The sequence below is a fragment of the Albidovulum aestuarii genome (genome assembly GCF_029961185.1).
In the GTDB taxonomy this organism is placed as follows: domain Bacteria; phylum Pseudomonadota; class Alphaproteobacteria; order Rhodobacterales; family Rhodobacteraceae; genus Albidovulum; species Albidovulum aestuarii.
In genome coordinates, this window is sequence record NZ_JASBQQ010000014.1 from 1 (window position 1) to 41175 (window position 41175).

At 59.6% G+C, this 41175-nt stretch carries 30 protein-coding genes and 1 pseudogene; 14 read left to right on the forward strand and 17 right to left on the reverse strand.

The window, feature by feature from the left end:
* Positions 1–244: 244 nt before the first annotated feature.
* The 7 genes from QKW60_RS20545 to QKW60_RS20575 all read right to left on the reverse strand — a co-directional run bounded on the left by QKW60_RS20545 (position 245) and on the right by QKW60_RS20575 (position 7171).
* Entirely contained in the window at positions 245–955 is a 711-nt protein-coding gene (locus tag QKW60_RS20545; protein ID WP_282371539.1) for a ThuA domain-containing protein, read from the reverse strand.
* Complete coding sequence (locus QKW60_RS20550) at positions 952–1818, reverse strand: NAD(P)-dependent oxidoreductase (RefSeq protein WP_282371540.1); 867 nt, start codon at positions 1816–1818, stop codon at positions 952–954. Before QKW60_RS20550 ends, QKW60_RS20545 begins: the two co-directional genes overlap by 4 nt.
* Positions 1818–3329 (reverse strand): sugar ABC transporter ATP-binding protein, encoded by a 1512-nt coding sequence (locus QKW60_RS20555; RefSeq protein ID WP_282371541.1) that lies wholly within the window; start codon positions 3327–3329, stop codon positions 1818–1820. Before QKW60_RS20555 ends, QKW60_RS20550 begins: the two co-directional genes overlap by 1 nt.
* Positions 3326–4327 (reverse strand): ABC transporter permease, encoded by a 1002-nt coding sequence (locus tag QKW60_RS20560; RefSeq protein ID WP_282371542.1) that lies wholly within the window; start codon positions 4325–4327, stop codon positions 3326–3328. Before QKW60_RS20560 ends, QKW60_RS20555 begins: the two co-directional genes overlap by 4 nt.
* Before the next feature lie 14 nt (positions 4328–4341).
* A complete protein-coding gene (locus tag QKW60_RS20565) occupies positions 4342–5316 on the reverse strand; it encodes an ABC transporter permease (RefSeq protein ID WP_282371543.1) in 975 nt (324 codons plus the stop codon).
* Between the two features lie 31 nt (positions 5317–5347).
* Positions 5348–6136, reverse strand: coding sequence for an SDR family NAD(P)-dependent oxidoreductase (locus QKW60_RS20570; protein ID WP_282371544.1), 789 nt, complete (start codon positions 6134–6136; stop codon positions 5348–5350).
* Positions 6137–6208: 72 nt separating this feature from the next.
* Complete coding sequence (locus tag QKW60_RS20575; RefSeq protein ID WP_282371545.1) at positions 6209–7171, reverse strand: sugar ABC transporter substrate-binding protein; 963 nt, start codon at positions 7169–7171, stop codon at positions 6209–6211.
* 211 nt (positions 7172–7382) lie between these two features.
* Here QKW60_RS20575 and QKW60_RS20580 point away from each other — a divergent pair, with 211 nt between their 5' ends.
* The 10 genes from QKW60_RS20580 to QKW60_RS20625 all read left to right on the forward strand — a co-directional run bounded on the left by QKW60_RS20580 (position 7383) and on the right by QKW60_RS20625 (position 20617).
* Positions 7383–9209, forward strand: a complete 1827-nt coding sequence (locus QKW60_RS20580) for an extracellular solute-binding protein (RefSeq protein WP_282371546.1) — start codon at positions 7383–7385, stop codon at positions 9207–9209.
* A gap of 12 nt (positions 9210–9221) precedes the next feature.
* The gene (locus QKW60_RS20585; protein WP_282371547.1) at positions 9222–10028 is read left to right on the forward strand and encodes an SDR family oxidoreductase; all 807 of its coding nucleotides are present in this window, start codon (positions 9222–9224) and stop codon (positions 10026–10028) included.
* Positions 10029–10122: 94 nt separating this feature from the next.
* Entirely contained in the window at positions 10123–11421 is a 1299-nt protein-coding gene (locus QKW60_RS20590) for a M24 family metallopeptidase (RefSeq protein ID WP_282371548.1), read from the forward strand.
* 54 nt (positions 11422–11475) lie between these two features.
* The gene (locus QKW60_RS20595) at positions 11476–12465 is read left to right on the forward strand and encodes a thiamine pyrophosphate-dependent dehydrogenase E1 component subunit alpha (protein WP_282371549.1); all 990 of its coding nucleotides are present in this window, start codon (positions 11476–11478) and stop codon (positions 12463–12465) included.
* Positions 12466–12473: 8 nt separating this feature from the next.
* The gene (locus QKW60_RS20600) at positions 12474–13469 is read left to right on the forward strand and encodes an alpha-ketoacid dehydrogenase subunit beta (RefSeq protein ID WP_282371550.1); all 996 of its coding nucleotides are present in this window, start codon (positions 12474–12476) and stop codon (positions 13467–13469) included.
* Positions 13459–14790 carry a biotin/lipoyl-containing protein gene (locus QKW60_RS20605; protein WP_282371552.1) on the forward strand — a complete coding sequence of 444 codons (1332 nt, stop codon included), beginning with the start codon at positions 13459–13461 and terminating at the stop codon, positions 14788–14790. The genes QKW60_RS20600 and QKW60_RS20605 overlap by 11 nt, the downstream gene beginning before the upstream one ends.
* A 16-nt stretch (positions 14791–14806) precedes the next feature.
* Positions 14807–16237: an NAD-dependent succinate-semialdehyde dehydrogenase gene (locus tag QKW60_RS20610; protein WP_282371554.1), complete on the forward strand. Its 1431-nt coding sequence runs from the start codon at positions 14807–14809 to the stop codon at positions 16235–16237.
* Positions 16238–16663: 426 nt separating this feature from the next.
* On the forward strand, positions 16664–18028 hold the full coding sequence (locus tag QKW60_RS20615; RefSeq protein WP_282371556.1) for an MFS transporter: 1365 nt from the start codon (positions 16664–16666) through the stop codon (positions 18026–18028).
* A 130-nt stretch (positions 18029–18158) separates the two neighbouring features.
* On the forward strand, positions 18159–19805 hold the full coding sequence (locus QKW60_RS20620) for a PEP-utilizing enzyme (protein WP_282371557.1): 1647 nt from the start codon (positions 18159–18161) through the stop codon (positions 19803–19805).
* On the forward strand, positions 19802–20617 hold the full coding sequence (locus QKW60_RS20625; protein ID WP_282371559.1) for a PEP/pyruvate-binding domain-containing protein: 816 nt from the start codon (positions 19802–19804) through the stop codon (positions 20615–20617). The genes QKW60_RS20620 and QKW60_RS20625 overlap by 4 nt, the downstream gene beginning before the upstream one ends.
* A 622-nt stretch (positions 20618–21239) precedes the next feature.
* On the opposite strand, the gene QKW60_RS20630 is transcribed toward QKW60_RS20625, so the two are convergent.
* The 6 genes from QKW60_RS20630 to QKW60_RS20655 form a co-directional block, all read right to left on the reverse strand.
* Positions 21240–22265: a tyrosine-type recombinase/integrase gene (locus QKW60_RS20630; protein ID WP_282371561.1), complete on the reverse strand. Its 1026-nt coding sequence runs from the start codon at positions 22263–22265 to the stop codon at positions 21240–21242.
* A gap of 46 nt (positions 22266–22311) precedes the next feature.
* Positions 22312–22740: a helix-turn-helix domain-containing protein gene (locus QKW60_RS20635; RefSeq protein WP_282371563.1), complete on the reverse strand. Its 429-nt coding sequence runs from the start codon at positions 22738–22740 to the stop codon at positions 22312–22314.
* The gene (locus QKW60_RS20640) at positions 22740–22952 is read right to left on the reverse strand and encodes a MerR family transcriptional regulator (protein WP_282371564.1); all 213 of its coding nucleotides are present in this window, start codon (positions 22950–22952) and stop codon (positions 22740–22742) included. Before QKW60_RS20640 ends, QKW60_RS20635 begins: the two co-directional genes overlap by 1 nt.
* A gap of 87 nt (positions 22953–23039) precedes the next feature.
* Positions 23040–23867, reverse strand: coding sequence for a hypothetical protein (locus QKW60_RS20645; RefSeq protein ID WP_282371565.1), 828 nt, complete (start codon positions 23865–23867; stop codon positions 23040–23042).
* Positions 23868–23972: 105 nt separating this feature from the next.
* Positions 23973–25178 carry a tyrosine-type recombinase/integrase gene (locus QKW60_RS20650; protein WP_282371567.1) on the reverse strand — a complete coding sequence of 402 codons (1206 nt, stop codon included), beginning with the start codon at positions 25176–25178 and terminating at the stop codon, positions 23973–23975.
* Positions 25179–25395: 217 nt separating this feature from the next.
* Positions 25396–26100 (reverse strand): IS6 family transposase, encoded by a 705-nt coding sequence (locus QKW60_RS20655; protein ID WP_282371569.1) that lies wholly within the window; start codon positions 26098–26100, stop codon positions 25396–25398.
* A 67-nt stretch (positions 26101–26167) separates the two neighbouring features.
* Here QKW60_RS20655 and QKW60_RS20660 point away from each other — a divergent pair, with 67 nt between their 5' ends.
* The 3 genes from QKW60_RS20660 (at position 26168) to QKW60_RS20670 (ending at position 29313) form a co-directional block, all read left to right on the forward strand.
* On the forward strand, positions 26168–26539 hold the full coding sequence (locus QKW60_RS20660; protein ID WP_282371571.1) for a type 2 periplasmic-binding domain-containing protein: 372 nt from the start codon (positions 26168–26170) through the stop codon (positions 26537–26539).
* An 89-nt stretch (positions 26540–26628) separates the two neighbouring features.
* The gene (locus QKW60_RS20665) at positions 26629–27954 is read left to right on the forward strand and encodes a TRAP transporter small permease subunit (RefSeq protein ID WP_282371572.1); all 1326 of its coding nucleotides are present in this window, start codon (positions 26629–26631) and stop codon (positions 27952–27954) included.
* Positions 27955–27957: 3 nt separating this feature from the next.
* Positions 27958–29313: a TRAP transporter large permease gene (locus QKW60_RS20670; protein ID WP_282371573.1), complete on the forward strand. Its 1356-nt coding sequence runs from the start codon at positions 27958–27960 to the stop codon at positions 29311–29313.
* Positions 29314–29373: 60 nt separating this feature from the next.
* On the opposite strand, the pseudogene QKW60_RS20675 reads toward QKW60_RS20670, so the two are convergent.
* Positions 29374–29595 (reverse strand): annotated as a pseudogene (locus QKW60_RS20675) (DDE-type integrase/transposase/recombinase); the annotation flags it as partial.
* 54 nt (positions 29596–29649) lie between these two features.
* Positions 29650–30357 (reverse strand): IS6 family transposase, encoded by a 708-nt coding sequence (locus QKW60_RS20680; RefSeq protein ID WP_282371574.1) that lies wholly within the window; start codon positions 30355–30357, stop codon positions 29650–29652.
* A gap of 249 nt (positions 30358–30606) precedes the next feature.
* On the opposite strand from QKW60_RS20680, the gene QKW60_RS20685 reads away from it, so the two are divergent.
* On the forward strand, positions 30607–34107 hold the full coding sequence (locus tag QKW60_RS20685) for a phospholipase D family protein (RefSeq protein ID WP_282371575.1): 3501 nt from the start codon (positions 30607–30609) through the stop codon (positions 34105–34107).
* 191 nt (positions 34108–34298) lie between these two features.
* On the opposite strand, the gene QKW60_RS20690 is transcribed toward QKW60_RS20685, so the two are convergent.
* Both QKW60_RS20690 and QKW60_RS20695 read right to left on the reverse strand, forming a co-directional pair.
* Positions 34299–40355, reverse strand: a complete 6057-nt coding sequence (locus QKW60_RS20690) for a DEAD/DEAH box helicase (RefSeq protein WP_282371576.1) — start codon at positions 40353–40355, stop codon at positions 34299–34301.
* A partial coding sequence (locus QKW60_RS20695; RefSeq protein ID WP_282371577.1) for a hypothetical protein occupies positions 40352–41175 on the reverse strand: 824 nt, incomplete at its 5' end. The genes QKW60_RS20695 and QKW60_RS20690, both read right to left, overlap by 4 nt.

The following is a 41175-nucleotide window of genomic DNA, read 5'->3' on the forward strand; positions in this document are numbered from 1 at the left end:
TCTCTCCCGCGATCCGGGCCTTGGCTGGTTAAAAATGCTGCGTCATGGAACGAACGGCAGGTTCGGGGACGCTGCACGGCGGCGCAAGGTGCCGAGACGAGTGTCGCGTATGGGCCGGCTTTGGATTGACAAAACAGAGAGAAAACTCGACCCCGACTGCCGGGATCCGGCTTCTGTTCATCCGTCTGCTGGCCTGCCTCACCCGGTGTCCCGTTCCACGTATCTCCAACTGGGCCTAATCCTGCTAGCTGCCGCTTCGCTTCGCTGCCCAGAGCGCGCCCCGGCGGATGATCTCGGTCACTTGAGGTACTTTCAGGTCATCGAGCTCATGTCCGATTGAGCAGTAGAACACCCGCCCCTTGTCCCAGCGCCGTTTCCAGACGACGGGGATCACGGTGCCCTCAATCCACCAGAGGTGATCGCCGGAAAAGGTGGTTGTCGCCAGCACCTCGTTCGAGGGATCGACCAGCATGTAATACTGCTCGGTCTTAAGACGAAAACTGCGGATGCCCTTCACGATCGGGTCGTCGGGTTTACAGATCGTCACATCATAGTCGATGTAATCCTCGCGCGGTTGCAGGTTGTCGGGCCAACCGGGCGGATGGGCTACGAACTGGCCGCCGATCAGGAAATGATAGGTCGGTCGGTCACGGAACGCGTCACCCATATGGCCGTGCCAGCCGGCGATGCCGCAGCCGTCGGCGATCAGCTTCAAAAGCCCGTCTTCCTGCGGCTTCGTCATGTTGCCGAATTCTTCCTTGTGACCGGACCGCGCCGAGGACCAGATCGGCGTGATCAGGTCGAGATCGGCCAGATCGCCGGGCTGTTCGAGCGGTTCGAGCGTGTCGTAGACATCGACGCTGAAGCCGTTGTCGCGGAGAAGCGTCGCATACCAGTCGGCAAAATGTACCGGCGTGTGACCTTCCCAGCCGCCGACGAAAAGCGCTGCTTTCATGTTTTTATCTCTCGCATATAGGCTAGTATTGAGGCCATGTCGCGCGGGGCGAACCCGGCGGCTTCGGCTTCCTGCAGGGTTTGAAGTGTAACCATACCCTGCGGCATTGGCGTGCCGAGCGACCGGGCAAGGGTGGCAGTGACCTCCATGTCCTTGCGGGCAAGGCTGACGGTGAAGGTGACATCATGGGCCGCCTCGTCGAGGTAGAGCGGGCGGCGGTATTTCAGCATCGGGGCAGCGGCGGCTGAGGCTTCGATTGCATCGAAGGCGGTCTCGGGCGTGATGCCTGCTGCTTCAGCCAGCGTCATCGCCTCGGCCAGTGTCTGGTTTAACCCGTGGATCAGCGAATTGACGGCGAGTTTCATGACCGAGCCGGCACCGCGTCGGCCGAGGCAGATCACCCGGCGGCCCATCGCTTCGAAGACCGGCATCATGGGGGCGGCAACAGTTTCGGAGCATCCCGCCATGATCATCAACTCCGCAGCCTCGGCGGCCTGCGTCGCGCCGGAGACCGGTGCGTCGATTACAATGGCTCCGTCAGGTGCTGCGTCGGCAAGGCTGTGGATATGTTCGGGGCTCATCGTGCCCATCTCGATGAAGGTCCGCGCCCGCCCGGCGAAAAGCCCCTCGGTGCCAAGGTGAACGGCCTCTGAAGATGCATCGTCGGCCAGCATGGTGACGACGATGTCGCTCGTCTCTGACAGCGCACGCGGCGTGGCTGCGACGGCGCAACCGGTCGCTCGCCCAAAAGTGTCGGCCTTGCCGGAGGACCGGTTCCAGACGGATACATCATGCCCCGCACGGACAAGATTGTGCGCCATATGGGCGCCCATGCGCCCCAGGCCAACGAAGCCGATCTTCATCACGCGACCTTGTCCGACCGGATCCCGGATATCGCCTGCACGAGGTTGTCTTCTGTCACCTCTTCAGAGGTGAATTCGCGGATGATCTCGCCATGGAACATGGCGACGACACGGTCAGAGACGCGCAACACCTCGGGCATTTCCGAACTGATGACAATCACCGCGTATCCCTGCTTGGCCAGATCGCGGATCAGGTTGTGGATCTCGGATTTCGAACCGACGTCTATCCCTCGAGTTGGTTCATCGACGATCAGCACCTTCGGCGCCATCGACAACCATTTGCCAATGACGATCTTCTGCTGGTTGCCCCCCGAAAGGTTGCCGACCCGCTGCCGCCAGCTTGGCGTCTTGATTGCCAGCTTGTCGCGGTACTGGTCGAAGATCGCAATCTCGGCACCGTCGGAAACGAAGGGGCCCGCCGTCAGATCGGCGACCTGCGGCAGGGTCATGTTGTCCCGGCAATTCATGCCAAGCACCAGCCCCTGGCCTTTCCGGTCTTCTGGTACCAGTGATATCCCGTGGCGGATTGCATCGACGGGCGAATGAATGCGGACCTCTTCTCCGTCGAGATGGATGGTACCGTCCGTCGGGTTCCGAAGGCCGAAAAGCGTTTCGGCAATCTCGGTCCGGCCCGCGCCGACAAGGCCGTAGAAGCCAACGACCTCGCCTGACCTGACTTTGAAACTGACGTCGTGATAGAGCGATCCGCACGAGAGGTTTCTGACCTCAATCGCGACCTTTCCGGTCTGGGCATGTTCGACCTTCTGGCCAAGGTCGAGGCTGCGGCCGATCATCAGCTGCGTAACCTCGTCCTCATTGGTTTCGGCGGTGGCAAGAGATCCGCGATATTCGCCGTCACGGAGGACGGAAATCTTCGTGGAAATCGTGAAAATCTCGTCCATCCGATGCGAGATATAGACGATGCCGACGCCTTGCCGGCTGAGGTCGCTGATGATGTCGAACAGCACGACCTTCTCGGCATCGGTCAGCGAGGCTGTCGGCTCGTCGAAGATCACCGCCTTTGCATCGACGGTCAGGGCGCGGGCAATTTCTACCATCTGCTTGTTGGCGATGGACAGGTCGCCAACGATGGTTTGCGGTGTGAACTTGCAGTTCAGCCGCTTCAGGATCGCGGCGGAATTGGAATGCAGGCTGTCCCAATCGACACGGCCAAAGCTTTTTGTGGGCAGTTCGCCGAGATAGATGTTCTCGGCCACCGAAAGCTCATCGGCGAGGCTCAGTTCCTGGTGGATAAAGACGACGCCCTTGGCCTTGGCATCAAGGGGTGAACCCATCGTGACCGGGGCTTCATCTATAAAGATCGTACCATCGTCGGGTTGATAGATGCCGCCCAGAACTTTCATCAGCGTCGACTTTCCGGCACCGTTTTCGCCCAGAAGCGCGTGAACCTCTCCGGGCATCACCTCGAAAGACACGCCGTCAAGGGCCCGGACGCCGGGGAAGGTCTTGACGATCCCTTCAAGCCGAAGGGCTGGCTTTTGCGCGATCATATCTTCAACTCCTCCCGGCCCTTGCGGTTCAGTTGCTTGTCGAGGAACAGGACGGCGATCAGGATCAGTCCGATGACCAGATTGACCATCGCCGTATCCGCGCCGATATGGCCAAGCCCCTTGCGCAGAAGCTGGATCGCGATGACGCCGCCGAAGGTCGAGATCACTGACCCGCTGCCGCCGGTCAGCTTGGTGCCGCCAAGGACCACGGCGGTGATCACCCACAATTCGTAAAGCGTGCCGTCGTTGGGGTTGACCGAGCCACTGGCGGAATAGAAGACCACAGCGCTCAGCGCCGCGAGAAAGCCGATCAGGACGAAGTTCCAGACCATATGTGGTCCGACCCTGATCCCGGCATTGACCGCAGCTTCGCGGTTGTCACCGATCGCATAGGCGTTGCGCCCATGCACGGTCTTCGACATCAAAAGCCAGATCAAAATCGTGAAGACAACGAAGACGATGGTCGGCGTCTCGATCCCGAAAAGATCCGCCTCGGCAATGTCGACGAGGGTCCAGTTCAGATGCGAGGTTGGCTGTTCGCCGTTGTACATGAAGACAAGGCCGCGAAAGCCGAGCATGGAGCCGAGCGTCACGATGAACGCATCGACGCCGGTCTTCCATACGATGAGGCCATTGATTAGGCCAAGGACCATGCCCGTGCCGAGCGCCAGCAGCCAGGCGACCGGGATCACCCAATCGCCGAGACCGGCGAAGATTGGCCAGGTCATGGAATCGAGCATGACGATGGCGCAAAGCGCATAGGTCGCGCCGACCGAGAGATCGATATTGCCGTTGATCATCACGATGGTCATGCCAAGCGCGATGATTCCGATCGGGGCAGATTGCTTGAACAACAGCAGCATGTTGGCCCCATCCATGAACGCCTTGTCCGAGACCGACAGGAAATGGCCCGCGATGCTGAAGAAGACTAGCTCGATCACGATGAAGCCCCAGATCGCGCTTTGCTTGAAAAGCTTGTTCTTCCTTTCGGTATGCATGATCAGGCCCCCCCTCAGGCGATCGGCGACCAAAGCCGACCGCGCTTGGCCGCGATATCGAGCCAGACAGCCAGGATGATGATGACCCAGGTGACGACGTACTGGACATAAAACTGCAATCCGACGAGCAGGAGGCCGTTCTGGATGAAGCCGAGGATCAGGACACCGATCACCGTCTTGAACACGGTGCCGGATCCGCCCAGTAGCGAGGCGCCGCCAAGAATGACGGCGGCAAGTACATCAAGCTCCAGCCCCTGACCCACGGTGTTCTGACTGCCGAGAGAGCGGCTGGCCTGGATGAGGCCTGCGGTTGCGACGCAGAAAGACGAGATGATGTAGGTCATGAATACGACGCGCGCGCGCGGAATGCCCGAAAACGTGGCCGCCGTGCCATTACCGCCGACGGCATAAACCTTTCGGCCGAAGGGCGTCTTGGCGAGGATCACCGTCAGAACGACGGCAAGAAGCCCGAACATGAGAACCGGCACCGGGATGCCGAATATTGCGCCTTGACCAAAGACTGAAAACCAGGTGCCGGACTTGTCCACGATGTCCATGTTCTTGCCGCCGGAATAGGTCAAGGTCAGCCCGTGGATCGCTGACAGCATCCCAAGCGTCACGATCAGCGAGTTGAGCTTCAGGTATCCGACCAGAAACCCGATGAAAGCGCCAAGGGCCATGGTCATCGCGAACATGGCCGGGATTGCCATTGAAGGCCCCAGCTTGTCGTGCAGATCAAGGACGACGATGGTCGAGAACGACATCATCGACCCGACTGACAGGTCGAGATTGCCGCTGACGACAACGAAAGTGACACCCAGAGCCATCACTCCGAGAATGGCAGAAGAGCGGATCACGCCGAGGACGTTGTCGAGCCCGAGAAAGCGCTGATTGGCAATCGTGAAGCCGATCATGAACAGGATGAAGGCAACGAGAATTCCGTGGCGCGCCAGCATGCTAGTCAGAGATTTCAACCTTTCATCCGCCATGTTTCCGGTCCTCCCCTTTTCCACCGCCGCTTCAGACAAGCGTCATTCCCCCATCTATCATCACGATCTGCCCCGTCATGTAGTCGCTGTCCGCCGAGGCAAGAAAGGTGGTCGTGCCGGTGATATCCGCCGGCTTTGCCACACGACCTTTCAGAATGCCGGCGGCAAACTCTTCCATCGCCTGACCGGGGCGTTCGGCAGCGCCAATCGCCATCAGGTCGCGGTCGACATCCTCCCACATTTCCGTGGCCACGACACCCGGCGCAAAGCCGGTAACGGTGATGTCGTGCTTGGCCAGATCCCGCGCGCCCGACTGAGTCAGCGAGACGACGGCCCATTTCGACGCGCAATAGGGCGCCACATTGTCATATCCCTGACGGCTGGCGATCGATGCTGTGTTGATGATCTTGCCACCGGTTCCCTGGGCGATCATCTGCTTTGCCGCTTCCTGCATGCCGATCATGACGCCCAGACCATTGATATCCATGATCATGCGCCAGTTTTCTTCGGTCACGTCCAGAAAGTTCATCGGCTTGTTGACGCCGGCATTGTTGAACTTCACGTCGAGCTTGCCGAAGGCCGCGACCGTTTTCGCGATCATCTCGCTGACTTGGGTACGGTCGGTGACGTCGACGCCGCAGGCAATGGCCCGGCCGTTTCTGCCAGCTTGGGTGTCGCGAACAACTTCGGCGACCTTGGCCGCGTTGATGTCGGCAAAGCAGACATCCGCACCTTCATCGAGAAGCGCTTCGCCAATGGCGCGGCCGATGCCCTGTGCTGCTCCGGTCACGATACACGACCGGCCTGAAACGCGCCCCATGGTGCCCCCAGCGAAGATGATTGAATGGAAAGCGGGCGGACCAACCGGACCGCCCGTGCAGGATCAGAGGTATCAGAACACCGGCTTGGTGAACTCGCTCATGTTGTCCTGGGTAATCTTCGGCGTGTCGAAGTAGTTCAGGAACGGAACGTCGACACCGTTGAGCACGTCGAGCGCCGTCTTCAACGCCGCCTCGGCATCATCAACCGGCGACTGATAGATCGAGCCCCAGTATTCACCGGCTTCCATCGCCTCGTAGCCGACGGCAAAGTTGGTGGCGCCGACGAAGATGATGCCTTCGCGGCCCGCAGCCTTGGCTGCATTCAACGCGCCCACGCCCATGTTGTCGTCGCCCGCATAGACACCGTCGATGTCGTCGTATTTTACGAGGAAAGCCTCCATCACGGTCTGCGACTTTTCACGGTTCCAGTCGCCAGGCTGGGTTTCCACAATGGTCACGTTCGGGCAAACCTCGGGCAGACGGTCGTCAAAGCCCTTCTGCCGCTCGATCGCGGTCGTATAGCCGGGTTGACCCGAGATCTGTACGACCTTGGCTTCGTCCTGGATGCCCATTTCCGTGAACTTTTCGCACATGATCTCGGCCGAGCGCGATCCTTGTGTGATGTTGTCCGGACCCGAGAATGACTTCACGAATTCGAACCCCGGCTCGGCGATGTTGGAATTGGTCACGATGACCGGGATGCCAGCCTTGTGGGCCTCGCGCACGGCGGGGATCACCGCTTCGCCATTGGTCGGCCAGATGATGATCGCGTCCACTTCCTGCTGGATCAGATCCTGCACCTGGGCAATCTGGCGCGCGACATCGCCGCCTGCATCAAGAACCACCGCCTCGACATCTGCATTGGCCTCGGCCGCAGCAATGAACGCCTTTTCATAAGTCGTCTGGTAGCTGTCGACGCCGACATTGTTCTGGGTGATGCCGATCTTGTAGGTCTCGGCCATAGCGACACTTGCAAAGGCGATACCAGCCAGAGCCGTCGATCCTGCAATCAGGGTCCTTACAGTCGTGTTCATAGGTTTCCTCCCGTTGATTTGAACGCTGTCACGGCCATCGCCCCCCTGTCTCGGGGAATCACCTCATGGATGACCGGCTGATGTTAGCATCGGGAATTTGGCCGCTTCTCCCTCATGCGTTTTGTTCAATATGAACATTTAAGTATCCATTCTGGATTTATTGCCGATACTCAGGCCCGGTCAATCTGGACATTTTCGGAAGGAGATGGGGATGCGCGAGTCGAAAACCCCCAAATCGGACATTTCAACACGGGGCGGACGAGACGCGGTGCGGATGCAGGATATTCAAAAAGACTATCTGGCGTCCGGCAAGGCGTCCTCGGGTCCCGGGCCCGACACCGACAGCGCGGAACTTTTGCGCGTCATCAGCTTTCTGGAAGCGTTTTCGGGCGAGATGGAGGCAGCCCTTGAGGTGACCGCCGCCAACCCGCACATGAACATGGCAGCCTTCCTGATCCGCAATCACCTTGAAGGCCGGACGGTCACCCCCTCGGCGCTCGTTGCCTCAGCGGGCGTGCCCTATGCAACGGCTCGGCGCAAGCTTGAAGAGATGCTGAACGCGGGGCTGATCGAACAACGCCCGCGCACGAAAAGCGGCAAGAGCTTTTCGCTGCACCCCGGAGTGGAACTCCTTGCGAGTTGGGGCCAGTTTTCAGACCGGGTGCTGCGGCTCGCGCGCGAGCAACTGGGAGGTCCCGCCGGTCCGGAAGCCGGGCGCGACTATTACTTTGGCGGTTCCTATATGGCGGGCAAGTCGATTCAGCCGCCCAAGGTGCTGCCCGAACCTCTGACGCTGCCCGGCGGGTTGCGCATCCTCGTCCATGGCGATCCAACCTTCATGGTCATGGAAAACCTCAAGCGCCAATTCGAACAGGTAATCGGCACCAAGATCAATCAGCGCGCCTTTTCCATCGACCGGCTGCATGAAGAGGCCTTGCGTAATGCCGATCGCAGGATCAGCCGTTATGACATCATCGCGGTTGACCTGCCCTGGATCGGCGAATTCGCAGAAAAGGGCCTTCTGTTGCCGCTCAATGATCTGTTCGACGTGAACCGGCTTGACCCCGGCGACTTTCACACCGCCGGATGGAAGGCGACACATTGGGGCGGCAAACCCTATGGTGTGCCAAGCCAGACGACACCGGAACTGCTGTTTTACCGCAAGGACTGGTTCGCTGAGGCCGGGCTTGAACCGCCCGCGACCACAAGCGCGGTTCTTGAGGCGGCGCGGGTGCTGCATGACCCTGCACATGGTCGCTATGGCGTGGCATGGAATGCCGCACGCGGTACGGCGCTTGGCCATCAGTTCATGATGGCCTGCGCCGATTTCGGCCAGCCGGTGCTGAATCTCGACCCGATTGCCGGGGGATATGATGCCGATGTCGCAGGGCGTCGCGATCTGGTCCCGACGATCGACACGCCGCGGGCGCTGGAAGCCGCAGAGTACCTCAAGGCGCTTCTGGAATTCTCGCCGCCCGACATCCTGTCGATGTCCTGGTATGAACGCATCCGACCCTATGCCGCGGGCAAGATCGCGATGGCCTACGGCTATACGCTGCTCGCCCCCTATTTTGAACTTGATCCCTCGTCGCCCGCCCACAGCCAGACCGGCTACCTGCCGCATCCGGCCGGACCGCATGGCCAGGCCGTGGCCCCGGTCGGCGGCTATGTCCTCGCCATTCCGTCGAACCTGCCCGAAGACCGCCGGGCTGCTACTGCCGAGGCGCTGATCGCCTTCACATCGCCCGAGGCGCAGAAGCTCTACATTCAGAATGGCAGCCGGACGGCGCCGCGCTATTCGGTCGGGGCTGACCCCGATGTGCGGCGGCTTTCCACGATATTCGAGGCGGTCGACGCGATGTCATGGCGCGACGAATTGCAGTTCTGGCCGCGTCCTCCGGTCCCTCAGATATCCGAGATCATCCACATCTGCGGCCAAGAAATGCACGACATGCTGCGCGGCATCGTGAGCCCGCGCGAAGCACTCAGAAACGCGCAATCGCGGGCCGAAACCGCGATGCGCCAAAACACCACCTGAAGGGAGAGACCCATGGACCCCAACCGTCTCAAGGGCAAGAACATCATGATCACCGGTGCCGCTCAGGGCATGGGGGCCTGCAACGCCGAGTATTTCGCCGCGCAAGGGGCGAATGTCTGCCTGGGGGACGTCAATGTCGATGGGGTCAACGAGGTTGCGAAACGGATCAACGAGGCTGGCAACGGCAAGGCCATCGCGGTCAAGCTCGACGTGACGAAACGCGAAGACAACGCCGCGGCGGTGGCGGCCACGGTGGATGCCTTCGGCTATATCAACGTCGCCCTGATGAATGCCGGTGTGAACAAGCCGCGCATGTTCATGGATATCGACGAAGACAACTGGGACATGATCATGGACATCAACGCCAAGGGCATGCTGTTCGGCATGCAGGAGGCGGCGCGCCAGATGATCAAACAGGGTCCGATGGACGAGGTCTACAAGATCATCAATGTCGGCTCGATCGTGTCGCGCACGGCGTTCCTGGACGTGGTGCCCTACAGCTGTTCGAAATACTGCGCGCTGGCGATGATCATCGGCGGGGCCAAGGCACTTTGGGAGCACAACATCACCGTCAACGGCTATGCGCCGGGTGTTGTGCGAACCGAGCTTTGGGAACAACTCGACAAGGATCTGGTGGAAATCGGCATGTTCGAAGAAGAAGGCCAGTCGATGGACCACCTCGCCAAGACCATGATCACCATGAAGAAATACAGCTATCCCGACGATGTGAAAGGCACCGCCGCCTTCCTCGTCTCGCCTGAAAGCGACTACATGACCGGCCAACTGATCATGATCGACGGCGGCATGATCATGCAGTGATCCCACCCTCAACATAACCGGGCGGGCCACGGTCCGCCTCATCCTGAATCCATCATGAAAGCGGCGGGTTGAAGCCCGCCCTACGGAGATTGTCATGTCCCGCGCCCTGACGCCTAACATCCTCACCCCCGCCGATCTGGAGCCGCACTGGAAATGGGAAGGTCGTCTTCCGGCCTGGGGCCATACATCCGTCGATTTCGAACGCCGCGTTGATCACGATCGCCTGCGCCGCTACCGTCTGTCGCGCACCCGTCAGGCGCTGAAGGCCAGCGATTGCGGTACGCTTCTGCTCTTCGATGTCAACAACATCCGTTATGTCTCGGCCACCAAGATCGGCGAGTGGGAACGCGACAAGATGTGCCGCTTCTGCCTGCTGACCGGCGATGACGCGCCCTATGTCTGGGATTTCGGCTCTGCCGCCGTGCATCACAAGAAGTATTCCGACTGGCTGGTACCGGACCATTGCCGCGCCGGTGTCGTCGGAATGCGCGGCACCATCCCGCCAAGCTTCGGATTGATGAAACGCTATGCCGAGGAAATCGCGGGCCTTATCCGCGATGCCGGCATGATCGATATGCCGGTCGGCGTCGACTACGCCGAAACCGCAATGTTCCACGCGCTGAAAGAGGCCGGGCTGAACGTCGTCGATGGCCAGCAGATCATGCTTAGCGCCCGCGAGATCAAGAACTGGGACGAAATCCAGCTTCTGACCCAGGCGGCCAGCATGGTCGATGGCGTCTATCACATGATCTATGAAGAGCTGAAACCAGGCGTGCGCGAGAACGATATCGTCGCGCTCTCGAACAAGCTTCTCTATGAGATGGGCTCGGACGATGTCGAGGCGATCAACGCCATATCGGGCGAACGCTGCAATCCGCATCCGCACAACTTCACCGACCGCCTGTTCCGCCCCGGCGATCAAGCCTTTTTCGACATCCTGCAAAGCTATCAGGGTTACCGGACCTGTTATTACCGCACCTTCAACATCGGCCGCGCGACGCCTGCGCAGCGCGATGCCTATGTGAAGGCGCGCGAATGGATCGATGCCTCCATCGCCGCGATCAAACCCGGTGTCACCACCGATCAGGTCGCCAAGCTCTGGCCCAAGGCCGAGGAGTTCGGTTTTCCGGATGAACTGTCCGCATTCGGCCTGCAATTCGGCCACGGCCTCGGCCTCGCGCTTCACGAGCGCCCGATCATCAGCCGGGCGGTCAGCCTCGAGAACCCGATGGAGATCCAGACCGGCATGGTCTTTGCGCTGGAAACCTATTGCCCCGCCACCGACGGGTTCTCTGCCGCGCGGATCGAGGAAGAGGTGGTCGTCACCGACAAGGGCTGCGAGGTCATCAGTCTGTTCCCGGCCGAGGAACTGCCAATCGCCAACCGCTACTGAACACTCCCAGACTGGCCCGCCTTCCGGGGCGGGCCGCTTTTCACAGGGATCCCGATGAACACCGCGAAAGCCAGAACCAACTCCGAAGACTACCTGCGCATGTATCGCCAGATGGTGCGCATCCGCAGCTTCGAGGACAACGCCAACCAGCTTTACCTCTCGGCCAAGATGCCGGGCCTCACGCATATGTATTCCGGCGAGGAAGCCGTGGCCGTAGGCATCTGCGAGGCACTGCGCGTGACCGACAAAATCACCTCGACCCATCGCGGCCATGGCCATTGCGTCGCCAAGGGGGCCGAGTTCCGTCAGATGTTCTGCGAACTTCTTGGCAAGGAAGAAGGCTATTGCCGCGGCAAGGGCGGCTCGATGCATATCGCCGATCAGGCCAATGGAAATCTCGGCGCCAATGCCATTGTCGGCGGCTCCATGGGCATCGCGACGGGTGCCGCGCTTTCGGCCAAGAGACTGGGGCGCGATGATGTCACCGTCTGTTTCTTCGGCGACGGCGCCACGGCGCAGGGCTTGATGTATGAGGTGATGAACATGGCAGCACTCTGGAAGCTGCCCGTCATCTATGCCTGCGAGAACAACCTTTACGGTGAATACACCAAGGTCGAGGAAACCGCCGCCGGGTCCATCACCGCCCGTGCCGAAGCCTTCGGGATCGAGGCGTTCACCGTCGACGGACAGGACGTTCTGGCGGTCAACGACCTGACGCAAAAGCTCGTCGCGCGGGCCCGTAAGGGCGAGGGCCCGTTCTTTGTCGAGCTGATGACCTACCGCTATCACGGCCATCATGTCGGTGACATCAACCGCGAATACTACCGGTCCAAGGAAGAAGAGGCCGACTGGAAGGCCAATCGCGACCCGATCACCAATTTCGGTAAGTGGCTGGCGACGGAAGGCATCGCAACCGATGCCGAGCTTGAGGCCATCCGCGCCGAGGTGAAAGCCGATGCCGCCGCCGCCGTCGACTACGCGCTGGCGGCGAAATACCCCGACACCTCCGAGGTAGGCATGCATGTCTACGCGGCAAACGGCTGAGGCAAATCATGCGCGATATCACCCTTTCCAAGGCCGTGAACGAGGCCATCGCCGAGGAAATGCGCCGCGATCCGACGATCTTCCTGATCGGCGAGGACGTGGCCGAGGCCGGCACACCCTTCAAGGTTCTCTCGGGCCTTGTCGAAGAATTCGGCCCCGAACGTATCATCGACACGCCAATTGCCGAGCCGGGTTTCATGGGAATCGCGGTCGGTGCCGCGATGACCGGCTCGCGCCCAATCGTCGATCTGATGTTCGGCGACTTCCTCTTCCTGGTGATGGATCAGCTGTGCAATCAGGCAGCCAAGACCCACTACATGTCGGGTGGCAAGCTGAACGTGCCCTTGGTCCTGCGCACCAATCTCGGCGCGACCCGCCGCTCCGCCGCGCAGCATTCGCAGTCGCTGCACGCGCTGGTCGCCCATATCCCGGGGCTGAAGGTCGCAATGCCATCCTCGGCCTACGAGGCCAAGGGCCTGATGAAGACCGCGATCCGCGACAACAACCCGGTCGTGATCTTTGAAGACAAGCTCATGTACAACGACAAGTCTCCGGTGCCGGAGGGCGAATACCTGATCCCCTTCGGTCAGGCGAACATCAAGCGCGAAGGCACCGACATCACGCTGATCGGCACCTCGTCCATGGTGCAGGTCGCCGAAAGGGCCGCCGAACTGCTGGCGGCCGAGGGCATCAGCGCCGAAGTCATCGATCCGCGCACCATCGTACCGCTGGACGAGGAAACCATTCTTAGATCCGTGCGCAAGACCAGCCGCGCCATCGTCATCGACGAAGGACATCAGAGCTATGGCATCACCGGTGAAATCGCCAGCCGTATCATGGAAAAGGCTTTCTATCATCTCGACGGTCCGGTGATCCGCATGGGCGCGATGGACGTGCCGGTGCCGTTCTCGCCAGCACTTGAAGACGTCACGGTGCCAACGCCCGAAGGCGTGGCCGAGAATGCGCGTCGGCTGATGCGGGGGGAAATGTTCCATGCCGCATGAGGTAATCATGCCGGCGCTGGGAATGGCGCAGGAAACCGGATTGATCGTTTCCTGGCTGAAACAGCCGGGCGATGCCGTGCGCACAGGCGAGGCGTTGATGGAGGTCGAGACCGACAAGGCGGTGATGGAGGTCGAGGCGCTGGCGGACGGATTTCTCTCTGACGTGCGCGCGGCCCCCGGTGAGTCGGTGCCGGTGGGTCAGGTCGTGGCCATGATCGCCGACAGCGCCGATGTGGTACCGGCAACACAAATTCGTCCAGTCGGGACCGAACCTGCCGCCGCCGCTGCACCCGTCGCCCTGCCCGAAGGTCAGAATATCATCATGCCCGCCCTCGGCATGGCGCAGGAAACCGGTAGGGTCGTGTCCTGGGCCAAGGTACCGGGCGAGGCCGTTGCTGCCGATGACGTGCTGCTGGAGGTCGAGACCGACAAGAGCACGATGGAAGTGCCCGCAGGCCATGACGGCTTTGTCGCGGCCCTTCTTGCCGAAGCGGGGCAGGACGTGCCGGTGGGCGACGTGATCGCCATTATCACCGCCAGCAAACCCGATGCGCCGATTCAGGCGCGTGCGGCCGCACATTCGGCAGTTTCTGAACCCACACCAGTTGCGCCAACCGCGCCTGCGCCACACCGTGCGTTGGAAGCGGTGGTAGCGCCCGATGGCCGCATCCTAGCCTCGCCCAAGGCGCGTCGCCTCGCCGCCGAAGAGGGGCTCGACCTCGGGCGCCTTGTGGCTGCCGGACATAAGCAGCCCTTCCACGTCACGGATCTGGAAACCCTTCGTAACCTGTCTGTGACGCAGGTGGACGCTAGTATCCTTCCCGTCTCCGCGGCGCCTGCCACCATGATGCACGCGGCACACCAGATTGGCGCGCGTGCGCCGCTGGCCGGAACAATCGACTTTCTTGCGCGGATGGAGGCCGAAGCGGGTATCACACTGCCCCCGGATACCCTCTGGGCCCGCTTTGCCGCCGAGGCGTACCGCGCCGCAGCTGGCGTTGCCGAGATAATGGTAGAGGTGGCAGCCCTCGGGGCAGACCCCAGACGGATCGCGAACCCCGACCGTGCAAGGCTGTCCGATCAATCCGAGGATACGTCCGGCCGCCCCGCCGCACTCATCCTTCGCGACCTGACGGCAAGCCCCATCACCACGATGCGGGTCGGCCCCAGCACCGCACCGATACTCAGCATCGGTAAGGACGGTGAAAGCTATTTGCTGACGCTGGATTTCACCGATGGCCAGTTGTCCGAAGACGCGGCCATCGCCTTCATCACCGGTTTTGCCGGGCGCCTGTCCGAACCACTTCTTCACATGATCTGACCAGCAAGGAAACCCGATGTTCCAGACGGATCTCTATATCGACGGCCAGTGGCGCCCCGGTGCGTCCGGCACCCGTTTTGACGTGATCAACCCGGCGACGGAGGAAGTTCTGGCGTCCGTCGCCTCGGCCGAGATCGTCGATGCCGGAGCCGCGCTTGATGCCGCCGAAGCCGCAATGAAGGATTGGGCCGCCCAGACCCCGCGCGCGCGATCCGAGGTGCTGCGCAAGGCGTGGGAGTTGATGATCGCCCGGCAGGAAGAATTCGCCCGGCTCATCACCTTGGAAAACGGCAAGGCCCGCGCCGACGCGATGGGCGAGGCCGCCTATGCCGCCGAATTCTTCCGCTGGTTCGCCGAGGAAGCGGTGCGCGCAGATGGCCTGATCACCCATGCCCCGGCCTCGGGCGCGCGGATCATTGTCCAGCACAAACCGGCAGGCCTTGCCGTGCTGGTGACCCCCTGGAACTACCCCGCGGCGATGGGCACCCGCAAGATCGCTCCCGCACTGGCCGCCGGTTGCGCGGTGATCATCAAGCCCGCCTCCGAGACGCCGCTGACCATGCTTGCCCTGATGCCGCTGCTTGAGCAGGCGGGCGTGCCCAAGGGTCTTGTCAACGTCCTGCCCTCGCGCCAGACCGGCGCGCTCGTCGATCACATGTTGCACGACCCCCGCGTCCGGGTGATCAGCTTCACCGGCTCAACCAACGTCGGTTGCAAACTTCTGCATTCCGCCGCCGATCAGGTGCTGAAACCGGCGATGGAACTGGGCGGCAATGCGCCCCTTATCGTCTTCGACGATGCCGATCTGGACGTGGCGGTCGAAGGCGCGATGCTGGCCAAGATGCGCAATCTGGGCGAAGCCTGCACGGCGGCAAACCGGATCTACGTTCATGCCGATGTGGCCGATGCTTTTACAAGCAAGTTCACTGCCGCGATGGCGGCATTGAAACTTGGCGATGGCAGCGATCCGTCGGTCGATGTTGGCCCGCTCGTCAATGCCGACACCCGCGAAAAGGTGGCGGCTTTCGTGGAGGATGCCGTGGCCAAGGGTGCAAAGCTGGAACTGGGCGGCAAGGCGCCGGGCGGCAAGGGGTTTTTCTACCCGCCCACGGTCTTGTCGAACGTCCCTGAAACCGCTGATTGCGTGCATGACGAGATCTTCGGCCCCGTCGCCGCGATCCAGAGTTTCACCGATCAGGATGATGTCATCGCGCGGGCCAATGCGACGGAATACGGGTTGGTGGCCTACGTCTTCACCGAGGATATGAAGCGCGGATTGCAGGTTTGCGAGCGGCTGGACTACGGCATGGTGGGCCTCAACCGCGGCCTCGTTTCTGACCCGGCAGCCCCCTTCGGCGGCGTCAAGCAATCCGGCCTCGGGCGCGAGGGCGGCCATGAGGGTATGCTGGAATTCATGGAAACCCAGTACATATCCGCGAGTTGGTAGACGGCTTCTGTGCGACCCTGCCATTCACAAGTCAGAAATGCTGCGACAGGGAACCAACGGCAGCTTTGGGGAAGCTGCGCTGCGGCGTCGAACCCTGTCGCCAATGTCGCCTTTGGGCCGTCCTTAACGGTGATGCTGCGAAACTTAAGTGAAAATGCTGCGCCCGATCCAATGGCGGCAGAGAGCCCGAATTGCCCGTTGCTGCACTCGGTCGGAATGAACGCGATGCGCACAAAGCTGACAGTGCCCATAATCGGCGGGGAACTAGTTTTGGCTCAGGGCGGCAGCACTGCGCCTGAGCAGTACATCAGCGTTATCGGCGCGGCGCGTACTATTTCTCGACAGCATCTTGCCTTGTCTGCATATTTGCGCCTCAAACGTATAGCAAGGGGCCGTTGCGTGACGCCAAATGACTAAGCAAGAACCATGCGAGGCGTGACGGTTGCAGCGTTGCTGCTCGCCTCGGCGCAGGCGCCGCTCGGGTCCACGCTCATCGCTGTGGCATTGCCGTCAATCGGTGATGGGATCGAAACGGATCTCGTCCTGGTTACAAGCTTGCTGGTCACTGGTTATCTGGTCGTCAACGTCGTCTGCCAAGGCCCTGCTGGCAAGATCAGTGATCTTGTCGGACACGCCCGGATCCTTTGGGCCGGGATTTCGCTTTATGTGATCGGCGCGGCGTGCGGTCTCGTTGCTCAGGACGTTGGTCTGCTTTTGATGTCGCGCATCACCATGGCGCTGGCGGGCGCGCTCGTGGTCCCTGCCACGCTCGCGCTGCTTCGCCTGCATGTTCCCGCAGAGTGTCGTGGCCGGGTGTTCGGTCTGTTTGGCGCGACGATGGGTCTTGCCGCAGCCGGCGGGCCCGCGCTGGGCGGCGAAATCGTTAACTTGCTTGGCTGGCGGGCGATATTTCTAGCCAATCTGCCATTCCTTGCCCTAGCTGCGATCCTGCTTAGAACCTTCCCCATACCTCAGCCTGTAACTTTCCGCCGCCATACCGCCGCCCAACTAGCCCGGTCGATCGACTTTGCTGGCGTTGGCCTTCTCGCACTCGCCCTGTCGCTTCTGATCCTTTCCAGCAAATCAGAGGGCTTCACTCTTGCAATCACGCTGATCGCGACCCTTGCCGCCGGAATCACCTTCATTGCCTGGGAGGCGAAAACCATCATTCCTGTATTCGATCCCCGGCTTTTCGCTCTCCCCGCCTTTGCGGCCGGAACAACCATTATCGCCCTTCAGAACTTTGCCATGTACGGGCTGTTATTCGAACTGCCTCAGTTCTTTTCCTTGTTTCGGCACGCTGCGCCGCGCGAGGTGGGATACATGCTCTTCGTCATGATGATCGGAATGGTCATTGCGGCTCCGATAGGCGGGCAGCTGACCGACCGGATCGGATCAAGGTTCGCGGCGCTTCTGGGCTTCATTCCGCTTTTCGTCGGTGTCCTGATGCTGTGGCGCCTTGCTTCGTTCACAGCCCCAGGAGATGCAGTCCATGCGCTTTTGTTGTTCGGAGTTGGCATGGGTCTGTCCAGTGCTCCGGCCCAATCCGCCGCAATGTCTGCGGTCAATCCTGAACGGGCTGGCATGGCCGCCGGCGCAAGTTCGACCATGCGCTACCTCGGCGGGATTGTCAGCATCCTTGTCCTCGGCGCCGTCCTTGGGAGCGACAGCACGGTCAGCTTCCTTCGCCATGACATCATGATCAGGTTGTTCACCGCCGCCGTACTGCTTTCGGTTCTCGCGGCTTTCAGATTGCCGGGAAAGCCCTCCGCCGCGGCCATTTCACGGTGACATTTCAATGCCACCAATCATGACCTGCATGGTGCCAAAAGCGATTTTGCGAGAATTGGGACATCTGGTAACGTAGCGCTGATCCGATATGGGAGTGGGTGACTCCCGTCGGATCACGGGGGACAACATCATGGCTATTGACGGCAACCTTGCCACGGCAGCATTCGAAGCGCCGGGTCCGGGCTCATGGGCGATCGACACCGTCCATGTGCCGCGCCCGTTCTCGCGGTTCCAGGCCGAGGTCCATCCGCCGAACCTCGCGGAAGGATTCCGCGACTGCGCGCGGCGCTACGGGTTACTGATCGATACACTGAGCTACCAATTTGTGAATGGCTTCGCCTATTCGGCGCCGGTGCCGGCACCGGCAGAAGAGATACCCGCCCGGTTCGAAGCTGCGTCGAAGGTCTTCCGGGACAAACTCTGGCGCGAAGATCTGGCGCTCTGGGATCACGAGGTGAAACCTGCTGCGATCAGGGCGCATAAAGACCTTCTGGCAATAGACCCCGAGATACTGTCCGGGGATGCGTTCGTCGCCTATCTCGACCGGTGCCGGGAGCACCTTAAGCGGATGGTCCGGCAGCACCACAGTTTCAATGCGGCGGCGATGATCCCGGTCGGCGACTTCATGGCGCATGTCGGCGCCTGGACCGGCCTGCCACTGGGCGAGTTCCTGGCGCTCACGCGCGGCTCCGCGCCGGAATCTGCGGGCTCGTTTCCAGAGCTCGACCGCCTCGTTGCGGCCATACGCCACCATCCCGAAGCGGGCAGGCTGCTTGCCTCGAAAACGCCGGACGCAGAGATCCTCGCGCAGCTCTGCCGCTTGCCGGGGGAAGTCGGCGAGGCCGCCTGCGCGTATCTCGGCATTGTCGCGCACCGGCTGCTCGACAGCCTCGATACAGGTGAACCATCGGCGATCGAAGTGCCAGAGGTGCTCGTTGCCGGTATTCGTCTCGGGGTCGAGCATGGTGCTCCGGCGGCCAAAACCGCGACCGAGGACGAAGTAGCCCGACTTCGCGACAAGGTTCCAACAGAGAACCGGGAGCTGTTCGACGAGTTGCTCGGAGAAGTTCGCGTGATGTCGAGGCTGCGCGACGAACGCGGCCTATATAGCGACGTATGGGCGGCAGGCATCATGCGCAGGGCGCTTCTCGTGGCCGGCGCAAGACTGGCCGCCGAGGGGAGGATCGCCGAACCAGCCCATCTTGTGGAGGCCGGTTACGAGGAGATTCGTTCTCTGGTTCGTGGAGAGGGTGGACCAAGCGCTGCCGAACTGGCCGATCGCTCCACCTACCGCAAGACGCATCGGACCGATCAGGCGCCGGCCGTGCTCGGCGACCCACCCTCGCCGCCGCCGCCGCTCGATGGCCTTCCGCCGGACGTCGTTCGACTGATGCAGGCGATGGGATCGGCGATCGCAGCACTCGGCGGCGGCCCGGCACCCGAGAGCGACGCCACGGTCATTCGCGGCACCGGCGCCAGTCCCGGCAGCTTTACCGGCACCGCCCGCGTCATCGATGGGCCAGTCGATTTTGGCCGGTTGCGGCGAGGTGACGTGCTGGTGACCGCTACGACCACCGAGTCCTTCAACATCGTGCTCCCGCTTCTCGGAGCTATTGTCACGAATGCGGGAGGATTGCTGTCACATGCCGCAATCGTTGGCCGCGAATACGGCATCCCGAGTGTGGTCGGCACCCGCGACGCGACTTCGCGGATTCCGGACGGCGCGCAGATCACGGTCGATGGCACGACCGGAGAAGTGCGGGTCAGTTCTTCGTGATCGCGGTTCCATTATCCGCCGCCGCCGATGCGCAGTTGTTTGGCGGCAAGGCAGCGCAGCTTGGCGCGGCGATCCGCGCCGGGCTGCCCGTTCCCGGCGGTTTCGGCCTCCACTACGATCTGGTCGAATCGATCGTCCGGAAAGAGGATGGAGCGTGTGCGGAAGTTGACAGGATCTGCAACGCGTTGCCCAATGCTCTCGCGGTCCGGTCCTCGGCGATTGGCGAAGACTCGGCCGCTGCCAGCTTTGCCGGGCAACATGCGACCCTGCTCAATGTCAAAGGTTATGACGCGACCATCGCGGCGGTCGAGGCGGTCTGGCAATCGGCGCGCACCGAGTCGGCAATGGCCTACCGCGCGCGCGTAGGCGCGGACATGGCGGTGCGCGTCGGCGTGGTGATCCAGCAACTGGTCGATGCGGATGTTGCCGGGGTACTCTTCACCCGCAATCCGGTGACCGGCGCGGATGAGCTTGTTATCGAGGCCGCCTGGGGGCTTGGCGAAGCGATCGTTCAGGGTCTAGTCATTCCGGATCGCTTCCGGATCGGGCGCGCTGGGGACGTTCTCGAACGGGTTGCGGGCTACAAGGACCTGGCCGTACGGCGGGATCCAAATGGGGCGACACGTCAGGAGAGGGTTGGACCGGACCTGGCCGAACGGCCTTGTCTGACGACGGCAGATCTCGATGCGTTGGCAGCCCTCACGGTGAAGTGCGACGAGATTTTCGGACCCGGCCCGCATGATATCGAATGGGCGCTCGCAGGTCAGACGCTGTATCTACTCCAGTTGCGGCCGATAACAAACCCTCTATGAACCTGATCGAGAGGAAGGCTTGAGCGATTACACCGAGTTGGTGCCTGGTGTCGCAGCGTTTATTCTGACAACGATTGGAACGACCGCCCCGGTAAGGACCGGCCAACTAATTCTCGCTGCAACGACGACACGCTCACCAACGGCCTTCTGATAACCCTGTTGCGAAGTAACAGAACCCGTCATTTGCCGAAACGGCCCCAATGACCATCTTGTCCGCATATTGTGAGTTCGGTCACCTCCAAATTTCGCATGCGCAGCGAACGGCAGGTATGCGGGCTGCGCCCGCAGAATCGTGACGGTATGACGAAGGTCGGCAAAGGGCCGAAAGCGACTCCGCAAAATTGGGCATTCCGGCACAGCCCGGTTCGATGGGCTCGGCCCTTACCTCGGTGGTGGCGCGTGCGACCTGGGCACCGATGCGGACGCGGGCTTCCGATCCAGAACGTTCAGGCTCCTAGTCCCTAAGTACGGCCAGGCAGCATCCGATTCCTTATTAGTGGAAAGTTCCGCGAAACGGCACAAACGACGCTGAAGTCCACGATAGAGCGACGGCTGACCCCGCTTTGGGATGAACTCGGCGATTGCCAATAGTTTTCACACAACCTCGGCCCATGCCAGACCATCAAGCCACACCCAGTGCTCGAAGCAGTTCCTTCTGTCGTTCCCGAGGTACCGGCATATATGCCGACACCATTGTTGCCAAATGCTCGTGGCCCAGGTTCTGAGACCAAGCCTTGCGTTCTTCCAGCGTCTTACAGACTTTGTCACCGTATAGTGCCAGCATCGTACGAAAGCTATGCGGCCCATACTCCCGCAAGCCCTCCTCCCGAAATGCCGATTTGATCGCCTCTCGCACGCGCTGTGCGTTGCTGTAGGGGTCGCGAGCCAGTCCCTGAGCGACAAATCCCTCTTTTCCCGGTGCGACGTCCTGTTTTGGAAAGAGGGCGTCGGCCGGGCCGTAGAGACGATCCCTGAGATATTTCACCCATACACCGAAGAAAGCCCTGTACATCGGATCGACCGGGAAGAACCAAGTTTCGATGGTCTTACTGTTCTTCGTCCGAACCTCGCGACCGTCCTGAAAAATCATGTCTTGCACCAGATCAACATGCTTCAAGCGTAGCGTCGCGAGCGCAGAGTCCCGCGCGCCGGTCAACATCAACAGCGCGAATATTGCTTTGTCGCGCCGCTCCACCTCGCTGCCCTCGGGCATATTTCGAAAGGCGTGGTCGCATTGTTCCATGGACGGATAGATCTTCGGGCGCTCCGCATGGGCCGCTCGGGCGTCTTTGGTCTTGTTGTTGAAATACTCGACGTCGGCATAACTAACCCGCGACTTGTAGCCCTTTTGGGACGCGAGCCAGTGAAAAAAGCCCTTGGTGTTGCGCAGCATCGCGTCGCGCGTTGCAAGTGACAGAGGCTGTCCGGTTTGTACATTGCGGCGCTTTTCAAGGTGACGCTTAAAGCGTTCGCACCAGTCTCGATGGAAAGCCTTGAAGGACTTGTAACCGGTTGCAGCATCGAATTCAGCGAGGGCCGCGTCCACCTTGTCTATGCTCTTTTCGTCACGGCCCATGGCGTTCGCCAAGTAGCGACGGTATTCGCGCTTCATGCGCTCGTTCTCTTCGTTGAATTTCCGGGCGGTCATGCTCTGCCTCCGTAGTTCTGTTTTCAGTATCGTTTGAGGGGTTCCATTAGTCGCTCCCATCGAAGCCGCCGCCGATCTCACAGAATGCGCGCCAAGTGGGCAGATCGCGGACACTGACGATACGGCTAAGGGTGCCTTCGCAGCATTCGCAGATGGCCACCAAGCGGCCATGAGATGGGCCGAGGGGGAGATAATCTGCGATGCCCAGCGCGGGCGGGTGGCATTCCTTGCAGCGAAAGCAGAAGAACTTGCCAATCGGCGTCGGGCGTTTGCGCCGATTCGCCTCGACATCCAAAAAGGCGCGCACATCGCGGCCAAGGATGAGGGTTGGCCGACGTGATGTAAGCGCGGGAAGCCCCCGGCGTAGCCAATTGCGCACGGTGGGCTCCGTTGCTCCGGTCACGTCTGACAGCTCTTCGACTGTATAACTCCGGTGGAGCTTGACCCGTCTGGAGCTGATCCGGCGACGACGCATCAGCCTTGCTCCGAGGAGTGGGGTTCAACGCGATGCGCCTCGGCCCAGGCGTTCAGGTCTGCGCCACGATAAACGATCTTGCGACCGAGCCGATAGAAGGCCGGGCCGATCTTCTTGTGTCGCCATTGCGCGAGCTTCTCCCGGTCTCCGATAAGATCTAACTCGGGATCACCAAGAACGTAATTGCGATTTTGCTCGAAGATGTTTGCCACGTTCCAATCTCCTTGGTTGGTTCATGGCGCCAGAAAACCCTGTTAGTTTACGCTTGAAAAAATCCGTCAGCACATGTGCAGAAAGGGCTACTCTCCGGCGGGCTTTTTATCGAGATCACGCGCCAATGTGCCCAGGATGCCGTCACCTAGACCCGGCAATGGTCCTGCCATCATCGCGCGTAACAGCGCATTACTGGCGGGTTTGAGGTCATCGTCAGTTAGCTGAGACACAGCCCACTCTGCGTAAGTCCGCTCGCTGGGTTTGATCTCAAGTAGCACGAAGACTTCGCGCAGTGCCCTTGTGTATGAGGTAGACGCCTCACCCGTAATACCAGACGTCCCATACGTAGGATACTGGCCAGTTTGTTCCGCAAACAGACGGGCTAAGCGCAAAGCGATTGCCCTAGCGTAGTGGTCAGGTGCCCGGTGGGGCAAATTCCAGAACTTGCTGTTCTGATCTTCCAACTCCTGCGCCCGGTCACGTAAAGCTGCTCTGAAGTCGACCAACGCCCACATGGTCGCCGTATAACCGCCAACGTCGCCAACATTTCTTCGAACTAAGTTCATGCTACTGTCGGGCTGCAAGCGGCGTGAATTCGATCGCATCTTGTGATTGATGATTGGACTGAGCCGGTCCATCATCTTGCCTCCGTCTTCGTCATCTTCCGTTGGTAGCAGAAGCGAAATCAAACGAGAGATGTTCTCAATTGCGCCAACTACCGCATCGTACTCCCGCTTAAAATCCGCTCGTGAATCGTGCTCGTTAGGCCTGGAAATCTCAAAGGGGTTGTCACCAGCAGCAAGAACAGTACGACCCCTTGGACTCTTCTTGCCGTGCGGGGCAAGCATCCGGTCCACAATATCATGCAACTGGTCGGTTAGGTCTGGCTTGTCGGTAGGGATGCCTGCACTCATAATGGTAGTATCGTGCTACCCTTCCTGTATTACAACCAGATTTGTTTCGCTTTTGTTCGACTTCGTATTCTTGCGGAAAGCCTCTTCAGGCGGGACCTTTATGGATTAAGATTTTGCTCTCGCTTCGAAATTAACCACGGCAGCTTCGCTGGCACTGACGAAATTTGACCACCTTTCCAGCAGCGAACGCCGCCGATCCAGCAGGTCCGAGCGCGCATAAGCGTTCTCCACCGCCGATCCGATTCGGTGCGCAAGGCACATTTCGGCGACCTCACGCGGGGCTTTCGCAAACTCCGCAGCCCAATCCCGGAAAGAGCTTCTGAGACCGTGTACCGTCGCGCCTTCGACTTTCATCCGGCGCAGCAGCATCAGCATCGACATGTTGGAAAGTGGCTTGTGCCGCTTCTGCCCTTCAAACACGAACTCGGAACCCAGCGCCTTGAGCGGTTCAAGGATCGCGAGCATTTCACCCGTCAACGGCACGCGATGCGTCTCTCCAGCCTTCATTCGGCTGGCCGGGACAGTCCAGAGCATTGCGTCGAAGTCGAACTCTTCCCAGCTCGCGCCCAGCGCCTCGCTCGTGCGGGACGCGGTCAGGCAGGTGAACATCAAGGCCTTTGCTGCCATTGCACCGCGTGATCTTAGATCGGCATAGAAGGCGGGCACGTCGCGCCAGTCCATGGCCGTGTGATGCTCAGCACGCGCCCTAATCTTTGGCAACACGCGGGCGTCCCGGATGCCGACCACGGGATTCTCACCGGTCCGAAAGCCCTTCGAGCGGGCGACATCGAGGACGGTCTTGATCCGTTGCGATACCCGGCGCGCCGTTTCGGGCTTCGTGGTCCAGATCGGCGTGAGGCACGATAGCACCTCTGGCTGTCCGATGTCCGAGACGGGCAAGCGTCCGATCAGCGGGAAGGCGTAGTCGGACAATGTGTTGATCCATTGCGCGCCGTGCTTTTCGTTCTTCCATGTCGGGAGCCGCTCAAGGTGAACTTGCCGGGCAACTTCTTCGAAAGTTGGAATTTCGCGCTTCGCATTGTAACGGGGGTTGAGCCCGGATCTTGCCAGCCTTCGGTATTCAAGCGCCTTCGCACGCGCCTCCTGAAGTGCCACGAATTTCGAGCCCCCGAGCCCGAAGTCTGTGCGTAATGGCCCACCTTGCCGGTTGCGCTGGCCCTTGACCACCACGCGAACCACCCAGCGCCTCGCCCCTGACGGATCCACAACAAGGTAGAGGCCATTGCCGTCGCCGTGCCGCCCTGGCCCAAGAGACTCGACCTTTGCTTTCGTCAGCTTACCCGAAATCATGTTGGCCCTCCGCTCCGTACCACATAACATACCACAAAGTGGACGAAAGTGAAGAAAATCGAAGAGAAGTGGGGCGTGCCAAGACTCGCAGTTTGACGCGTAAAATCCTTATAAAATAAGGATCAAGTCGAACTGTGCGCGAGTGAGGGAAAGTGTGGGCTGGCGGTGCTGCCAGACGAATTCGAACCAGTCTCAGCTTGGACAGTAGAGCTGTCCCTTATTGCGCGCAAAGACCGCGCCACTCGGCAAGAGCAGCGGCACGGTTGGTCTTGAAGAGGTGTCGACTGGAGAGGCAGCGTTCCTGGTTGAAATGGTTCGAGACGGAGGCGTGAACGGAAGCGAACTTCTGCAGTGTTCGCATCCGTCGGAAGCGGAGCATCGCCCGCTCCCGTCTTCGGAATGGCAGATGCGAATTCTCCGCTCGGTTATTCATCCACTGGCCGGTTTGCTGGCGATCGCGGATGCCGAGATCACCCAAGGCAACTCCATATGAGCGCAGACAGTCGGTGACGAATTCGTCGACTGAACCGTGTCTCCTCAGTGATTTCTTCAAGAATTTCAATGCTGCTTTCTTGTCTCGCTTCTTCGTTACAAAGCTCTCAAGAACCTCGCCTTCGTGATCGACAGCCCGCCATAGGTAATGGCGCTCGCCATTGATCTTCACGAACATCTCGTCCAAGTGCCACCTCCAGCGGCTTGAGCGCCGGCCCTCTACCCGACGTTTTCGGATCTCCGAGGCGAATATCGGCCCGAACCGATGCCACCAAAATCGGACCGTCTCATGGCAGATATCGATGCCCCGCTCGTGCAGAAGATCCTCGACATTCCGCAGCGAAAGCGGGAACCGGATATACATCATCACGGCTAGCCGGATGACTTCGGGGCTGGTCTTGAAGTAGCGGAAGGGCGAGCGTTTCGTCATCCGGAAACGCTACGTGACCGCCCTGCCCGCCTCAAGCTAAGTTCCTTTGACAGGACCTCCGGGCTTCATGTCGGTCTATCAGCCGGTCGACCTTATGGACATTACGGTTTCACAAACCGCGTGGGACGCACTGTCGCCGCAAATGCGTCAGTTCGTCGAGATGGAGACGCATGTCTACTCCGACATGCACCATGCCGCGATCCAGAAGGCCGACCAGGAAGCCTGGGGCAAGTTCGCAGCCGAAGGCACCGAGGTCACCCGCCTCAGCCAGGACGACGTGGAGCTCCTGACCGAGGTCGCCGTGCCGATCTGGTTCAACTACGCCAACCGCGACAAGGATGCGGCGCGCGTCTTCAAGATCCAGCTCGACTACATGATGTCCGGCTCGCTCGGATACGTGACGCCGGCACAGATCGAAGGCCTGACGCTGGACCTTTGAACCGGTCACGGACCTGACGACGGGCCCGTGCGGACGCTTCGCGCGGGCCCTCTCTGCCGAAAGGCGCGGCCAATCCCCGGGACTCCGCAATGCCAAACATCGACTTCACGCTGCCGCACTGGGCCTATTGGCTCGGGTTGATCCTTTTTCCGGTCGCCGGAATGATCCTGGCGCGACGGGCCCGGCCGGATCGGCCGGGATACAGTGCCCCGCTTGCCTATCTGATCCTCGTGACGGGCGGTATCCTTGGGCTTCACCGCTTCTATCTGAAAAGCCTTCTGGGGTTCGTCTACATACCCATCTTCCTCTGCGTTCTGTGGAGCAACGCGCAGGAGCGCGACGCCCGCGCCGCGATGTCGGACGCAACGAACCTCGTCAAGGTTGCCGAGCGCACACTGGAACGCGAACGGCCACGACTTGAGACCGCCGAAAACGATATCGAGAAGTTCCGTGCCGAGGCCGAGGCGGCCGAAACTGGCTCCTTCGCCAAGAAGAGCGCTGAGCGACGCCTGAAGCGTGCCGAGGATGGAATCGTTGTCGGTCGCGAACGTATCGCGACGGCCGAAGCCGATCTTGCCAAGGCGCAACCCATAGCTGAGGTCGCTCAGGCCGATCGGGCTTTCTGGGGCAATGCGGCGCGCTATGCGTTCTATGCCATTCTCGCACTGCTTGCGATCGATGCGCTTCTCGTTCCCGGCCTTGTCCGCAGGGCTAATGGCCTTGCGGCGCAGGAACCGGTTGAGGAAAGCATTATTGACGAGGAGATCGCCGAGAAAGCCGCGCAGATCGACCCGGACGCCCGCAAGGCAGATCATGAATGGGCAGAGAACTGGATCGACCGGTTGTCGCTCTTTGCCGGTGAATTCGTCAGCTACTGGGCAGTGATCGCAGTCTTTGTCTACTACTACGAGGTCATCAGCCGTTACGTCTTCAACTCGCCGACCAATTGGGCGCACGAGTCGATGTACCTGATGTTCGGCATGCAGTACCTGATTGCCGGTGCCTACGCGATGCTGACCGAAAGCCATGTGCGGGTAGATATCTTCCACGCGCCGCTGACCCGACCGAAGAAGGCCTGGGCCGATCTTGTGACGTCGGTTTTCTTCTTCATCTTCGCGGGTACGCTTCTCGTGACCTCCTACATCTTCGCGATGGATGCCATCGCCGTTCCGTCGGGCAACTCGGTCGTTTCCGACTGGGCGCGCGGCCAGATCGGCTTCGGCGAGATGCTGGGCGGCCTGTCATTGCGCGACTGGACCGATCCCGCGATCCGCTGGGGCGAAATCAGCTTCAACGAATGGGAAGTTCCGCTCTGGCCAATGAAATGGATGATGTTCGTCGGCGGCGTCCTGCTGGTCCTGCAGGGCGTGTCGAAAATCTCAAAAGACATTCGCGCGATCGCGAGAGGAGCCTGAAGCATGGGTCTTGATATCTCCATTGAGCTTCTGACGCTCATCATGTTCGGATCGCTGCTGGCGCTCCTGATGGCGGGGCTTCCGCTGGCCTTCGTGACCGGCGGTCTTGCCTGCGTCTTCCTGTTCGTTCTGGGCGACGCGCGGGCGTTGAACATCGTGCCAAGCCGTATCTTCCCGCTGATGACGAACTATCAGCTTTCCGCGATCCCGTTATTCATCTTCATGGCGGCGATGCTGGAAAGAGCCGGTATCATCAACGACATGTTCGACGTGATCTACAAGGTTCTCGGCGGCGTGAAAGGCGGGCTCGCCTCGGCCACGATCATTGCCTCGACGATCCTTGCTGCAATGGTCGGCGTGATCGGTGCGGCGGTGGTGACGATGGGCATCATTGCCCTGCCTGCAATGCTGAAGCGCGGCTACGACCCGAAGATCGCGATGGGATCGATCATGGCGGGCGGCACGCTCGGGATCCTGATCCCGCCCTCGATCCTCGCGATCATCTACGCGGTCGTCGCCGAACAGTCGGTGGGTGAGCTGTTCATCGGCGCGGTCATTCCGGGCCTGATGCTCTCGGGTCTCTACATCCTCTATGTAACCATCCGCTGCTATATCAATCCGGACCTCGGCCCGCCGATCCCGTTCGACGAGCGGGTGAGCACGCGCGAGAAATTCCAGCTTCTGGGCAAGATGTCGGCCCCGATCATGCTGATCGCGGTCGTTCTGGGCGTGATCTTCTCGGGCGTGGCAACGCCGGTGGAGGCGGCCGGCATCGGTACGTTCGGCGCGTTCATCGTTGCGGCCATTCACCGGCGGCTCGACTGGCCGACGATCCGCGAAGCCTCGATAACCACGCTGAAGGCCAGCGCCATGGTCATCTGGATCATGTTCGGCGCGACGATCTTCGTTGGTCTCTACGTTCTCGAAGGCGGCCAGCAATTCGTGCAGGAAACGATGCAGGGCGCAGGCCTTGGACCCTGGGGCATCCTGATCGTGATGCAGATCATCCTGATCATCCTCGGGATGTTCCTCGACTGGGTGGGCATTCTGCTGCTCTGCGTGCCGATATTCGTGCCGATCATCAAATCGCTCGGCGCGGCGGCCTTCGGCTTTGACAGCAATGACGATCTCGTCCTGTGGTTCGGCGTTCTCTACCTCGTCAACATGCAGATGAGCTTCCTGTCGCCGCCTTTCGGCTATGCGCTGTTCTACCTGCGCGGGGTGGCCCCGGACTCGATCCCGATGTCGGATATCTTCCGGTCAGCGATCCCGTTCCTGTTGCTTCAGGTTGTCGGGCTGATGGTCTGCATGCTGGTGCCCGAAGTCATAACGTGGCTGCCAGAACTGGTCTATCGATAGGCCAATTTGGAGCTGTCAGACGGATTCGAACTGGTCTCACCAAGGGCAGCAGGCTGTCCCTTATGCCGCGCCGAGTTGACGCCACTCGGCGAGAGCGGCGGCGCGGTTCTTCTTGAAGTTGGCTCTGGAGTAGAAGCTGCGCTCCGAATTGAAATGGTTGAAGACCGAGGCGTGGACGGCGACGAACATCTGCAGACTTCGCATCCGCCGAAAGCGTTGCATTGCCCGTTCGCGTCGTCGGAATGGCAAATGCGAATTCTCTGCTCGGTTGTTCAACCAGCGAGGTGCTGTCAGACCAATTCGAACTCGTCTCTACAAGGGCAGGATGGCTGCCCCTTATGCCGCGCCGAGTTGACGCCACTCGGCGAGAGCGGCGGCGCGGTTCTTCTTGAAATTTGCCCTCGTGTAGAAGCTGCGCTCCGAGTTGAAATGATTGAAGACCGAGGCGTGGACGGCGACGAACATCTGCAGACTTCGCAGTCGCCGAAAGCGTTGCATCGCCCGTTCTCGTCGTCGGAACGGCAGGTGCGAATTTTCAGCCCTGTTGTTCAGCCAGCGGCCTGTCTCATGCCGGTCCGCAGCTCCGACCTCCTTCAGCGCTGCGCCGTAGGATCGAAGCTTGTCTGTTACCAAAACGTGCGGCCGACCGTAGCGCTTCATTGATTTCCTTATGAATTTCAACGCGACTTTCTTGTCCCTCGTCTTCGTTACAAAGCTCTCCAGGACTTCGCCCTCGTGATCGATGGCGCGCCATAGGTAGTGGCGTTCGCCGCTGATCTTCACGAACATCTCGTCCAGGTGCCACTGCCACTGCGGACCCGAGCGCAGGCGCTCGGCGCGTTTCTTGCGGATCTCGGAAGCGAACATCGGGCCGAACCTGTTCCACCAGAACCGCACGGATTCATGGCTGATGTCGATCCCGCGCTCATGTAGCAGATCCTCGACATTTCTCAGCGACAGCGGGAAGCGAACGTACATCATGACTGCCAAGCGGATAATCTCGCGGCTCGTCTTGAAGTATTTGAAAGGGTCAGGTTTCGTCATCCCAAGTAGCTACTCAGACCCCTGCCCTGTCGCAAGCCAAGTTCTTCTGACATCACCGCTCGGAGCCCACCAGGTCGGGATTATCCACTCGACCATACCCGCGAGAATTCCCTCGTAACGAGCCGAAGCACTTGACCTTACGGAAAGGTGCTTCGGCTCATCAATCACAGCCCGAACTCACGAACTGTTCCGAATTCAATGGCTTGGAGGAATCGCCTGACAGGTTAGACTGCTGTCGAGGTAAACCGCATGACGCGCGAGAGAGCAGACAGTTTTATATCGAGATTCCTATTCCGTGGCGCCAAGGCGCCCGAGGAGCGAGCCGATACGCCCAGCACCGGGACGGTCCATTCGCAGGCCACCGTGCCCAGCTCAAGGGCACACTTGGACTGGGCCTCGAATGGCGAACGCTCCGTCCAGGACTTAATCGAGCGGGTTCTCAATGGGTCGAACGCTCTGGTCGTCACCGGATACCAGGACTTTCTTTCGGCGATGTCCATCATCCTTAGGGCGCGACCAAATATCTCGGACGAAGGACCTGAGACGATCCGAGTCCTCTTTGGCAGCAATACCGACACGCAAACCAGCATGGACGGTGCCGGACGCGCACTTTCGGACGAGGCCCGCGACTATTTTCTCGAGACGCGGGGGCTGTCACTCCGATCCCTCGACGAATTGCACGCCGTGCTGGCCTACGATGCCATTGCATCTGGTGCCATCTCACTTCGGATTTTCGATGCTGACCTGGCGCGCGAGCGGTTTGGCCGTGGCCATGCCATGCTCCACTCAAAGCTTTATGTCAGCGAGAGTGGAGCACTGGCCGGAAGCGCGAATTTCTCCTACGGCGGGCTGAGACGAAACCTGGAGTATGTCGACGACCTTCAACCCTTTCATGATCTCGCAAAGACGCGACGGCAGGTCGCCGAGAATTTCTGGACCCTCGGCACGGACTGGACGGATCAGGCCCTCGAGATCCTGCGCGCACTGCTTCGGCCAGTCAGCGCCGAGGAGGCGCTCGCCCGCACCGTCCACGAAATGATGTCGTTTAAGCCCTGGTGCGTCGGCGGAGATGGCGCAGCCGGTCGCCCGCCGCTGCCGTTTCAGAGAGACCTTGTCTACGAGGCCTCAGGCACGGCCTATGAGCACGGCTTCGCCTTCGTCGAAGCGCCGACCGGCGCGGGGAAGACTGACATCGGCAAGCACCTGGCCACCGTCCTACCGACGATGCACTCGAGCGTCGTCCTCAGACACGGCAACGAACGCCCAGACCAAACCCGAAATGGGGCACTGGGGATCATTCCGGCGAGCGTCTTCCGCAACTGGGACAAGAACAAACCGGCGAACCTCAATCTCATCAAGCACAGCCACCTCTCACGCAGCAAAGGCGAGGAGGCCGAAGAACTCGAGGATATCCACAGAGGCGTTCGATCATCAGCGTCCATGATCGTGGACGAGAGCCATCGGCTGAACTCGCGCTACCTCGCGCCGTCTCGGCGATCGCTCGTCTTCGAACAGAGTCCCGCCATCTTGACGTCGTGCCTGTCGGCAACCCTAATGGGGAACCAGGGGCTTGATGGACTTCTCGCGTTCCATGAACGGCGGGCATCGATCTATGTGCCCCCCGAGATCACGGCTCGGATCAACGACAACCTCAAGCGGGGTCGCGAGCGGTCCGCGGAACTTGGGCAACTCCAAGCGCTGAAGCAGAGCTTCGAGGATCGTCAACGCTCCGGCATGGCGGATCTGTTTCTGTCGGAAGCGGACCTTGAGCGACCGGTCAGGGAAGCCGAAGGTCGCCTGGCTTCCAAACGTCTCGATCCCCGTGAGATCCAGGCGGACATGGCAGATGCTTTGGCCCCCTACGTCGTGAGGCGACAACGCCACTGTGTCGGAGAATCCAAAATCCGCGGCCCAGGCATCTTCGCCTACCCTGAAATCGAAAGCATCAGGATCGATGTGGACCTGACAGCCACGCAGTCGGCAATCCTCGAAGAGATCAGGAAACTTGCCGAGAGCATCTCAACCGGCACGACCCTCGTCTCCGCCGATCCCAAACGCGCCGGTCACACGGAAGTCCGCTTCCACGACAAAGCGCGCATCCACATCCGTAATTTCCTCGCTGTCCTCAGGTCTTCGATCACGTTTGCCCGGGAGGACTGGGAGTACCGTCGAGCCGTCGATGCGGACCCGCGTGGTCGGACGTCGATCGGTGAGAGTCTTCGACGCTCCGAAAAAGAAAGTCGTGGCGGCAAAACGGAAACGATCCCCACGTTACCGCAGAGCGGCGAACTCCCCTTGGATAGGAGAACGGCCACGCCGATTTGCGATCGCATTGGAGAGCTACTCCAGAGGCCAGAGCTGGATGCGATCGACGAGCAACGCGCCGAACATATGGCGGAAATGCTCAATCAACATCGACAGGTGATCTTCCTTTCTGAGCGGATCGGCGTTCTCGAAGTCTACGCGCGCCTGCTCTCCTCTCGCAAAGGCCCCAAGCCGGACGTGATCCTCGTAGCCGCAAGCCACAAGCTCGGATCTGGAAGCGGTGTGACAGTCGCCAGGAATGGCGCTGAGGCCCAAGAATACCTCGCCCTCGATGGCAAGAAGGCAGTCGATGATCGACGGCGGGCGATGTTCATGACCTTTCAAATGGCGGAAGGCATCAATCTTCAGCGGGCGCGCGCTCTGGGCATCATTGGCGTGACGTCCGACATCAAGAGCATGCTGCAGGGTCTTGGACGGATCGACCGTATCGACAGTCCGCACGCCAAGATCACCTATACCACCTTCGACCTCCCTGGCCTGGTGCTGTCCTCTGACAAGAAAGGCAGGGACCGCATCGAGTCCATCGCTCTGCTTTCCGGGATCGGAGCTTCAGATCTCGCAGACGAGTATCTCGAGTTCTCGGCCGGCGACCTGACCGACATGATCCTGGAACAGCACAAGAAGCCGCGGCCACTTCGCCGCAACAACCTCTATGATCTAGTCGAAGACATGCGGCGCGAGCTGCCAAGCGATCTCCTGCAGACTATGGAGCGCATCAAGCCTCAAAGTCTTTGGGGCGCCGAGCTTTGTCTTCTGGCCGGCAAGTCACCAATGACCATCATTGCCCTTGGTGGGCGTTCACCATCGCTGGTCGAGTCGTCTTATTTGCCTCCCCGACTATTGGCCGTCCGCGAGATCGACGATCGCCACGAAATAATCCGGGATCAGCCGGAAGTGACAAGGCTGCTACGCGATGCCTACGGCGAGACCGTTAAGGCTGGAAAGCACCAAGATCGGCCGACAGATGCAGAGTTGAGTTCTGTGATCGAGGGCCTCCAGCCGACATTGGAAGGCCTCGCACACTGGGATATTCGTCCTGAGCGCACGGTTTCACTCTTGGAGTCCTTGGATAGGTTTCTCGCCTCGGGCCCTTCGAAGAACCAAGGCTACAACAGGTTCGGGCATCTGACGCTCCCATCGCTTGAAAAGCTGGCGGAGGCCTGGGCTCAGGAGCTCGATCCCCACTGGATCGAAGCTAAGAAGGACGTCAGCCAACGTAGCGAAAGAGAAAGAGAGATCCCAGATTATTTGGGGATCGATACCATTTTTGGATTCTTTGAGCAGCAACCATCGAAGACGCTCTCGGAAGTGCGCGTCCGAATGGAAGAGCTGCTCGATGCGGCGGAGCAAGCGTCACGGAACGCAAATAAGCAGATCTTGGATCGGATCGCCGTGATATTTCAGACAAAGCCAATGGTTAAGTAGTGAGAGTATTGATTTTGATAAGGGATAACTCTGCCGGACATACTAACTACCACGGCTCGCGTTCTGATGGCCAGGCAAGAGTTTACTAGTGCTCAATACGGGCATATTCAGTATATTTTCCGATGAAGGTAGTCCCCATTGACTCAGAATTACACGCAATCACCCAACGAAGCCGCACCATACCGCTGTCACTACACGACACTTGCTCCACTCCTGACAATCACAGTTCCATTTTGACCTTCTCGGATTGTCACACTCGCAGACAAATTCAACAAAGAGACAGCTTGCTCCGAAGGGCGGTCATCGAACCTGTGTCGCGGCTTGCCAACAACCTGCCAAGCGCCAAAGCCTTGATCAAAATTTATGATCAGCTCCCGCTCGTCCTCAAGAGAAAGCACCATTTGCCTTTCATGGGGCAGTTCTCTCTTTGGCTTTATTTTGACCGTTGCGCCCGGAAAAATATTGGAAATAACATCTGACCTCACACCATCGTCAGGAAAGGCATCGAAAACTGAGTAGGCATTTCTTGCACTTGGTCCCACGTGAGAGGACTCTATCAGTACTTTGACGCCATTTCTTCTAGTCCCAGGTATGGCACGAAAGACTTCCGCGAATAACCTCAAAGCGAGTGGCGTCAGCAAGTAGCGATCTCGGTAGGTAATAGATTTAACACCTGAGCTCTGTATCTTCGCGACAGTGAGAACATCACTTTGCCTCAAGAGCTGCCAAAAACCCGATCCAAATTCGGCCATGGGGCCATCTAGCTTGGATTTGATCTCGATGACTTTCGCGTTGCCACTCATTTGTTGAAGAAGCGATGTCGTGGAAAGGATTTGTGGGTCAGCAATACTAGGCGCGGGGCCCTTCAAGCAGAGCGATGTCTCTGCCAATCCCCAATACTCACCTGGGATCGACGACAGACTATCCGTCGCAGCGATCGCGATCTCTTCATCCGAGCTTGAAATACAGGCTATGATCGGCGTGCCGCCAATCGTTGGCAGGGTTTGCAAGTGCATGATGTCTGCGAAAGTCGAAAAGCGATGGAGGCAAAGCGCCTGGTTGAGATCGAACCCCCCGCCCAACAACGCTTTCGACTGTAGAACAATGCGCGGCCTAATCCCTTCTTGCGATGCCCGGACGAGCACCGGTTGAAGGGGCCAAGTATCCAGATCCCAGGCTTCGTTTTTGACATCACTGTGCAGGAATACCGTAAGTTCGGAGAGTTTCCTCGCCCGTCTTTGTCTTTCAATCCAGTCTGCAACTGGAAGTCCCACAACCGAAGTCTGAGGGCCGAATACCCGCAACTCATCAGGTAACCTGAGTTTCTGCATAACACTCCGCATGACCTCGAGGCCTGCTCGCCTGTCGAGCTTGTCGCCGATGAAATTGATATCGGGGCGCAAGACACAGGCAGGACAGCCATTGTCGCAGTCTGCCGAGCAATCGAGAATTATTGCCGCCTGCTGAAGGACATCGGAAAGCCAGTCAGCCTCCGCTAGTCTCGACGAGAGACCAGCTCCGCCGGCCGCGTGGTCGAATATAACCGCTGTTGCACGGGGATCATCTGACGGGCCGCGCGTGCGCGAACAGGCGACGCCGATCTCTCTAGATTCGGTGCCTAGTTTTCGGGCCAGCGCCTCTCGAAGTGCCGCGGCAACAGCGAGCGCCTCCCCCGACTTCGCACCTCGCGGGAGTTGCAGTTCGAACACGTCGGTCGATGCATCATGAATGAACCTGACATTGCGCTGAACCCGCCCCGCCGCAGGATCGCCGCCTGGGCATCTTCCCCCCTGCAGGTCGGCCTCTTGGACAGGCGCCAGAGGTTTATGACCCTTCATTGCAGTCGGCCAGGGATTACCCTCTTCTTCACCGGTTTCAGATTCTGCGCGTCCGCATGCAAGGCAAACGGCGTATCCAAACCCGTCTAGACCTGCTCCGAAGGTCAAAAGCCTGCCCGACGAATTCACGCGAATACGTCCGGCATCAGGATCGGGTAGCGAAACCCACGGTTCGCCCGAGGCCGAGACTTTCGGCATCTCAGACGGCACGAATCCGAGACTTTCGTAACCAGTATGTGGGCATTGACGGCCGATAAATCCCGATGGGCGAAGACTGCGAAACCAGTTCAGATTTGACGCTTCACATTCCGGGCAAGCTTCAGGAAAGCCGGTCTTGGACAAGCCGAATTCATTGCAGGTCGCACAGTGCCAATGAATGCCCAAATCTTCGATGCCAGACGCGTCGGTGGAGCTTCGCCAGGCTGGCAAGATGCCCTCTGACTTATGCACCAGACCATTGATGACGACTTCTGCGCCCGGGGCATATTCGCGGATCGCAATATCGAGCGTCCTACTTGCACCTCCAAGACGATCCAAGATTTCAGAGGTTGCCGTTTCGACGGGGCCGGTCTCGCCGGTGATATGGTCAAATGTGACGACATCAACCGGGAATCCATAAGCCGGGGTGAACCCGCGTTGCGAGAGAACACTCAGCAGAAACTGACCTGCCATTTTCTTCGCCTTCAGGTTTAACGACTTTGACGCTTCCGGATCATTGGAGAGGCTTGCCCTCGTCAGAATTTCTGCATGCTCTGCGCGCCACTGATTGAGCAATTCTTCGAAGGCGTTCGCGGCCTGTGCGGCGAGCTCTTCTACAGAGACCTGATCAAACACAGTTCCGCGTGTTAAGTTGCCCATGGCTTCCTTGGCCACATCTTCTGAGCTCCAAGCGCCGCGCAACGCGTCGAGGAAGACGTCGGCCGGCGCATCGGGTTCCACCGGATTGTCCGGATCCTCAGTCGCTCCAAAGAAGTCGCCGACGGTAGATCTCACATTGATGCCCGCCATACGATCCCTTAGGAAACCGGCAAGCAAGGCCGCATTCACGTGTCTTCCCACAACGATTGGGCTGTCCAAGCGAACCGCCGGCGCCGCGATGGGCGCCTCAAGTAGACGCTTGGGATTTTCGAAGGTAATTCGATCTAGTGGCAGATCCCTGCAGAACGTCGCAGCGAATGCCCATGGCTCTCCGCGCCGACCCGCTCGACCAACGCGCTGCCGGTAATTAGAAATTGAGGGCGGTACGTTTGAATTCACGACCAGCTGAACGTTGGGAATATCGACCCCCATTTCCATCGTTGTCGAGCAGTTGAGCAGATTGATCTTCCCCTCTTTGAACTCATCCTCAAACTCCGACAGCAATTGCCGTGGGATTTGTGCCGAGTGCTCCTGAGCGCGATAGAAGGGCGCGTAATATGATACTCGGTCATGCAAGTCGGTCCAAAGCGCACGTTCGCGCAGTGACCGAACAGTCTCGTCGCCAACTGTCCATTCTCGAAGTTGCGCGCGCACTTCAGGGGTGACGCCTCCTGCGTTGGCCTCTGGGATCCTTGGCATGACAACCGGCGTCATTTCACGCGCCGGATCGTATGGGGAAACCTGCTTGCCCGGCGCATAACCGAACAGTCGCCGCGTCACAGGGCACAGCCACGCTGTCTCAACGCGCGTTAAGGCCGCGCGCTCAAAATCAAGCCGCCAGGCTCCTGCGCCCGTATCTCGCGCAGCCGTTGACTTGATGAGCGACCAGAGCGCATCCAGGACCTCTCGTGCACGGTCAATATCCGCAGCATTCGTCCAATCACCGCCGATTGTGCCGTAAACCAGTCTTTGGAAGCGGGACCCTTGCGCCGAACGCGGTTCCGGATCTGGCCAGAAATAAGGGCTTTTCTCTGCAACTCCTAATTCACGAGCCTCAGGACTAAAGACTGATCGCCGGCCAGGCTGCCGCGGGTTAATCCATCGGGCGAACTCGTCGCTCTCGACGTTTGCGGCAAAGTTGTCCCGGAACACGAAGTCGATTGCAGCGAGGGCCAAACCAGTCCACCCCTCCGCTGTTACCCCCACCTCTTGCAACGCTGCGGGAATATTGGACCGGCAACGGTTCTCCAGTTCGGGGAAGGCCAGTCGAGCTAGTCCCATCGTCTCAATGCTGTTTTGAACGCGCGGCCTGCGGAACAGCTCCCGAAACAGGAACATTTCCGCAAGTTTGGATGGTTCATCCGCCATTTGTGATCCACCGAAACGTCTGGGACGCCAAACTTCCGCAGCGAAGTTCCTTAATTCAGACTGATCGGAGAAACGCTTGATGAGGTTGCGCCAGGCAACTGGTTTCGCCTGATCCGAAAGCTGGCCTTTGAGATCTGCAATTTCGTCGGCAAAGTCGTCTGGCTCGGGTAGCGCCAGATATTTTGCGAGCTTCTTTTCCAGTTGTGCTCTTGCCTCTGGATCGAGGTCGCCGCCCTCTTGCACCGCGTGGTAGAGAAAGGCGCGGGTCAGGTTCCGCTCGGATTCTTGCTGCAGTTTTGCCGCCAGCTGGGCAACGCCTTTCCTGCTGTCCGAGAAGGTAATTGCCCTGCGTCCACCCATCGGAACTCCCGATGTTTGAAGGGGTGGCGCGAGTGACTCAGCCAGTTCAGGCAGCGAATTCGCCATGAGGAACGGCGGTCCGAAGCGGAAGGGCATCAGCCTGGCGTTTTGGCTGTTCGCGCAGCAACCGCGGTCCGTTGGACTATCGAACAGACGAAGTTGCACGCTCAGTTTGTTGTCCGGGGCAGCGTTGTCAAACACCTCTCCTTCCGGCACAGACACATAGCTGGCGCCAAGGTCTGGCGAGGCGGCCAGCCAAACGCGATCCGTAATGGTTTCTTCGGCCTCATCCTGTTCAGGCTCAACATCGACGGCGTAGTCATCGATTTCCGTCTGATGAAACGGAATGAGCCGTAGGTCACCACCGCTCTGCTCAATGCCTGCAATCAAATGCGGGGTACCGCAGTCTGAACAGGCGAGCGCCTCAAATACCGGCGCACCGCAGGTGCAGTGATCCTTTTGAAAGAGATGGATGGCCCCAAAGTCCCAGTTGGCCTCTTGCTGATTGAGTTCCGCATCCTTGTCTGGGCAATTCGGGTCAATGCAGGCCCATATTCCACCTTGTGCGCGGTGAAACAGATGCGAGCGCCACGGGAGCAGCTTCTCACCTTCAGGGTTTTCTGCTTTGGCAGCCGAGAACAAGACGGACTGTGCTACTTCTGTTTGGTCGAGGCCCAGCGTCCCTTTAATTTCGCTGAAGGTTTGGCCTCCCAAGAGCATCTTCTTCTTCAGATCGTGAATTCTCGGATGCGGCGCCAGCATGCTCCAAAGTTCAGATGGCGGGGCCGCCTGAAGAGCAGCTAGATCAAATGGCACATCCGCACCTGGGCTGGGCAACTCCGCATCGATCGCCTCTCCCTCAATCACGCGCGTTCGATCCTCAGGGATCCCGGCAAGATCAGAGACAAAGCTGGCGAGCTTTTCTTTGGTGTCCTCGCCCTCGCTGATGGTCGCAGACGTGGCCATCAATCTCACGTCCTCTGGTTTCACACCAAATGCTGCGCGAACTCGCCTAAGAAGCAGCGCCATTTCCGCAGCCTGAGAGCCAACGTAGCTGTGCGCTTCATCGAGAACGATCCAACGCAAGAGGCCCTGGGACTGCTTCAGGATCGGCTGATCGGCAAAGCGCATCAGCATGTATTCGAGCATCGTGACATTGGTCACGAGAATGGACGGTGGCGTTGACCGGATGTTTTTTCTGTCCCCAATCTCCGCCGGCGCAAGCTTGACCTGGTCAACTTTCCTTGCCGTCTCTGGCGTCAGTCCGTTGTAGAGGGCGAAAGTTACTCGATCCTTCAGCGGTGCTGTCCACGCGGCAAGTCGCTCTCGCTGGCTCTCGATGAGCGCGTTCAGCGGATAGACGACGATGGCCCGAATGCCCTTCAACCTCCCGGGGACATCTTCGCGCAAGAGGTCATCGATCATCGGCACCATGAAGCACTCAGTCTTGCCCGAGCCTGTGCCGGAACTGACCAGGCAAGACAGACCCTCTTTCGCCGCTTTCCAGGCCTGCAGCTGGTGCTGATAGGGGCTCCACTCCCGCTTAATGCGTTCCGCTGAGGCCCCATCCAAGGCATCAACAAGACGCGCGTCGAGCAGGTTGCCAGACAGGTCATCGAAAGTCTGCTCCGCCGGCTTCCAGGCGCGGGAAATCTCAAATATTGGATCGGCAATCAGAGAATCCACCTGTCCCGGTTTCTCAGACAGGCGTCGTAGGAGAGCCGCATTTAATCCCTTTGAAGCAATCCGCCGCATAGCGACCATCGCTGTGGCTTCGCGGTTCGAGAGTGACTCGAGTATTTGGTTCAGGTTAGGATCTGTCATGAGCCAGCGGTTTCCTTAAAGTACGCCATTGCCAGTGGCAGAGCTGTGTCGAAATAGTCGGGATCGATAAGTCGCAAGTTAATCAGCGACAGAATTTCTGGTGTTTTGAGAGGCTGTCTCAAACCAAGGGATGCCTCGGCTACCGCAATCGGAGCATCAATCAATTTCTGCGCATGTTGATTGAAGCTTAACCCTTCGATTTGGACTGACGTGCGAATATTAGCGAGACCAGATGGAACCCAATCGAAACGCCGCACCGCCTCGTGTGCAACTTCAATAAGTCGTGCCCGCGCGTTGCCTCTGATAGACGCGCCCAGTCTTGCAGCAAGTTCCGGATCAGCGATCAAGCGAATTCGATCTGTTTGAACCAGTGCCATCGCCAGGTGGCCCGAAAGGTCCGGACGAAGGCATGCAATCTCATTCACCCGACGAGCAAGAGCACGGTCTACCTCCTCTTCGAGCTCACCTTCCTCGAAGACAGTTCTCAACTGAGTTCGCCTAAACTCACAGAAATGATCCATCGCAGTTTGAAAACATTCCAGAAGTATCGCTGGCCAGTAAATTGGAGCTGCCGTTTCAAGGCCAATGACAAGGGGCAGGTCTGAGGAGCCGACCCTTAAGGCGAGCGACAAGGCGGCTTCCGGAACTTTGGGCAACGCCTGCACTTGATCGAGAACGCCTGCGTCTCCTGCGTCCGCAGCATACTGTATGAGTTGCCAGTTGCGCCGCCAATTTGGGTTGTCTGAGGTGCCCCTAGATTTGTAGACGCTTTGCCCCCTAACTTTGAGGCGAGGAGGCCGAGATGGGGACAAGCAACTAC

Coding starts and splice junctions, on each gene's coding strand:
- QKW60_RS20545 (WP_282371539.1), bottom strand. CDS start 955: ATGAAAGCAGCGCTTTTCGTCGGCGGCTGGGAAGGTCACACGCCGGTA.
- QKW60_RS20550 (WP_282371540.1), bottom strand. CDS start 1,818: ATGAAGATCGGCTTCGTTGGCCTGGGGCGCATGGGCGCCCATATGGCG.
- QKW60_RS20555 (WP_282371541.1), bottom strand. CDS start 3,329: ATGATCGCGCAAAAGCCAGCCCTTCGGCTTGAAGGGATCGTCAAGACC.
- QKW60_RS20560 (WP_282371542.1), bottom strand. CDS start 4,327: ATGCATACCGAAAGGAAGAACAAGCTTTTCAAGCAAAGCGCGATCTGG.
- QKW60_RS20565 (WP_282371543.1), bottom strand. CDS start 5,316: ATGGCGGATGAAAGGTTGAAATCTCTGACTAGCATGCTGGCGCGCCAC.
- QKW60_RS20570 (WP_282371544.1), bottom strand. CDS start 6,136: ATGGGGCGCGTTTCAGGCCGGTCGTGTATCGTGACCGGAGCAGCACAG.
- QKW60_RS20575 (WP_282371545.1), bottom strand. CDS start 7,171: ATGAACACGACTGTAAGGACCCTGATTGCAGGATCGACGGCTCTGGCT.
- QKW60_RS20580 (WP_282371546.1), top strand. CDS start 7,383: ATGCGCGAGTCGAAAACCCCCAAATCGGACATTTCAACACGGGGCGGA.
- QKW60_RS20585 (WP_282371547.1), top strand. CDS start 9,222: ATGGACCCCAACCGTCTCAAGGGCAAGAACATCATGATCACCGGTGCC.
- QKW60_RS20590 (WP_282371548.1), top strand. CDS start 10,123: ATGTCCCGCGCCCTGACGCCTAACATCCTCACCCCCGCCGATCTGGAG.
- QKW60_RS20595 (WP_282371549.1), top strand. CDS start 11,476: ATGAACACCGCGAAAGCCAGAACCAACTCCGAAGACTACCTGCGCATG.
- QKW60_RS20600 (WP_282371550.1), top strand. CDS start 12,474: ATGCGCGATATCACCCTTTCCAAGGCCGTGAACGAGGCCATCGCCGAG.
- QKW60_RS20605 (WP_282371552.1), top strand. CDS start 13,459: ATGCCGCATGAGGTAATCATGCCGGCGCTGGGAATGGCGCAGGAAACC.
- QKW60_RS20610 (WP_282371554.1), top strand. CDS start 14,807: ATGTTCCAGACGGATCTCTATATCGACGGCCAGTGGCGCCCCGGTGCG.
- QKW60_RS20615 (WP_282371556.1), top strand. CDS start 16,664: ATGCGAGGCGTGACGGTTGCAGCGTTGCTGCTCGCCTCGGCGCAGGCG.
- QKW60_RS20620 (WP_282371557.1), top strand. CDS start 18,159: ATGGCTATTGACGGCAACCTTGCCACGGCAGCATTCGAAGCGCCGGGT.
- QKW60_RS20630 (WP_282371561.1), bottom strand. CDS start 22,265: ATGACCGCCCGGAAATTCAACGAAGAGAACGAGCGCATGAAGCGCGAA.
- QKW60_RS20635 (WP_282371563.1), bottom strand. CDS start 22,740: ATGCGTCGTCGCCGGATCAGCTCCAGACGGGTCAAGCTCCACCGGAGT.
- QKW60_RS20645 (WP_282371565.1), bottom strand. CDS start 23,867: ATGAGTGCAGGCATCCCTACCGACAAGCCAGACCTAACCGACCAGTTG.
- QKW60_RS20650 (WP_282371567.1), bottom strand. CDS start 25,178: ATGATTTCGGGTAAGCTGACGAAAGCAAAGGTCGAGTCTCTTGGGCCA.
- QKW60_RS20655 (WP_282371569.1), bottom strand. CDS start 26,100: ATGACGAAACGCTCGCCCTTCCGCTACTTCAAGACCAGCCCCGAAGTC.
- QKW60_RS20660 (WP_282371571.1), top strand. CDS start 26,168: ATGTCGGTCTATCAGCCGGTCGACCTTATGGACATTACGGTTTCACAA.
- QKW60_RS20665 (WP_282371572.1), top strand. CDS start 26,629: ATGCCAAACATCGACTTCACGCTGCCGCACTGGGCCTATTGGCTCGGG.
- QKW60_RS20670 (WP_282371573.1), top strand. CDS start 27,958: ATGGGTCTTGATATCTCCATTGAGCTTCTGACGCTCATCATGTTCGGA.
- QKW60_RS20680 (WP_282371574.1), bottom strand. CDS start 30,357: ATGACGAAACCTGACCCTTTCAAATACTTCAAGACGAGCCGCGAGATT.
- QKW60_RS20685 (WP_282371575.1), top strand. CDS start 30,607: ATGACGCGCGAGAGAGCAGACAGTTTTATATCGAGATTCCTATTCCGT.
- QKW60_RS20690 (WP_282371576.1), bottom strand. CDS start 40,355: ATGACAGATCCTAACCTGAACCAAATACTCGAGTCACTCTCGAACCGC.